55 protein-coding genes (2 of these 55 cut by a window edge) are annotated in these 55,870 nt (G+C 71.6%); 14 read left to right on the forward strand and 41 right to left on the reverse strand.

Annotated elements, in window-relative coordinates:
* Positions 1-1,138 carry the 3' portion of a hypothetical protein gene (locus BSB02_RS07295; RefSeq protein ID WP_240506251.1) on the forward strand. It extends 272 nt beyond the left edge of the window, so the window shows 1,138 of its 1,410 coding nt (coding positions 273-1,410); its start codon lies beyond the left edge, outside the window; it ends in the stop codon at positions 1,136-1,138.
* On the opposite strand, the gene tyrS is transcribed toward BSB02_RS07295, so the two are convergent.
* Both tyrS and BSB02_RS07305 read right to left on the reverse strand, forming a co-directional pair.
* On the reverse strand, positions 1,128-2,405 hold the full coding sequence (tyrS, locus tag BSB02_RS07300; protein ID WP_084957932.1) for a tyrosine--tRNA ligase: 1,278 nt from the start codon (positions 2,403-2,405) through the stop codon (positions 1,128-1,130). The two genes, BSB02_RS07295 and tyrS, sit on opposite strands and share 11 nt — an antisense overlap.
* 70 nt (positions 2,406-2,475) lie before the next feature.
* A complete protein-coding gene (locus tag BSB02_RS07305; RefSeq protein ID WP_206184557.1) occupies positions 2,476-3,447 on the reverse strand; it encodes a class I SAM-dependent methyltransferase in 972 nt (323 codons plus the stop codon).
* 30 nt (positions 3,448-3,477) lie between these two features.
* Here BSB02_RS07305 and BSB02_RS41300 point away from each other — a divergent pair, with 30 nt between their 5' ends.
* Both BSB02_RS41300 and BSB02_RS07315 read left to right on the forward strand, forming a co-directional pair.
* The gene (locus tag BSB02_RS41300; RefSeq protein WP_206184558.1) at positions 3,478-3,891 is read left to right on the forward strand and encodes a PH domain-containing protein; all 414 of its coding nucleotides are present in this window, start codon (positions 3,478-3,480) and stop codon (positions 3,889-3,891) included.
* Positions 3,892-3,923: 32 nt separating this feature from the next.
* A complete protein-coding gene (locus tag BSB02_RS07315; RefSeq protein ID WP_084957934.1) occupies positions 3,924-4,208 on the forward strand; it encodes a hypothetical protein in 285 nt (94 codons plus the stop codon).
* On the opposite strand, the gene BSB02_RS07320 is transcribed toward BSB02_RS07315, so the two are convergent.
* The 9 genes from BSB02_RS07320 to argC are packed head-to-tail and all read right to left on the reverse strand — an operon-like array spanning position 4,179 to position 13,046.
* Positions 4,179-4,793 (reverse strand): DNA-3-methyladenine glycosylase, encoded by a 615-nt coding sequence (locus tag BSB02_RS07320; protein WP_084957935.1) that lies wholly within the window; start codon positions 4,791-4,793, stop codon positions 4,179-4,181. The genes BSB02_RS07315 and BSB02_RS07320 overlap by 30 nt on opposite strands.
* The gene (gene argH / locus BSB02_RS07325) at positions 4,775-6,190 is read right to left on the reverse strand and encodes an argininosuccinate lyase (RefSeq protein WP_084957936.1); all 1,416 of its coding nucleotides are present in this window, start codon (positions 6,188-6,190) and stop codon (positions 4,775-4,777) included. Before argH ends, BSB02_RS07320 begins: the two co-directional genes overlap by 19 nt.
* An 11-nt stretch (positions 6,191-6,201) precedes the next feature.
* Entirely contained in the window at positions 6,202-7,401 is a 1,200-nt protein-coding gene (locus BSB02_RS07330) for an argininosuccinate synthase (protein ID WP_084957937.1), read from the reverse strand.
* A gap of 2 nt (positions 7,402-7,403) precedes the next feature.
* Positions 7,404-7,907, reverse strand: coding sequence for an arginine repressor (locus BSB02_RS07335; protein ID WP_084957938.1), 504 nt, complete (start codon positions 7,905-7,907; stop codon positions 7,404-7,406).
* Positions 7,904-8,854: an ornithine carbamoyltransferase gene (gene argF / locus BSB02_RS07340; RefSeq protein WP_084957939.1), complete on the reverse strand. Its 951-nt coding sequence runs from the start codon at positions 8,852-8,854 to the stop codon at positions 7,904-7,906. Before argF ends, BSB02_RS07335 begins: the two co-directional genes overlap by 4 nt.
* The gene (locus BSB02_RS07345) at positions 8,847-10,007 is read right to left on the reverse strand and encodes an acetylornithine transaminase (RefSeq protein ID WP_084957940.1); all 1,161 of its coding nucleotides are present in this window, start codon (positions 10,005-10,007) and stop codon (positions 8,847-8,849) included. Before BSB02_RS07345 ends, argF begins: the two co-directional genes overlap by 8 nt.
* Positions 10,007-10,876 carry an acetylglutamate kinase gene (gene argB, locus BSB02_RS07350; RefSeq protein WP_084957941.1) on the reverse strand — a complete coding sequence of 290 codons (870 nt, stop codon included), beginning with the start codon at positions 10,874-10,876 and terminating at the stop codon, positions 10,007-10,009. Before argB ends, BSB02_RS07345 begins: the two co-directional genes overlap by 1 nt.
* Positions 10,873-12,027: a bifunctional glutamate N-acetyltransferase/amino-acid acetyltransferase ArgJ gene (gene argJ, locus BSB02_RS07355; protein ID WP_084957942.1), complete on the reverse strand. Its 1,155-nt coding sequence runs from the start codon at positions 12,025-12,027 to the stop codon at positions 10,873-10,875. The genes argB and argJ overlap by 4 nt, the downstream gene beginning before the upstream one ends.
* A complete protein-coding gene (gene argC / locus BSB02_RS07360) occupies positions 12,024-13,046 on the reverse strand; it encodes an N-acetyl-gamma-glutamyl-phosphate reductase (RefSeq protein WP_084958127.1) in 1,023 nt (340 codons plus the stop codon). The genes argJ and argC overlap by 4 nt, the downstream gene beginning before the upstream one ends.
* A gap of 237 nt (positions 13,047-13,283) precedes the next feature.
* Here argC and BSB02_RS07365 point away from each other — a divergent pair, with 237 nt between their 5' ends.
* The 5 genes from BSB02_RS07365 (at position 13,284) to BSB02_RS07395 (ending at position 19,113) form a co-directional block, all read left to right on the forward strand.
* Positions 13,284-14,936 carry a class I adenylate-forming enzyme family protein gene (locus BSB02_RS07365; RefSeq protein WP_084957943.1) on the forward strand — a complete coding sequence of 551 codons (1,653 nt, stop codon included), beginning with the start codon at positions 13,284-13,286 and terminating at the stop codon, positions 14,934-14,936.
* Between the two features lie 919 nt (positions 14,937-15,855).
* Entirely contained in the window at positions 15,856-16,176 is a 321-nt protein-coding gene (locus tag BSB02_RS40495; protein WP_084957945.1) for a hypothetical protein, read from the forward strand.
* A 759-nt stretch (positions 16,177-16,935) separates the two neighbouring features.
* Positions 16,936-17,331: a hypothetical protein gene (locus tag BSB02_RS07385; protein WP_084957947.1), complete on the forward strand. Its 396-nt coding sequence runs from the start codon at positions 16,936-16,938 to the stop codon at positions 17,329-17,331.
* 41 nt (positions 17,332-17,372) lie between these two features.
* A complete protein-coding gene (locus BSB02_RS07390) occupies positions 17,373-17,726 on the forward strand; it encodes a nuclear transport factor 2 family protein (RefSeq protein ID WP_084957948.1) in 354 nt (117 codons plus the stop codon).
* A gap of 109 nt (positions 17,727-17,835) precedes the next feature.
* Positions 17,836-19,113 carry an MFS transporter gene (locus tag BSB02_RS07395; RefSeq protein WP_240506252.1) on the forward strand — a complete coding sequence of 426 codons (1,278 nt, stop codon included), beginning with the start codon at positions 17,836-17,838 and terminating at the stop codon, positions 19,111-19,113.
* A gap of 7 nt (positions 19,114-19,120) precedes the next feature.
* Here the strand turns inward: BSB02_RS07395 and BSB02_RS07400 are convergent, their stop codons facing one another.
* From BSB02_RS07400 to infC, 8 genes are all read right to left on the reverse strand, one after another.
* On the reverse strand, positions 19,121-19,366 hold the full coding sequence (locus BSB02_RS07400) for a hypothetical protein (protein ID WP_084957950.1): 246 nt from the start codon (positions 19,364-19,366) through the stop codon (positions 19,121-19,123).
* Between the two features lie 12 nt (positions 19,367-19,378).
* Positions 19,379-21,952, reverse strand: a complete 2,574-nt coding sequence (locus tag BSB02_RS07405; RefSeq protein ID WP_084957951.1) for a phenylalanine--tRNA ligase subunit beta — start codon at positions 21,950-21,952, stop codon at positions 19,379-19,381.
* Positions 21,952-22,992, reverse strand: coding sequence for a phenylalanine--tRNA ligase subunit alpha (gene pheS / locus BSB02_RS07410; protein WP_240506276.1), 1,041 nt, complete (start codon positions 22,990-22,992; stop codon positions 21,952-21,954). Before pheS ends, BSB02_RS07405 begins: the two co-directional genes overlap by 1 nt.
* 122 nt (positions 22,993-23,114) lie before the next feature.
* A complete protein-coding gene (locus BSB02_RS07415; protein WP_084957953.1) occupies positions 23,115-24,197 on the reverse strand; it encodes a sensor histidine kinase in 1,083 nt (360 codons plus the stop codon).
* A 64-nt stretch (positions 24,198-24,261) separates the two neighbouring features.
* On the reverse strand, positions 24,262-25,065 hold the full coding sequence (locus tag BSB02_RS07420) for a TrmH family RNA methyltransferase (protein WP_084958128.1): 804 nt from the start codon (positions 25,063-25,065) through the stop codon (positions 24,262-24,264).
* 198 nt (positions 25,066-25,263) lie between these two features.
* On the reverse strand, positions 25,264-25,647 hold the full coding sequence (rplT, locus tag BSB02_RS07425; RefSeq protein ID WP_084957954.1) for a 50S ribosomal protein L20: 384 nt from the start codon (positions 25,645-25,647) through the stop codon (positions 25,264-25,266).
* A gap of 24 nt (positions 25,648-25,671) precedes the next feature.
* Positions 25,672-25,866, reverse strand: coding sequence for a 50S ribosomal protein L35 (gene rpmI, locus BSB02_RS07430; protein WP_084957955.1), 195 nt, complete (start codon positions 25,864-25,866; stop codon positions 25,672-25,674).
* Between the two features lie 229 nt (positions 25,867-26,095).
* Entirely contained in the window at positions 26,096-26,704 is a 609-nt protein-coding gene (infC, locus tag BSB02_RS07435) for a translation initiation factor IF-3 (protein WP_084958129.1), read from the reverse strand.
* 322 nt (positions 26,705-27,026) lie between these two features.
* Here infC and BSB02_RS07440 point away from each other — a divergent pair, with 322 nt between their 5' ends.
* Positions 27,027-27,281 (forward strand): type II toxin-antitoxin system Phd/YefM family antitoxin, encoded by a 255-nt coding sequence (locus tag BSB02_RS07440; RefSeq protein WP_084957956.1) that lies wholly within the window; start codon positions 27,027-27,029, stop codon positions 27,279-27,281.
* Positions 27,282-27,338: 57 nt separating this feature from the next.
* Here BSB02_RS07440 and BSB02_RS07445 read toward each other — a convergent pair whose 3' ends face one another.
* From BSB02_RS07445 to BSB02_RS07485, 9 genes are all read right to left on the reverse strand, one after another.
* Positions 27,339-28,187, reverse strand: coding sequence for a shikimate dehydrogenase (locus BSB02_RS07445; protein WP_084958130.1), 849 nt, complete (start codon positions 28,185-28,187; stop codon positions 27,339-27,341).
* A gap of 75 nt (positions 28,188-28,262) precedes the next feature.
* The gene (mltG, locus tag BSB02_RS07450; protein WP_084957957.1) at positions 28,263-29,381 is read right to left on the reverse strand and encodes an endolytic transglycosylase MltG; all 1,119 of its coding nucleotides are present in this window, start codon (positions 29,379-29,381) and stop codon (positions 28,263-28,265) included.
* Positions 29,382-29,634: 253 nt separating this feature from the next.
* Positions 29,635-30,681, reverse strand: coding sequence for an endolytic transglycosylase MltG (gene mltG, locus BSB02_RS07455; protein WP_084957958.1), 1,047 nt, complete (start codon positions 30,679-30,681; stop codon positions 29,635-29,637).
* Between the two features lie 73 nt (positions 30,682-30,754).
* Positions 30,755-31,240 (reverse strand): Holliday junction resolvase RuvX, encoded by a 486-nt coding sequence (ruvX, locus tag BSB02_RS07460; RefSeq protein WP_084957959.1) that lies wholly within the window; start codon positions 31,238-31,240, stop codon positions 30,755-30,757.
* A gap of 1 nt (position 31,241) precedes the next feature.
* The gene (alaS, locus tag BSB02_RS07465) at positions 31,242-33,914 is read right to left on the reverse strand and encodes an alanine--tRNA ligase (RefSeq protein ID WP_084957960.1); all 2,673 of its coding nucleotides are present in this window, start codon (positions 33,912-33,914) and stop codon (positions 31,242-31,244) included.
* Between the two features lie 20 nt (positions 33,915-33,934).
* The gene (locus BSB02_RS07470) at positions 33,935-34,156 is read right to left on the reverse strand and encodes a hypothetical protein (protein WP_084957961.1); all 222 of its coding nucleotides are present in this window, start codon (positions 34,154-34,156) and stop codon (positions 33,935-33,937) included.
* Positions 34,153-34,533, reverse strand: a complete 381-nt coding sequence (locus BSB02_RS07475) for a DUF948 domain-containing protein (protein ID WP_084957962.1) — start codon at positions 34,531-34,533, stop codon at positions 34,153-34,155. The genes BSB02_RS07470 and BSB02_RS07475 overlap by 4 nt, the downstream gene beginning before the upstream one ends.
* A gap of 197 nt (positions 34,534-34,730) precedes the next feature.
* On the reverse strand, positions 34,731-35,972 hold the full coding sequence (locus BSB02_RS07480) for a replication-associated recombination protein A (protein ID WP_476756178.1): 1,242 nt from the start codon (positions 35,970-35,972) through the stop codon (positions 34,731-34,733).
* Positions 35,973-36,041: 69 nt separating this feature from the next.
* The gene (locus BSB02_RS07485) at positions 36,042-36,494 is read right to left on the reverse strand and encodes a DUF2231 domain-containing protein (RefSeq protein ID WP_084958131.1); all 453 of its coding nucleotides are present in this window, start codon (positions 36,492-36,494) and stop codon (positions 36,042-36,044) included.
* 155 nt (positions 36,495-36,649) lie between these two features.
* Here BSB02_RS07485 and BSB02_RS07490 point away from each other — a divergent pair, with 155 nt between their 5' ends.
* A complete protein-coding gene (locus BSB02_RS07490) occupies positions 36,650-37,552 on the forward strand; it encodes a peptidylprolyl isomerase (protein ID WP_084957964.1) in 903 nt (300 codons plus the stop codon).
* Between the two features lie 24 nt (positions 37,553-37,576).
* Positions 37,577-38,770, forward strand: a complete 1,194-nt coding sequence (locus BSB02_RS07495) for a cytochrome P450 family protein (protein ID WP_084957965.1) — start codon at positions 37,577-37,579, stop codon at positions 38,768-38,770.
* A 66-nt stretch (positions 38,771-38,836) separates the two neighbouring features.
* Here BSB02_RS07495 and aspS read toward each other — a convergent pair whose 3' ends face one another.
* Genes aspS through BSB02_RS07510 form a run of 3 tightly spaced genes read right to left on the reverse strand, consistent with a single transcriptional unit; the run spans position 38,837 to position 42,519 of the window.
* The gene (aspS, locus tag BSB02_RS07500; RefSeq protein ID WP_084957966.1) at positions 38,837-40,582 is read right to left on the reverse strand and encodes an aspartate--tRNA ligase; all 1,746 of its coding nucleotides are present in this window, start codon (positions 40,580-40,582) and stop codon (positions 38,837-38,839) included.
* Positions 40,579-41,838 carry a histidine--tRNA ligase gene (hisS, locus tag BSB02_RS07505; RefSeq protein WP_084957967.1) on the reverse strand — a complete coding sequence of 420 codons (1,260 nt, stop codon included), beginning with the start codon at positions 41,836-41,838 and terminating at the stop codon, positions 40,579-40,581. The genes aspS and hisS overlap by 4 nt, the downstream gene beginning before the upstream one ends.
* Entirely contained in the window at positions 41,839-42,519 is a 681-nt protein-coding gene (locus BSB02_RS07510) for an MBL fold metallo-hydrolase (protein ID WP_084958132.1), read from the reverse strand. It abuts the gene before it with no gap.
* Positions 42,520-42,649: 130 nt separating this feature from the next.
* On the opposite strand from BSB02_RS07510, the gene BSB02_RS07515 reads away from it, so the two are divergent.
* Entirely contained in the window at positions 42,650-43,516 is an 867-nt protein-coding gene (locus BSB02_RS07515) for a peptidylprolyl isomerase (RefSeq protein ID WP_240506254.1), read from the forward strand.
* 58 nt (positions 43,517-43,574) lie between these two features.
* Positions 43,575-44,804 carry a DUF349 domain-containing protein gene (locus BSB02_RS07520; protein WP_084958133.1) on the forward strand — a complete coding sequence of 410 codons (1,230 nt, stop codon included), beginning with the start codon at positions 43,575-43,577 and terminating at the stop codon, positions 44,802-44,804.
* Here BSB02_RS07520 and BSB02_RS07525 read toward each other — a convergent pair.
* On the reverse strand, positions 44,797-46,116 hold the full coding sequence (locus BSB02_RS07525; protein WP_084957969.1) for an MFS transporter: 1,320 nt from the start codon (positions 46,114-46,116) through the stop codon (positions 44,797-44,799). The genes BSB02_RS07520 and BSB02_RS07525 overlap by 8 nt on opposite strands.
* Positions 46,117-46,190: 74 nt before the next feature.
* Here BSB02_RS07525 and BSB02_RS07530 point away from each other — a divergent pair, with 74 nt between their 5' ends.
* A complete protein-coding gene (locus tag BSB02_RS07530; RefSeq protein ID WP_084957970.1) occupies positions 46,191-46,982 on the forward strand; it encodes an SAM-dependent methyltransferase in 792 nt (263 codons plus the stop codon).
* Positions 46,983-47,000: 18 nt separating this feature from the next.
* Here the strand turns inward: BSB02_RS07530 and BSB02_RS07535 are convergent, their stop codons facing one another.
* The 9 genes from BSB02_RS07535 to BSB02_RS07575 form a co-directional block, all read right to left on the reverse strand.
* On the reverse strand, positions 47,001-49,187 hold the full coding sequence (locus BSB02_RS07535; protein ID WP_084957971.1) for a RelA/SpoT family protein: 2,187 nt from the start codon (positions 49,185-49,187) through the stop codon (positions 47,001-47,003).
* A 162-nt stretch (positions 49,188-49,349) separates the two neighbouring features.
* The gene (locus BSB02_RS07540; protein WP_084957972.1) at positions 49,350-49,868 is read right to left on the reverse strand and encodes an adenine phosphoribosyltransferase; all 519 of its coding nucleotides are present in this window, start codon (positions 49,866-49,868) and stop codon (positions 49,350-49,352) included.
* Between the two features lie 75 nt (positions 49,869-49,943).
* On the reverse strand, positions 49,944-50,957 hold the full coding sequence (gene secF / locus BSB02_RS07545) for a protein translocase subunit SecF (protein ID WP_084957973.1): 1,014 nt from the start codon (positions 50,955-50,957) through the stop codon (positions 49,944-49,946).
* Between the two features lies 1 nt (position 50,958).
* Positions 50,959-52,719 (reverse strand): protein translocase subunit SecD, encoded by a 1,761-nt coding sequence (gene secD, locus BSB02_RS07550; protein ID WP_240506255.1) that lies wholly within the window; start codon positions 52,717-52,719, stop codon positions 50,959-50,961.
* Between the two features lie 46 nt (positions 52,720-52,765).
* Positions 52,766-53,158, reverse strand: coding sequence for a preprotein translocase subunit YajC (yajC, locus tag BSB02_RS07555; protein WP_084957974.1), 393 nt, complete (start codon positions 53,156-53,158; stop codon positions 52,766-52,768).
* 264 nt (positions 53,159-53,422) lie between these two features.
* Positions 53,423-54,457, reverse strand: coding sequence for a Holliday junction branch migration DNA helicase RuvB (gene ruvB, locus BSB02_RS07560; protein WP_084957975.1), 1,035 nt, complete (start codon positions 54,455-54,457; stop codon positions 53,423-53,425).
* Between the two features lie 50 nt (positions 54,458-54,507).
* Complete coding sequence (gene ruvA, locus BSB02_RS07565) at positions 54,508-55,128, reverse strand: Holliday junction branch migration protein RuvA (protein ID WP_084957976.1); 621 nt, start codon at positions 55,126-55,128, stop codon at positions 54,508-54,510.
* The gene (gene ruvC / locus BSB02_RS07570) at positions 55,125-55,646 is read right to left on the reverse strand and encodes a crossover junction endodeoxyribonuclease RuvC (RefSeq protein ID WP_084957977.1); all 522 of its coding nucleotides are present in this window, start codon (positions 55,644-55,646) and stop codon (positions 55,125-55,127) included. The genes ruvA and ruvC overlap by 4 nt, the downstream gene beginning before the upstream one ends.
* Before the next feature lie 110 nt (positions 55,647-55,756).
* On the reverse strand, positions 55,757-55,870 hold the final stretch of the coding sequence (locus tag BSB02_RS07575; RefSeq protein ID WP_084957978.1) for a GNAT family N-acetyltransferase. The gene runs 1,020 nt beyond the window's last position; only the last 114 of its 1,134 coding nucleotides appear in the window; its start codon lies beyond the right edge, outside the window — the gene reads right to left on this strand; the stop codon is at positions 55,757-55,759.

Here is a 55,870-nt window from a genome sequence, read left to right on the forward strand (position 1 = left end):
GTGGCTGCGACTCCCCTCGGCCGTGGCGATCGGCGTGGCCGCGGGCCTCCTCGCCGACCTCGGGCGCCGCCTGCATTCGCTTCCCGCCGGCGTGGCCGCCGGTGCGCTGTTCGCCGTGCTCCCCTCGGTGTCCTACTACGGCGCCTTCGCCCGGTCCTACGCCTTCGCCGCGGCCGCGGTCGTCCTGAGCTTCCACACCCTCCACGTCATGCAGTCGCGGTCGGCGCATGTGCGCTACGCCGCCGCCGTGGCCGCCGCCGGGGCCGGCCACCTGTTCGCGGTCCTCACCCTCCCCGCGCACCTCCTCCTGAAGCCACGAGGCCTCGCCAAGAGGATCGCCGCCCTCGCCGTCGGCTCCGTGCCCGCGATCGCCCTGGGTCTGCTCGGGTACGGCGAGCGGCACGCGATCTCGTGGATTCCCCAGCGCGGCCCGGAGGTGTGGCTGAAGCTCCCGAAGATGGCCGCGGGCGACCCGATCGCCGGACCCCTGCTGTTCGCCCTCGCCGTCGCGGGCGCGATCGTCCTCTTCCGTAAGGATCGGGCCTGGGCGGGCGCGGTGTCGTGCTGGCTCGTCCTCCCGCCCGTCCTCCTCCTGGCGGTCTCCCACCTCCTCACCCCGGTCTACGTCGACCGGTACCTGTTCGTCACCGCTCCGGCGCTCGCCCTGCTGGCCGGCATCGCGGCCGCCGCCGTCTCGCGGTACGCGGTCCCGGTCGTCCTCGCCCTGACCGTGGCCCTGTCCTGGCCTCAGCACGCCGAGCTGCGCGACGTCAACGGCCGCTTCGAGAACATCCCCTGGGCCGTCGCCAAGATCCGTTCCCGTCCCGCCGACGCCCTCGTCTACGGCCAGAGCAGCCTGCGGACCGGGTTCCGCTACTACGCCCGCCCCGCGGACCTCCCCGAGGACGCGCTCCTGGCCCGCCCAGCCCCCGACCCCACCGGTTTCGGCTATCCGGAAAAGCCAGACCTAGCCGCGCTCGATGGGCGCGACCAGGTCTGGGTGGTGTGGCGCGGCGGCCGGAGCGCCGGTCCGAGGCTGCCGCGCGTCGCTCAGCTTGCCCGGGCGGGCTACCGGATGACCGCCTCCTGGCAGTCCGGCGACACGCCCGGACTCACCGTGGCCCTGTTCAGCCGGTGATTCCGGTGACCTCGACGCCGCCGATCGACTTCTTGCCGCGGCGCAGCACCAGGAACCGCCCGGCCAGCAGGTCCTCGGCCGTCGGCACGTACGCCTCGTCCGTGATGCGCACGTTGTTGAGGTACGCGCCGCCCTCCTTGACCGCGCGCCGGGCCTCCGACTTGGAGCCCACCAGCCCCGTCTCGGCCATGAGGTCCACGAACGGTGCGCCCAGCGACGCCACGCGCGCCGAGGGCACCTCGGCCAGCGCCGCCGCCAGCGTCGAGGCGCTCAGCTCCTCGAGCGCCCCCTGCCCGAACAGCGCCCTGGAGGCGGCGATCACCCGGTCGAGCTCCTCGCGGCCGTGCAGCAGCTCGGTGACGTCCTCGGCCAGCGCGCGCTGCGCCTCGCGAGCGAAGGGCCGCTCGGCCACGGCCTTCTCCAGCTCCTCGATCTCCTCGCGGGATTTGAAGGTGAACACCTTGAGGTAGTCGATCACCTTGCTGTCCTCGGCGTTGAGGAAGTACTGGTAGAACGCGTACGGCGAGGTCATCTCCGGGTCCAGCCACAGCGTGCCGGTGCCGGTCTTGCCGAACTTCTCCCCGTCGGCCTTGGTGATCAGCGGCAGCGTCATCGCGTGGACGTGCGCGCCCTCCACGCGGCGGATGAGGTCGACGCCCGCGGTGATGTTGCCCCACTGGTCGCTGCCGCCGATCTGCAGCGTGCAGCCGTGCCGGCGGTACAGCTCCAGGTAGTCGTTGGCCTGCAGGATCTGGTAGCTGAACTCGGTGTAGCTGAGCCCCTCGCCGGCCAGGCGGGCGCTGACCGACTCGCGGGCCAGCATGCGGTTGACCGGGAAGTGCTTGCCGATGTCGCGCAGGAAGTCGATCGCCGACAGCTGCGCGGTCCAGTCGAGGTTGCTCACCATGACGGCCGGGTTACCGGGCGCGTCGAAGTCGAGGAAGCGGCTGACCTGGCCGCGCAGCCGCTCGACCCACCCGGCGACGACCTCGGTGTCGTTCAGCGTGCGCTCGGTGCTGCGCCCGCTGGGGTCGCCGATGAGCCCGGTGGCGCCGCCGACCAGCCCGATCGGCCGGTGCCCGGCCAGCTGGAAGCGGCGCAGGGTCAGCAGCGGCACGAAGTGGCCGACGTGCAGGGACGGCGCTGTCGGGTCGAAACCGGAATAGACCGTGATCGGGCCCTCGGACAGCGCCTTGCGGAGGGCGTCGATGTCGGTGGACTGCGCGATCAGGCCTCGCCACGCGAGGTCGTCGAGGATGTCGGTCACGGTTCCGGCTTTCTCAAGAGTTCTCGGGTTCGTTTCCAGGGTGCCCGACCACCTTACAGATCCGCGAACCTTAAGCGGAATCGGTGATCCACGCGGTGCCGCCCGAGGTCACCCCGTCGACGCGCAGGCCCATCGCGTGCAGTCGCTCAGCCGCCGACTCGCCGGGCAGCGTGCCGTACTCCGACACCAGCAGCCTGCCGCCCGCCTCCACCATGGACGTCAGCGCATGCCGTACCAGATCCGCGCGATGGTCGCGCGGCGCGCAGTCCAGCAGCACGTGGACGAAGGTGAACCGGCGGGGCGGGACGAAGGTCAGCGCGTTGCCCACCCAGAACCGGTCCGCCCAGTGCGGCAGCCGCCGCCGGGCCAGCTCGATCAGCCCGGGCGCGATGTCGACGCCGTACGGCTCGACGGCGTGCCCGCGCTCGGCGGCCCAGTCCCGTATGCACTCGGCCAGGTAGCCGTTGGCGCAGCCGACGTCGAGGAAGGCGCCGTCCCGGTCGATCGCCTCGGCCAGGTGCGCCCGGCCGGCTCGCCAGTCCTCCTGCGTGCCGCCCTTGCCCGACTGCCCCCACGGCGTGGTCTCCCGCAGGTAGGCGGCCTCCAGGTGCCTGGCGTTGTCGGCGTGGTAACTCTCCTCGCTCTGCGTGCGGTACGCCTCGGCCGCGTCCAGCACGGCTCGCGCCTGCTCGCCGGACAGGGCCGCCGCCAGCTCCTCGGCCTCCATCTCGGCCAGCTCGACCTTCGCGTGGGGCCGGGAGCCGCGGTACGGCGCGCCCTCGGCGAAGGCGTACAGGTGCAGGCCGCCCTCCGACTCCGACACGGCCACGGAATGGACCCGCTGGATGCGGAACCCGTGGGTCCTGAGCGGGATGAGCAGCGCGGAGTCGAGCAGCCAGTGCTCGCCGGGCGCGACGTCGCCGGTCGGCAGGGAGGCGCCGGTGGCGGGGGCCACGACCCGCCCGGTGGGCAGGAACGGCACGAGGGTCAGGCGGCTGACCAGGTCGGCGGGCGGGTCGGCGTGGACGGGTCGGTAGGTCATTCCCCGAACGCTGCCATAGGCTCGGTAGCCGTGTGGAGGGTTCGTCGTGAGGTGCTCGCCGTCAAGGTCCTGGCCGCGGTGGTCAGCGCGGCCTTGGGCGTCTTCTGGTATGCGAGCGGCGACGTCCGCGGCGTGATCCTGGCCGTGCCCGCGACGCTGCTGCTGGGCGCGATGGCGCTGCGCGACGTTCTGGTCCCGGTACGGCTGACCGCCGACGAGTCGGGCATCACGGTGGTCCACGGCTACGCGGGCAGGCGGCACGTGCCGTGGGAGCAGATCGACGACATCAAGGTCGACGTGCGCAGGCGGTTCGGCTTGCGCAGCGAGATGCTGGAGATCGACACGGGCGACAACCTGCACATCTTCAGCGCCGGCGAGCTGGGCGCCTCGCCCACGGGGGTGGCCGCCGAGCTGCGGCGCAGGGCCAGGAACGGATCCGGCTAGCCTCGCGAGATCGCCTGTGCCACGATCCCGGTGTGTCGGACTCGGGATCGGCTTCCTCGCACCGCGGCACGATCTTCCTGCTCAATGTCAACGAGTCGGGCCTGCTGCCGGCGGGCAAGGACGACGTCGCCACCTGCCGTGCCCAGCTCGACACCGGCCCGGCGGGCGACGCGCTGGAGGTCGGCAAGGACGTCAAGGCCGGCTCGGCCTTCTGCTTCCAGACCAGCGAGAAGGCCCTCGCGCTGGTCACCGTCGTGCAGGCAGGCCCCGAGGCCGACCTGCGGCTGTCACTGGAGCTTTGGCCCCCGGGGACGTGACCTCCGGTACGGCGAGACGGTCGGGTCGCCCTCGATCCAGAAGCGCCACGGCACGTCCATCGCCGTGGAGATCCCGGTGCGGGGCCCGCAGGAGACCTCCTTCGGGTCCGGCGGGCAGCCGGCCAGCACGTTGCCGATCATGTCGATGCCGTTCTCGGCCCGGGCGAAGCCAAAGGCCATGGCCAGCCGTGCCGGGCCGCGAGCCAGGTCGCGGTCACCCGCGCCGGGCCGCCGCGCCCGCGCCACCTCCACGCCGCCGATCACCTCGCCCGCCCGCAGCAGGACGGCCGAGCCGTGCCCCTCGGGCAGACAGACGAGGTTGGCGCAGAAGTGCATGCCGTAGGTGAAGTACACGTACAGGTGGCCGGGCGGGCCGAACATGACGGCGTTGCGCTTGGTCATGCCCCGGTAGGTGTGGGCCGCCGGGTCCTCGCCCGGCAGGCCGTACGCCTCGACCTCCGTCAGCCGCATCGCCACGCCGCCGTGCACGAGCACCCGGCCGAGCAGGTCGGGCGCCACCTCGCTGGCGTGCCGGGCGAAGAAGCCGCGGGGCAGCGGCTCGGTGGTCAGGAACCCGCCGCCCATGCCGCCTGCGCGTCGACCGTCTCCCGCAGCGCGGCCAGCTGGTCGCGCACCCGGTCGGGGGCGGTGCCGCCGTGGGCCTTGCGCGCCGCGAGCGCGCCCGGCACGCTGAGCACGTCGCGCACGTCGGGCGTGAGGTGCGGGGAGACCTTCTGCATCTCCTCATCCGACAGGTCGCCGAGGTCGCAGTCGTTGACCTGGCAGTAGACCACCAGGTGGCCGACGGCCTCGTGCGCCTCGCGGAACGGCACGCCCTTGCGCACCAGCAGCTCGGCCAGGTCGGTGGCCAGCGCGTAGCCGTCGGAGGCGGTGGCCGCGAGCCGGTCGACGTTGACCCGCATGGTGGAGACCAGCCCGGCCATGGCGGGCAGGACCAGCAGCAGCGTGTCGACGGTGTCGAACACGGGCTCCTTGTCCTCCTGCAGGTCGCGGTTGTAGGTGAGCGGCAGGCCCTTCAGCGTGGTCAGCAGCGAGGTCAGGTTGCCGATGAGCCGCCCGGACTTGCCGCGCGCCAGCTCCGCCACGTCGGGGTTCTTCTTCTGCGGCATGATCGACGAGCCGGTGGAGTAGGCGTCGTCCATCTCGATCCAGCGGAACTCCTGGGAGGCCCACAGAACGATCTCCTCGCCCAGCCGCGACAGGTGCACGCCGATCAGCGCCGCGTCGAAGAGGAACTCGGCGGCGAAGTCGCGGTCGGCCACCGCGTCCATCGAGTTGGGCGCGGCCGAGTCGAACCCGAGCTCCTGGGCGACCTGGACCGGGTCGAGCGGCAGCGAGGAGCCCGCCAGCGCGCCGGAGCCGAGCGGCGAGACCGCCGCCCGCCGGTCCCAGTCGCGCAGCCGGTCGACGTCGCGCGCGAACGCGTGGACGTGCGCCAGCAGCTGGTGGCCGAAGGAGACCGGCTGGGCGTGCTGCAGGTGCGTCATGCCCGGCGCGGCCACCTCGGCGTGGCGCTCGGCCTGCGCCATCAGCGCCGTCTCCAGCTCCACCAGGCGCGAGACGATCGCGCGGACGTGGTCGCGCAGGTAGAGCCGAAGGTCGGTGGCGATCTGGTCGTTGCGGCTGCGGCCGGCCCGCAGCTTGCCGCCCAGCGAGCCCAGGCGCTCCAGCAGGCCGCGCTCCAGCGCGGTGTGGACGTCCTCGTCGGCGACCGTCGGCCGGAACTCGCCCGCCTTGCAGGCCCGCTCCAGGTCGTCCAGCGCGCCGATCATCCGGCCGAGCTCGTCGTCGGTCAGCAGCCCGGCCCGGTGCAGCACCCGCGCGTGCGCGCGGGAGGCCGCCAGGTCGTACGGCACCAGCCGCCAGTCGAAGTGCACGCTGACCGACAGTCTCGCCAGCGCGTCCGACGGGCCGCTCTCGAACCGCCCGCCCCACAGCCGCATCGGCCCCTTGTCACTCATGGTCGTCGATCCTAGTGCCGCTTGGCGTCCCGGGCCGCCGCGATCTTCGAGGGCAGGGCGAACAGCTGCACGAAGCCCTTGGCCAGGGACTGGTCGAAGGTGTCGCCGGTGTCGTAGGTGGCCAGGGAGAAGTCGTACAGCGACTCCTCCGAGCGCCGCCCGGTGACCACGGCCCGGCCGCCGTGCAGGGTCATGCGGATGTCGCCGGAGACGTGCCGCTGCGCCTCGGCGATGAAGGCGTCCAGGGCGCGCTTGAGCGGCGAGAACCACAGCCCGTCGTAGACCAGCTCGCTCCAGCGCTGGTCCACGCCCCGCTTGAAGCGGGCCAGGTCGCGCTCGACGGTGACGTTCTCCAGCTCCATGTGGGCGGTGATCAGCGCGATCGCGGCGGGCGCCTCGTAGACCTCGCGCGACTTGATGCCGACCAGGCGGTCCTCGACCATGTCGATCCGGCCCACCCCCTGGGCGCCCGCGCGCCTGTTCAGCTCTCCGATGATCTGGTACGGCGTGAGCGGCCGCCCGTCCAGGGCCACCGGGACGCCCGCCTCGAAGGTGACGACGACCTCGTCGGGCTCGCGCGGCCGGGCCGGGTCGGCGGTGTAGGAGTAGACCTCCTCGGTCGGGCCGTTCCAGATGTCCTCCAGGAAGCCGGTCTCCACGGCGCGGCCCCACAGGTTCTGGTCGATGGAGAACGGGTTCTTCTTGCTGGTCTCGATCGGCAGGCCCCTGGCCTCGGCATACTCGATGGCCTTGTCCCGGGTCCAGGCGAAGTCGCGCGCCGGGGCGACCACCTTCAGGTCGGGGGCGAGCGCGGCCAGGCCGGCCTCGAAGCGGACCTGGTCGTTGCCCTTGCCGGTGCAGCCGTGCGCGACGACCGTGCCGCCGACTTGCTTGGCCGCGCTGACCAGGTGCTTGACGATCAGCGGGCGGGACAGCGAGGAGACCAGCGGGTAGCGGTCCATGTAGAGGGCGTTGGCCTGGAGCGCGGGCACGCAGAAGTCGGCGGCGAACTCCTCCTTGGCGTCCACCACGATCGACTCGACCGCGCCGCAGTCGATGGCGCGCTTTTGCACGACCTCCATGTCCTCGCCGCCCTGGCCCAGGTCCACGGCCACGGCGACGACCTCGGCGTTCATCTTCTCGGCCAGATACGGGATGGCCACGGAAGTGTCCAGGCCCCCGGAGTAGGCCAGCACGACCCGCTCGGTCATGGTCACACGCTCCTTTCGGCGATCTTGAGCAGGGCCTCGGCCAGGGCGGGGCCGCCCTGCGGGTCGCGGGCGACGACCAGGATCGTGTCGTCGCCGGCGACCGTGCCGAGGATGGACTCCCAGTCGGCGTGGTCGATGGCCGAGGAGAGGAACTGCGCGGCGCCCGGCGGGGTCCTGACGATGACCAGGTTCCCCGAGGCCTCCGCGGAGACCAGGAGCTCCTCGGCCACACGTCGCAGCCGCGCGGCGGGCGTCTCCCCGGCGCCCACGCGGGCCAGCGGGATCCGCCCGCCGCCCTCGCCGGGCAGGGCGTAGACCAGCGAGCCGTCCTCGGCGCGCAGTTTGAGCGCGCCCAGCTCGTCCAGGTCGCGCGAGAGCGTGGCCTGGGTGACCTCCACACCCTCCTCGGCCAGCAGCTTGGCCAGCTCGGGCTGCGAGCGGACGACCTGCCGCTGCAGCAACTCGGTGATCTTGGCCTGACGGGCGGCCTTCGTCATCGGGATCATGATGCCTCCTTCGTCGGCCTCATGATCCCGGAGGGGCTGTGTTGATTGGTGCCTTCGCTTCGCTCGGTCACTGAATGTGTCACCAACCAGTGGAGAAGCGCCTTCTGGGCGTGCAGCCGGTTCTCGGCCTGATCCCATACCACGCTCTGCGGCCCTTCCAGCACCTCGGCGGTGATCTCGTAGCCGCGGTAGGCCGGCAGGCAGTGCAGCACGATCGCCTCGGGGTCGGCGTGCGCCAGCAGCTCGGCGTTGACCTGGTACGGCATGAGCGCGGCGACCCGTGCCTCCTTGCCGGTCTGGCCCATGGACACCCACGTGTCGGTGGCGATGACGTGGGCGCCCCTGGCCGCCTCGGCCGGATCGGTGTAGACGGCGGCTCCCCCGATCCTGGGGTGGTAGCCCTCCGGCGCGCAGATGCGCACCTCCATCCCGGCCAGCGCGCCGCCGAGCGCGTAGGAGTGGGCCATGTTGTTGGCGCCGTCGCCGAAGTAGGCCAGCGTCAGCCCCTCGGTCCGGCCGAAGCGCTCGCGGATCGTCTGCAGGTCGGCCAGGATCTGGCAGGGGTGGAACTCGTCGGTCAGCGCGTTGACCACCGGGACGGTCGTGCCCGCGGCCATCGCCTCGATCCGCTCCTGGCCGGCCGTGCGCCACACGATCGCGGCCACCTGCCGCTCCAGCACCCGGGCGGTGTCCTCGATGGGCTCGCCGCGGCCCATCTGGGAGGCGCCGCCGTCGATGATCAGCGGGATGCCGCCCAACTCGGCGACGCCGACGGCGAAGGACACCCGGGTCCTGGTCGAGGGCTTGTCGAACAGCACGGCGACGGTCTTGGGGCCCTCCAGGGGGCGGTAGCCGTACCGGTCCTTCTTCATCGCCGCGGCCAGGTCGAGGATCTCGGCCTGCTCGGCGGCGCTCAGGTCGTCGTCGCGCAGGAAGTGCCTAGGCATGGTCGAGCACCCCCGGCAGCGCGTCGACGAACGACTGGACCTGCTCGGCCGTGATCACCAGCGGGGGCGCGAGCCGTACCGCGTCGGGCTGCAGGGCGTTGACCAGGAAGCCGGCATCCTGGGCGGCCTTCTGGACCCCGGCGGAGACCGGCTCGTGGAGCACGAGCGCCAGCCACAGGCCCCGGCCGCGCACGCCCTTGAGCAGCGGGTGCCGGATCGCCTCCAGGCCGCCGCGCAGCCGGGCCGCGACCTCGCGCACGTGCTCCAGGTCGACGTTGCCGAGCACGGCCAGCGCCGCGGCGCAGGAAACCGGGTTGCCGCCGAAGGTGGAGCCGTGGTCGCCCTTCTCGAACAGCGTGCCGTGCTCGCCGAAGCCGACGCAGGCGCCGATCGGCAGGCCGCCGCCCAGGCCCTTGGCGAGCGTGAGCACGTCGGGCGTGACGCCCTCGGCCTGGTGGGCGAACCAGTGCCCAGTCCTGCCGATCGCGGACTGGATCTCGTCGGCCACCAGCAGCGCGCCGGCGGCCGAGGTGATCTCGCGGGCGGCCTGGAAGTAGCCCTCCGGTGGGGGCACCACGCCCGCCTCGCCCTGGGTGGGCTCCAGGAAGACCGCGATGCAGTCGTCGGTGACCGCGTTCTTCAGGGCGTCGGCGTCGCCGTACGGGACGAAGCGGACATCCACCGGGAAGGGGCCGAACTGCTCGCGGATGGACGGCTTGCCGGTGAGCGACAGGGCGCCGATCGTGCGGCCGTGGAAGCCGTTCTCGGCGGCCACGAAGTAGGACCGGCCGGTGGCCTTGGCGTACTTCACGCACAGCTTGTAGGCCGCCTCGTTGGCCTCGGTGCCGGAGTTGCAGAGGAACACCCTGGCGGGCGCGCCCAGCAGGTCCAGCAGCTTCTCCGCCAGCAGCACCTCCGGCTCGTGCAGGAACAGGTTGGAGGTGTGCGCGAGGGTGGCGACCTGCCGGGAGACGGCCTCCACCAGCGCGGGGTGGGCGTGGCCGAGGGAGCTGACCGCGATGCCGCCGATGAGGTCCAGGTACGGCTTGCCGTCGACGTCCCACACCGTGCAGCCCTCGCCGCGCGCCAAGGCCACCGGGGGGACGCCGTAGTTCGGCATGAAGGCCTTCTCGAACCGCTCATACAGGTTCATCAGGGCATCACCATCGTTCCGATTCCTTGGTCGGTGAAGATCTCCAGCAGCAGCGCGTGGGGGACGCGCCCGTCGAGCACGTGCGCCTGGGGGACGCCGCCGCGCACCGCCGTCAGGCAGGCCTCCATCTTCGGCACCATCCCGCTGGACAGGGTGGGCAGCAGCTCCTCCAGCTCCTTGGCCTTCAGGTGGCTGATGACGGTGGTGTCGTCGGGCCAGTTGGCGTACAGGCCCGCCACGTCGGTGAGCACGATGAGCTTGTGGGCCTGGAGGGCGACGGCCAGCGCGGCGGCCGCGGTGTCGGCGTTTACGTTGTAGATTTCCCCGTCGTCTCCGGCGGCGACGCTGGAGACCACGGGGATGCGGCCGTCGTCGAGCAGGGCCCGCACGGCGCCCGGGTTGACCGCCACGACCTCGCCGACCTGGCCGATGTCGACCTTCTCGCCGTCGACCACGGCGTGCTTGCGCTCGGCGACGAACAGCCGCGCGTCCTCGCCCGACATGCCGACCGCGAAGGGGCCGTGCCGGTTGATCAGGCCGACGACCTCGCGGTTGACCTGGCCGACCAGCACCATCCGCACCACCTGCATGGCCTCGGGCGTGGTCACCCGCAGCCCGGCGGTGAAGCGCGACTCGATGCCCTGCAGGGCCAGTTGCCTGCTGATCTGCGGGCCGCCGCCGTGCACCACGACCGGCTTCAGGCCCGCGTAGCGCAGGAACACCACGTCCTCGGCGAAGCGCTCGCGCAGGGACTCCTCGGTCATGGCGTTGCCGCCGTACTTGACGACGACCGTGGCGCCGTGGAAGCGGGCCAGCCACGGCAGCGCCTCGATGAGGATCTCCGCCTTCTCCTGCATGACGTGCCTCATGAGCTGTAGGCCGAGTTCTCGTGCACGTAGGCGGCGGTCAGGTCGGTGGTGTGGATCGTCGCCGAGTTGGTCCCGGCCGACAGGTCGACCGTGATGGTCACGTCGCGGCCCCGCATGTCGACCTTGTCGCGGTCGTCGCCCACGGCGCCGCCCCGGCACACCCAGATGCCGTTGATGGCCACGTTGATCCGGTCGGGCTCGAAGACGGCGTCGGTGGTGCCCACGGCGGCCAGCACCCGGCCCCAGTTGGGGTCCTCCCCGTGGATGGCGCACTTGAGCAGGTTGGACCTGGCGACGGCCCGGCCGACCTTGAGCGCGTCGCTCTCGGAGGCCGCGCCGACCACCTCGACGGCGATGGCCTTGGTGGCGCCCTCGGCGTCGATGAGCAGCTGCCTGGCCAGGTCGGCGCAGACCTCGGTGACCTTCCGCTCGAACTCCCGCAGGTCCGGCCTGACCCCGGAGGCTGCGCTGGCCAGCAGCAGGACCGTGTCGTTGGTGGACATGCACCCGTCGGTGTCGAGCCGGTCGAAGGTCTTGGCGGTCGCCTTGCGCAGCACCGCGTCGAGCTCCTCGGCGGTCAGGTCGGCGTCGGTGGTGACCACGCACAGCATCGTGGCCAGCGCGGGAGCCAGCATCCCGGCGCCCTTGGCCATGCCGCCGACCATGTAGCCGCCCTCGCCGCGCTTGAAGGAGATCTTCGAGACGGTGTCGGTGGTGCGGATGGCGTCGGCCGCGGCCAGGCCACCGTCGCGCGAGAGCTGGGCGGCCGCCGTCTCGACGCCGCCGAGCAGGGCCTCCATGGGCAGCCGCTCGCCGATCAGCCCCGTGGAGCACACCGCGACCTCGCCCGCGGAGTCCCGCAGCACCTCGGCGACCTTCTCGGCGGTGGCGTGGGTGTCCTGGAAGCCCTCCGGGCCGGTGCAGGCGTTGGCGCCGCCGGAGTTGAGCACGACCGCCCGGACCCGCCCGCCCTTGAGCACCTGCTGGGACCACAGCACGGGCGCGGCCTTGACGCGGTTGGCGGTGAAGACGCCCGCGGCGGCGCGGCTGGGGCCCTCGTTGACCACGAGAGCCAGGTCGCGGGCGCCGCCGGCCTTGATGCCGGCGGCGACGCCGGCCGCGCGGAAACCGAGAGGTGCGGTCACGCTCATGGGGCCACTCCAGTCAGGGGAAGTCCGGTGGTCTCGGGCAGGCCGAGGGCGAGGTTCACGCTCTGGATCGCGCCCCCGGCGGTGCCCTTGGTCAGGTTGTCGACGGCGACGACGGCGACCACCCGTCCGGCGCGCTCGTCCAGCGTCACCTGCAGGGCGGCGGTGTTGGCGCCGTAGGTCATCGCGGTGGCGGGCCAGATGCCCTCGGGGAGCAGCCGCACGAACGGCTCGTCCTTCAGCGCCACCTCATACGCCTCGCGCAGCGCCTGCCGCGTCAGCCCTTCGGCGGCGGGCGCCGTGCAGGTGGCGAGGATGCCGCGGCTCATCGGGGCGAGGGTGGGGGTGAAGGACACCCGCACCGGCCGTCCGGCCACGGCCGACAGGCCCTGCTCCATCTCGGGCGTGTGCCGGTGGACGCCGCCCACGCCGTAGGCGCCGACCGAGCCCATGACCTCGCTGCCGAGCAGATGGACCTTGGGCGACCTGCCCGCGCCGCTGGTGCCGCTGGCGGCCACCACGACCACGTCGGGACCGGCCAGGCCCGCGGCGAAGGCGGGGAACAGCGCCAGCAGCACGGCGGTCGGGTAGCAGCCGGGGACGGCGATCCGCCTGGCCCCGGCCAGGACCTCGCGCTGGCCCGGCAGCTCGGGCAGGCCGTACGGCCAGGTGCCCGCGTGCTCGCCGCCGTAGAACTCCCGCCAGGCGGCCGGGTCGGCGAGCCGGTGGTCGGCGCCGCAGTCGACGACGAGGGTGTCGGGCCCCAGGTGGGCGGCCACGGCCGCGGAGTGGCCGTGGGGCAGGGCCAGGAAGACCACCTCGTGCCCGGCGAGCGCCTCGGGGGTGGTCTCCTGGATGACGCGGTCGGCCAGCTGGGGCAGGTGCGGCTGGTGCGCGCCCAGCGGGTCGCCCGCGCTGGAGGCCGCGGTGAGCGCGCCGATCTCGATCTGGGGGTGGCCGAGGAGCAGGCGCAGCAGCTCGCCCCCGGCGTACCCGCTGGCCCCGGCTATCGCCGCCCGCATCATGCCTCCTGCATGCTTATGCATCATGTCTCATGTTCTTACCTTGAGATAGATGATGCACGGTGACGGATGTACATGCAAACGCATGCTCGCATGGCGAGACGGCGCGCCGGTGGAGCCTCGGTGGAGCCTCGATGGGACGTCGATAGAACAAGGCTCTGTTCCGGTCTAGCGAGGCGTACCTACCGGTCGGTACTGTGAAAATTCCCCGACACGTCATCGCTGGAGTCGCGAAGCATGAGCCCTACGCACGCCCAAGTCGAAGCCCAGCTCACCGCACCCGGTCAGCTCTTCGAGATGGAGGAGATCGACGGCACCGGGATCCGCGCCTGGAAACACGCCCCGGCCCACTTCCGTGCGTTGCTCGAGACGAGCCGCTTCCACGGCGACAAGCTCTTCCTGGCCTACGAGGACGAGCACATCACCTTCGAGGAGCACTTCCGCCTCGCCGCGACGCTGTCGCGCCGGCTGGTGGAGGAGTACGGCGTGGCCAAGGGCGACCGCGTGGCCATCGCCATGCGCAACTACCCCGAGTGGGTGATCTCCTTCTCCGCCGCACTGGCGGCCGGGGCGATAGCCGTACCGCTGAACGCCTGGTGGACCGAGCAGGAGCTGGCCTACGGCATCGGCGACTCGGGCGCCAAGGTCGTCATCGCCGACGACGAGCGGGCCGGGCGGCTCGCCGGCACCGGGGTGCCCGTGATCGTGGCGCGCACCGCCCAGTGGACCGAACTGCTCGGCGACGTCAAGCCCGACGTGACGCTGCCGGAGGTCGAGCTGTCCCCCGACGACCCGGCGACGATCTTCTACACCTCCGGCACGACCGGCCACCCCAAGGGCGCGCTGGGCAGCCACCGCAACCTCGGCCAGTCGCCCATGACCGTGGCCTACGGGCTGATGCGCACCGCCGCTCTGATGGGCAAGGACGTCGGCGCCTCGCTCGGCCAGCGCCGCGTCACGCTGCTGACCGTGCCGCTGTTCCACGTGACCGGCTGCTTCTCGGCGCTGACCCCGTCGATGTTCGGCGGCTCGGGGCTGGTGCTGATGTACAAGTGGGACCCCGAGCGGGCGCTGCAGCTCATCGAGCGGGAGAAGGTCACCACCATGATCGGGGTGCCCACCAACGCCTGGCAGCTGATGTCCCACCCCGACCTGGACAAGTACGACCTGTCCTCGCTGACCACCCTCGGGTACGGCGGCGCCCCCGCCCCGCCCAAGCTGCTGGAGCGCATCGGCGAGAACCTGCCGCAGCGCGCGGCCACCAACGGGTACGGCATGACCGAGACCACGGCGCTGGCCATCGGCAACGGCGGGCCCGACTACCACGCCAGGCCCGACAGCATCGGCCGCCCGGTCCCCGTGGTCGACGTGCGCGTGGTCGACCCCATGGGCAACGTGCTGCCGCCCGGCGAGGTGGGCGAGCTGTGCGTGCGCGGGCCGAACGTCATCATGGGCTACTGGAACAAGCCCGAGGCCACCGCGCAGACCTTCGTCGACGGCTGGCTGCACACCGGCGACCTGGCCAAGATCGACGAGGAGGGCTTCGTCTACATCGTCGACCGGGCCAAGGACATGGTCATCCGCGGCGGCGAGAACGTCTACTGCGCGGAGGTGGAGGCGGCGCTGTTCGAGCACCCGGCCGTGGACGACGTCGCGGTCATCGGCGTGCCGCACGACGAGCTGGGCGAGGAGGTCGGCGCGGTGATCCGGCCGGTCGCCGGCGCGAGCGTCACGCCGCGGGAGCTGACCGAGTTCCTCACCGGGCGGATCGCCAAGTTCAAGATCCCCCAGCACTACTGGTTCCGCGACGCCGAGCTGCCGCGCAACCCCGGCGGGAAGATCCTCAAGACGCACCTGCGTCGCGAGGTGCTCGGCGATCACCGCGGTTAGCGCCGCGGCCGCCGGCGACCGCGGCGCGCAACCGGGCCTGTGGGAGCGCGGCAGCGACTCGCCGCCGCGCTCCCGGTCGAATCCGGCGGCACCCATGACGGGCTCGCAGACGAGGATGCCGTGCTGGAGGGCATCGGCTCGCATCGGCCCTTCGGCCAGTGGGGTCGCTTCCTCCCCGAACACACCACCGCCGTCAGCCCGCTCGATCGACTCCTCCACCACGGCATCGTGGTCGTCACCGAGGGGAGTCCTTTCGCATGCGACAGGCCCGCGCCCCAGGCCCGGCGCGCCTCGCCACAAAGTAGCCGACTTCGGCGAGATGGGGACCTCGGCTCGGTCCCAACGGCGACACGCACGTGGCCATTGACACTCGTGGCGACCCGCCACCCAGAGGTTTCGTCGAGATGCGCGGCGGAGGCACGAGGCCGACCGGGTGACACTCTGTGCGTCGAGGCCGTCCAGTCCGCGCCGTGGACCGCCATCAGACGCGCGCCACCGTGCCCGACCGCCCGTGCCCGACCGCCCGTGCCCGACCGCCCGTGCCCGACCGCCATGCTCGCGCACCGGCGCCGACCGGTCACGTCCATCCGCTCGTGGCGGCGTTCCGATGCTCACCCTCGCAGCCGACTCCCCACCACAAATGCCATTTGAAGCGATATGTCCGATTTATCATAGATAATTCGGAATGTCCAGATTTATTGTAGATATTTCGTAGCCTATATGATTTCACAGTCTTATCGATCATGATATGCATTAATGCAGCCGTTAATATATGGCAAAACGGGAGATCATCTGTTTGTCTGGCATGCGGCCCGGAAATGAACACAGTGCACGAATAGTCGCTCCGATTATTCGGGCAAACCGCAAGACATCCCGAAAAAGTCATTCTCGGGTAGTCGTCTCTTCGAGAGGAAGCCCAATGACCAGCTTCAAGCGTGCTCTCGCAGGGCTCGCGATCGGTACCACGCTCACCGGCGGGGTCGTCGGCCTTGGCGCCGCGACCACCACTACCGCCGCGGCGGCCACCGTCGTCAGCTCCAACACGACCACCGTCGGATCCTTCGATGCCGGCTGGGGCGGCTGCGGCTTCTGGCGATTCCGCCGCTGCGGCGGCTGGGGTTGGCGCGGCTTCGGCTGGCGCGGCTGGGGCTGGCGCCGGCACAAGGACAAGATCGTCATCGTCAACAACAACAACAACACCAACAACAACGACGACGGCCACCGTCATCACGACGACTGACAACAGAAATCAATCCCTGAGGGATTGAGCGCGAACGCCTAATCATGGCGTCGCCATTTGCGCGGACCGACAAAGTCGGTTCGCGCAAATTTCGGTCCAGGACGGGGTACGCACGCGCCTTTCACCCCGCCCCCCGCACCGAACGGGTCAATCGCGGCCGCTCAACCAGGAAATGGTCGTTCGGCAACCCTGCGGTGGCGTCCCCGTCGTCGGCTGACCCGATGCCCTTTCGGGCGATGCGCACCCGGCTCGTGTCCCGACGGAGCCCGACGACCATGGGCTTCAAGTGCCGGCCGTCGTGACCGTTGCCGGCTGGGACGCCGACCACGAGGGGCGGCCCGGACCGGTCGAGGCACCAGATGCGTCTTCGCGCTTGGCCGCCCTGCGGACGCACCCGCGCCGGCACCAGCGGCTGGGAGATCTCCCGCAACCCCGTCCGAGACGGTCTACTCCCCCTCGTTCCTTCCCGTGCCCCACCGACGTCCGGTTCACCACACAGGACACGGTCGTCGAAGCACCACCAACGGTCAGACCCTTCGCCGAGGAGGCCGGACAGGGAGCCGGTGTGTGCCGGCTCCCTCGATCATGACCGCCATCCCCAGACATCCCCAGACCGAAGCCGCAGGCAGCCGTCCCTCGATCGACCCCGCAGCCCTCTCAGCCGAGCCGGCATTACCTCCCGCGTAATCGCGCAGGTGAGGTGCCCGGTGGCACGGTGGACGCATCTGATCCACGACGACGGCTTCCGAGGAGCACGCGATGACCGCACTGACGGCGACCGCCGACCGCACCCGCTTCCTGCGCCTGGCCCTGACCCTCGACGCCGTGGTGACCGGCGTCAACGGGCTGGCCTACCTGGCCGCGGCGAGTGTCCTCAGCGACCTGCTCGGCCCCGGCGCCGGGATGCTGCGCGGCATCGGCGCCTTCCTGCTGGTGTACGGCCTGGCCGTGGGGCTGCTGGCCACGCGCCCCAACCGCGCCGGGGTCATCGGGGTCATCGCGCTCAACGCCCTGTGGGCCGTCGAGAGCGTCGTCGCCGTGGTCACCGGGATGGTGGAGTTCACCACCGCCGGCGCGGCCTGGGCGATCCTCCAGGCCCTGGTGGTCGCCGGCTTCGCGGGCCTGCAGTACACCGGCCTGCGCAGGGCCCGCTGACAAAGACGCTCGCGGAAAGACGACCGTTGAAAGGACATGGCATGGACAACCTGGTCGAGCGGTACCTCGCCGCCTGGAACGCGACCGACCCCGAGGCGCGCGCCAAGGCCGTCGCCGGCTTGTGGACCGAGGACGGCACCTACACCGACCCGCTGGCCGACGTGGCCGGGCACGACGCCATCGCGGCCGTCATCGCCGGGGCGCAGCAGATGTTCCCCGGCATGGTGTTCACCGCGGGTGAGCTGTTCGACGCCCACCACGACCTGGCCCGCTTCACCTGGCGGCTCGGCCCCGAGGGCGGCGAGGCGGTGGCCGAGGGGTTCGACGTGGTGCGGCTGGCCCCCGACGGGCGCGTCCGCCAGGTGCTCGGCTTCCTCGACAAGGTCCCCGGCTGACCGGCGCCCTCTCAAGACCCTCCTCAAGCGGCCTCCCCTTCCCGGGGAGGCCGCTCGCGCGTGAAAACGATTTGCCACCTGCATGTGCGGCCCCGCACAATCGAGGCTCGTGTCGTTGCTGTCCCACCTCCGCATGGACCTGAGCCCGCTGCGCGACTCCCGCGACTTCCGGCTGCTGTTCGGCTCCGGCCTCGTCGGCATGTTCGGCTCGTTCCTGTCGATGATCGTGCTGCCGCTGCAGATGAAGGACCTCACCGGCTCCTACGCGGCGGTCGGCCTGATGAGCCTGGCGGAGTTCGTGCCGATGGTCGTGTGCGGCCTGTGGGGCGGCGCCATCGCCGACGCGCTGGACCGGCGCAGGATCGTGCTGGTCACCGAGCTGGGGCTGTGCCTGTCGGTGGCCGTGCTGCTGGTCAACGCGCTGGCGCCCAACCCCCAGGTGTGGGTGCTGTACGCCGCGGGCGCCGTCACGGCGGGCCTGGGCAGCCTGCAGCGGCCCAGCCTGGAGGCGCTCACGCCGCGGGTGGTGGCGCACGACCAGCTGGCCGCCGCCGCCGCGATCAGCAGCTTCCGGTGGAACCTGGGCGCCATCCTCGCCCCGGCCCTGTCCGGCCTGATCTACGCCGCCTACGGCGCGGCAGCCGCCTACGCGATCAACATCGGCACCTACCTGGTGTCGCTGATCCTGCTGTGGCTGATCCGCGCGGCGCCGCCGGCCGAGGACGCCCCACCCGCCTCGATCCGGTCCCTGGTCGAGGGAGTGCGCTACGCGCTCGGCCGCCCCGATCTGATCGGCACCTACCTCGTCGACATCGCGGCCATGATCTTCGCGTTCGCCACGGCGCTCTACCCCTTCATCGCCGACCACTTCGGCGGCACCGAGACGGCCGGGCTGCTGTTCTCGGCCACCGCCGTCGGCTCGCTCGTGGCCTCGGCCACCTCGGGCTGGACCGGCCGCGTCCACCAGCACGGCCTGGGCGTCATCGTCGCGGCGACGGTGTGGGGCGTGGCGGTGGTGCTGGCGGCCGTCATGCCAAGCCTGTGGGGCGTGCTGGCGTGCCTGGCGCTGGCCGGGGCGGCCGACATGGTCAGCGGCATCTTCCGCGCCACGATCTGGAACCAGACCATCCCCGACGAGCTGCGCGGCCGCCTGGCCGGGATCGAGCTGCTGTCGTACATGACCGGGCCGATGCTGGGCAACGCCCGCGCCGGGCTGATGGCCCAGCTGGGCGGCTGGCGGATCTCGCTGGGGGCGGGCGGCGCGCTGTGCGTGGTCGCGGTGCTGGCCATGGCGGCGCGGCTGCCGAAGTTCCGCCGCTACGACGCGCGCACCGACGAGCACGCCCTGCGGGAGAAGGCCCGGCGCGCGGCGGCGGCAGCCGCCTGACCGGGCCTCAGCCGCTCTCGCGCCAGCCCTCGCGCTCCTCGGCCAGCGCGTCGATCCTCGCCAGGTCCGCCCCGGTCAGCCGCCCGGCCGGGTCCTCGAGGACGACCAGCCACTGGGCGTCCTCGAGGTCGTCCTCCCCGGCCAGCGTCTCGCGCACCACCAGGGGCACGCCGAGCTCGGGATGCCACTCCCCCACGGTCTCGGCCGCCTCCTCGGCCTCCTCCCGGCCGGCGAACACCAGCAAGTGCCTCATGGGATCGAGAGCTCACGCCCCGCGCAGCTGGGCGCCGAGCCGGTCGGCGGCCACGGCCACCGCCGCGTCGCGGGCCGCCGTCGTCTCCTCCACCGTCAGCGTCCGGTCGGGGGCGCGGAACCGCAGCGTGTAGGCCAGCGACTTGTTGCCCTCGCCGACCTGGGCCCCCGTGTAGACGTCGAACAGCCGCAGGGACTCCAGCAGCTCGCCCGCCCCGTCGCGCAGGGCCGCCTCGACGTCGGCCACCGGCGTGAAGTCCGGCACGACGAGCGCGACGTCCTGCGTGGCGACCGGGTAGGACGACACCGGCGGCGCCTGGACCGGGCCGGGCATCCTCGCCTCCAGGCGGCTGAGCTCCAGCTCCATCGCGCACGTGCGGCGCGGCAGGCCGTACGCCTCGATGACCCGCGGGTGCAGCTCGCCCGCGTGGCCGACCAGCGTGTCACCCACATACAGCGCCGCGCACCGGCCGGGATGCCACGGCTCGTGCTGGTCGGCGCTGATGTTGAGCTCCACCCGCGCCTCACGCGCCACCGTGCGGGCCGCCTCGACCGCGTCGGCCCAGGTCGCCGCGCGGCCCTTGCCCCACCAGCCGGACGGCTCGATCTCGCCGGCCAGCACGACCGCGACCCGCAGCGGCTGGTCGGGGAGCGCGGCGGCGATGGTGCCCAACTCCTCGTCGGTCGGCCTGCGGTCCACCGCCAGCACGGGCGCCCTGTCCGGCGCCCCCTCGCGAGGCCGGTAGACCGCGCCGGTCTCGAACAGCGCCACGTCGGCGAAGCCGCGGCCCACGTTGCGCACCAGCGTCTTGAGCAGGCCGGGCAGCAGCGTGGTGCGCATGTACGGCTCGTCCTCCGACAGCGGGTTCGCCAGGCGGGTGGCCGCCCGGCGGGCGTCGCCGGCGGGAACGAGCAGGTTGTCCAGGTCGCGCTCGCCCATGAACGGGTAGGACAGCACCTCGACGTACCCGGCCGCGGCCAGCGCCCGGCCCACCCGGCGGCGCAGCCGCTGCCCCTCGGTCAGCCCGGCCCCCGCCGGGGCCTTGGGCAGGATCGAGGGCAGCTTGTCGTACCCCTCCAGCCGGATGACCTCCTCGGCCAGGTCGTTGGGGTCGGTCAGGTCGGGACGCCACGACGGCGGCGTGACGGTGATCATGTCGTCGCCGGTCACCGCCAGCTTGGCGACCAGCTCGGGGTCGCCGCCGGACACCACGCCCGTCGGGTCGACGCCGCCCCGGCGCGGCGCGGGCGAGGCGCCCTCCACGACCGTGCAGCCGACCTGCTCCAGCCGCCTGACGACGGTCTCGCGGGAGTACGGGATGCCCGCGACGTCGCCCGGGTGGCTGGTCGGGATCGCGATGCGGACCGGCTCGACGTCGACCTGCGCGTGGGTGACGCCGGGCACGACCTGCGCGCCGCCCAGCTCGGCCAGCAGCTGGACCGCCCGCCAGGACGCCACCAGCGGCAGCTCGCGGTCGACGCCGCGTTCGAACCGCTTGGACGCCTCCGACACCAGGCCGTGCTTGCGCGACATGCGCGCGGTGCCCGAGGCGGAGAAGTGGGCCGCCTCGATCACGATGTCGGTGGAACCGTCGTGGATCTCCGTGGCCAGGCCGCCCATCGTCCCGGCCAGCGAGATCGGGCCCGACTGGTCGGTGATGAGGATGTCCTCGGGGTGCAGCTCGCGCACCACGTGGTCGAGGGTCTCCAGCGTCTCGCCCTGCCGGGCCCGGCGCACCACGATCTCGCCGGTCAGCCTGTGCCTGTCGAAGGCGTGCAGCGGCTGGCCCAGCTCCAGCATCAGGTAGTTGGTGATGTCGACGGCCAGCGACACCGGCCGCATCCCGGCCCGCGTGAGCCGCAGGCGCATCCACATCGGGCTCTTGGCGGCCGGGTCGAAGCCGCGGACCTCCCGCAGCACGAACCGGTCGCACGCGGTCGGGTCGGCGATGGAGGCCGGGTAGGCGGGCTCGGTGTCGTCGGGCACCGCCACGTCGGCCGGGTCGCGGAACGGCACGCCGTACGCCGTGGCCACCTCGCGGGCCACGCCGCGGATGGACAGCGCGTAGCCGATGTCGGGGGTGATCTCCAGCTCCAGCACGTCGTCGCGCAGCCCCAGCAGCTCCACGACGTCGGCGCCGATCGGCGTGTCGGGCGGCAGCACCATGATGCCGGCGTGCTCGTCGGTGATGCCGAGCTCGCGCTCGGAGCAGATCATGCCCTCGGACATGCGGCCGTAGGTCTTGCGCGCGCCCACCTCGAACCCGCCGGGCAGCACGCCCCCCGGCAGCACGACCGCGACGCGGTCGCCCACGGCGAAGTTGGTGGCGCCGCAGATGATCGACCGGGGCTCGGCGCCCTGATGCTGCGGGCCGACCTCGACCATGCAGTGGCGGATCGGCTTCTTGAAGCCGGTCAGCTCCTCGATCGACAGCACCTCGCCCACCACCACGTTCTTGACGTCGTGGCCGTGGGAGGTGATGCCCTCGAGCTTCAGCCCGGCCGCGGTGAGCCGGTCGGCGATCTCGTGCGCCGTGGCGGCCGGGAGATCGACGTACTCCCGCAGCCAGGAAAGCGGGACCTTCATCAGATCTCCATTCCGAACGGGAGGGTGAAGCGGATGTCGCCCTCGACCATGTCACGCATGTCCTCGGCGTTGTGGCGGAACATCAGCGTGCGCTCGATGCCCATGCCGAAGGCGAAGCCGGAGTACTTCGACGGGTCGATGCCGCAGGCCACCAGCACGCGCGGGTTGACCATGCCGCAGCCGCCCCACTCGATCCAGCCCTCGGACTTGCAGGTGCGGCAGGGCGGGTTGCCCGGGATCGCCGAGGCGCCCCGGCAGACGAAGCACTTGAGGTCCATCTCCGCCGACGGCTCGGTGAAGGGGAAGTAGTTGGGCCGGAACCGGGTGGTGATGCCCTCGCCGAACATGACCTGCGCGAAGCGGTCGAGGGTGCCCTTCAGGTGCGCCATCGTCAGGCCCTCGTCCACCGCCAGGCCCTCGACCTGGTGGAAGACCGGCGTGTGGGTGGCGTCGAGCTCGTCGGTGCGGAAGGTCTTGCCCGGGGAGATGACGTAGCACGGCACGCCCCGCGACAGCATCGCGCGGACCTGCACCGGGCTGGTCTGCGTGCGCAGCACCTTGCCGGAGTCGACCGACTCGACGAAGAAGGTGTCGTGGTCGGAGCGGGCCGGGTGGTCGGTGGCGATGTTGAGCGCGTCGAAGTTGTACCACTCGCCCTCGAGCTCGGGGCCCTCGGCGACCTCGTAGCCCATGGCGACGAAGGCGTCGGCGATGCGCTCCATGAGCGTGGTCAGCGGGTGGCGGGCGCCGACCGGGCGGCGGTCCCACGGCAGCGTGACGTCGACGGCCTCCTCGACCAGCACGCGGGCGTCGCGCTCGGCCTCCAGCTCGGCCTGCCGGGCCGCCAGCGCCTCGTTGATCGCCTTGCGGGCGCCGCCGATGCGCCGGCCGGCCTCCGCGCGCGCCGCCGGCGGCAGGGCGCCGATCTCACGGTTGGCCAGCGCGATGGGCGATCGGTCGCCGGCGTGCGCCAGCCGTACTTGCTTCAGTTCGTCGAGGTCCTTGGCCGCCTTGATCGCCGCGACGGCGTCGGCCTCCATGCGGGCCACCTCGTCGGCATGCAACGGGGTCACCTCGACGGGGTCGTAGTCAGACAAGACTTGGCTCCGTATCCAGGGCTTGAGCGTGAACGAGTTTAGCCGGATCAGCCCACCGGCCGATTTCAGGCGAAATCGGGAGTGCCGGTGGGCACGGTAAATCGGAACTCGGCGCCGCCCTCGGGGGCGCGCTGCACGGTGATCGTGCCACCGTGCGCCTCGACCAGGCCCTTCACGATGAACAAGCCGAGACCGGTGCCGCCGCGCCGACGGCTGTTGCCGCGCCAGAACTGCTCGAACACGCGCGGAGCCAGCTCGGGCGCGATGCCCTCCCCCTGGTCTCGCACGGACACGGCCACTCCCCAGCCAACGGATTGGATGTCTATTGTCACCGTACCGCGTCCGTGGCGCACGGCGTTTTCCACCAGGTTCGCCAGAACCTGGTCAATTTTGTCCTGGTCAAGCCAGACCTCCGGCAGGTTCTCGCCCACGATCAGGCGGAACCTGTCCTCCGGCTCGCCGGCCGCGACGCGGCCCGCGATGATGCGCTGCGCCCGGGCCGGCAGGTCCACCACCTGGCGGTGGATCTCCAGCCGCCCCGACTCGATGCGGGAGACGTCGAGCAGCTCGGTGATCAGCCGGGTCACGCGGTCGGCGTCGTTGTTGACGGTCTCGAGCATGACGCGCTTCTGCTCGTCGGTGAAGCGGTCCCACTTGGCCAGCAGCGTCGCGGTGAAGCCCTTCACGCTGGTCAGCGGCGAGCGCAGCTCGTGGGCGACGACCGTCACCAGGTCGGCGCGGCTGCGCTCCAGCCTCGCGCGGGCGCCGCCGTCGCGCAGCGTGATCGTCACGCGCTCCACATCGCCGCCGCGCGCCGGGACGCGGATCATCCTGGCCGCGACGTACAGCTCCCGCCCGCCCGGCAGGCGCAGCGACCGCTCGGGCACCCGGGAGCGCGTGCGCAGCCCCCCGGCCAGGTCGAGCGCCTTCCACCACTCGCGGCCGTCGTGGTCGCGGAAAGGGAAGACCTCGTCCATCACCTGGCCGACCGCCTCGGACGCGCGCACCCCGGTCAGCCGCTCGGCGGCCCGGTTGACCGCCAGCACGACCCCCTCGGCGTCGGCCACGACCAAGCCGTCGGGGAGCTCGTCGATGGGGATCGTGCACACCGAATCCAGCGCTTGACCGTCGGTGCCGTCGCCGTGCACTTCTCTTGCGCCTCCTCGACCTCCAAGGCCGACAATAGCGGGTTTCCCGCCGGCTGGGGGAACCCTAGGAACCGCGCTGGGCGCGTGCGGAGGCGTACAGGCACACGGCCGCCGCGGTCGCCAGGTTGAGGCTCTCGGCCTGGCCGTAGATGGGCACCCGCACCACCTCGTCGGCCAGCTCCAGCACCTCCTCGGGCAGCCCCCACGCCTCGTTGCCGAACACCCACGCCGTCGGGCCGTCGAGCCGGACCTCATCCAGTGTGCGCCTGCCGCTCCCGTCGGCGGCCAGGACCCGCAGTCCCCGCTCCTTCAGGTGCCCTACGGCCCGCGCGATCGGCGTGCCGATGACGACGGGCAGGTGGAACAGGCTCCCGGCGCTGGCGCGCACGCACTTGCCGTTGTAGGGGTCGACGGAGGCGTCGGTGAAGACCACGGCGTCGGCTCCTGCGGCGTCGGCGGTGCGCAGCACCGTGCCGGCGTTGCCGGGGTCGCGCACGTGCGCGAGGACGGCCACCAGCCGCGCCCGGTCCGTCACCGCCTCCTCCAGCGGGCGGTGCACGAACCGGCAGATCGCCACCACGCCCTGCGGGGTGACGGTCTGGGCCAGCTCGGACATCACCTCGCCGCTGGCGCGGTGCACCTGGACGCCGCCGAGCCTGGCCTCGGTGAGCAGCTCGGCGTGGCGCGCCTCGGCCTCGGCCGTGGCGAACAGCTCCACGGCGACGCCTTCGAGCCGCAGCGCCTCGCGCACCGCCTGCGGCCCCTCGGCCAGGAACCTGCGGTCCTGCTCACGGAAGGCCCGCTTGGTCAGCCTCCTGGCTGCCTTCACGCGCGGCGACTTCACGTTCGTCAGCTCGGATCCCGCCATGCCCATGCTCCCCATTGTCCCGTACGGCCCGGCCGTACTCCGCCGGCGCGCCCGCACCGCACCGCCCCGCCGCGGCGAGGGCGATGCGGGGAAGGCGGTCCGGACACGCGGGAAGGGGCCCGCCGGGAGAATCGGCGGGCCCCTTCTCGATGCGGCTTCTCAGTGCGGGTTTCCCAGCGCGGGTTCCTCGGTGCGGGCTCAGCTCGCGACCGGCGCGTTCACGTTCGCCGGGAGGGCCTTCTTGGCCGCCTCGACGAGCGTGGCGAAGGTCTGGCTGTCGTTGACCGCCAGGTCGGCCAGGATCTTGCGGTCCACCTCGACGCCGGCCAGCTTCAGACCCTGGATCAGGCGGTTGTAGGTGAGCCCGTTCTGCCGGGCCGCCGCGTTGATCCGCTGGATCCACAGGCGGCGGAAGGCGCCCTTGCGGTCCTTGCGGTCACGGTAGGCGTAGGTCAGCGAGTGGAGCATCTGCTCCTTGGCCTTGCGGTACAGGCGCGACCGCTGGCCACGGTAGCCCTTGGCGGACTCGAGGACGACCCTGCGCTTCTTCTTGGCGTTGAGCGCCCGCTTCACGCGTGCCATGTTTCATTCTCCCCGGGGTTCGCGCTACTTTGCGAGCAGCTTCTTGATCTTCTTCGTGTCGGCGTCGGAAAGGACGACCTCGCTCTTGAGACGGCGCGTCAGCGTGGACGACTTCCACTCGTTGTAGTGCGCGCGGTTGGCCCGGCGACGCTTGATCTTGCCTGTGCCGGTCAGCCGGAACCGCTTCTTCGCACCGCTGTGCGTCTTCATCTTCGGCATACGCCGTCTCTCCCTCAAATCGTCGTTCACACGGGCGGGGACCCGCGCGCCTGAAAGGCAGGCCCGCCCGTCCACATGGGTCGGGTCCGCCCTGCCGCGATCACTGGGCCGCGGCGACGACGCTCCCTCTCCCGTGCCGCCGGCCGGGCCGGTGCGAATGGCCGGCCCGGTCGCGGCGCCTGGTCCTTGCGGAGGCTGGGGTGCCTGTAAGGCTAACCCGATCGGAGCGTCACGACTCCTGGTCGCTGCGCTCCGCGCTCTCCCGCTGCGCCTTGGCGGCCGCCTTCTCGGCGCGCGCCTCGGCCTTCTTCTTGTGCGGTCCGATCACCATGATCATGTTGCGGCCGTCCTGCTTGGGCTGGGACTCCACGAAACCCAGCTCGCTGACGTCCTCGGCCAGCTTCTGCAGCAGCCGGAAGCCCAGCTCCGGACGCGACTGCTCGCGACCGCGGAACATGATCGTCACCTTGACCTTGTCCCCCGCCTTGAGGAACCGCACCACGTGACCCTTCTTGGTCTCGTAGTCGTGCGGGTCGATCTTCGGCCGGAGCTTGATCTCCTTGATGATCGTGTGCGCCTGGTTCTTGCGCGCCTCGCGCGCCTTCATCGCGGACTCGTACTTGAACTTGCCGTAGTCCATGAGCTTGCACACCGGCGGTCTAGCCGTGGCCGCGACCTCGACGAGGTCGAGATCCGCCTCCTGGGCGAGCTTGAGAGCGTCGTGGATCGAGACGATCCCGACCTGCTCGCCGTTGGGGCCGACGAGGCGAACCTCGGGCACACGGATGCGCTCGTTGATACGGAGCTCAGTGCTGATGGGGCCTCCTAGGTTTGCGATCCCTACGTGCTCGTCGTGGCTGGGGCCCTCGGAACCTCCCGGAAAACCCGAAAGCCCCGCACGTCGCGCATGCGGGGCCACTGAGCTCACGTGGTGTGAGCTCCCCGGAGCCAAGTCCGGCGTGATCCTGGACCCGGCCGCCTCTCGGCGACTCGGGTGGGAGGGAGACCTCCGCTTGCGCGTCCGGCAGGCATGCCAGACCGATCGACGAGCTACGTTACCACAACCACGGCGAGTTGCCGAATCTTCCCGCCCGGCGAGGCGGCTCCTGGAACGCTGGCCCAGGCGACAGGTTCCAGACAGGTCAGACAGGAGGCCGCCCATGGGCACGTGGCAGGTGCGGGAGGCCCAGCGGCGCTTCGGCGAGGTGCTGCGCAAGGCACGCGACGAGGGGCCGCAGATCGTGATCAGGCATGGCGAGCAGGTGGCGGTCGTGCTGGCCATGGAGGAGTACCGGCGGCTGAAGGAGGGCGAGCCGGACTTCAAGGAGTTCCTCATCTCAGGGCCCGGCCTCAGCGTGCTCGAGATCGAACGTTCTCGCGAACCGATCCGTCCCTTCGAACTCCCGGTGGTCTAGCCAGGCAGGCGTCGTCACGCGCGACGAAAAGGACTACGCGCATGGGAGCGCGGGCGCTCAACCCGTGGGAGTGGCCCGTCTGAGGAGTTCGGCCTCGCCCGCCGCCCGCATCGCCTCCACCGGCACGTCCGCCCGCCCGGTCATCAGCTCCACCTGCCTGACCGCCTGGTGCAACAGCATGGCGAACCCGCCGACCACCTTCCCGCCCGCCTGCCGTACGGCCAGCGCCGCCCGCGTGGGCCACGGCGAGTAGACCACGTCGAACAGGGCCGGCACCCCCGCCAGCCGGTCGGCGTAGGCGTCGGCCGCCCGGCCGGGCACCGTGGAGACCACCAGGTCCACCTTGAGCAGCGCCTCCAGCGCCTCGAAGCGCTCCACCCGCAGGGCGACCCCCAGCCGCCGCGCCACGGCCGCGGTCTGTCCGGCCCGAGCCGGGTCGCGCACCACGAGGGTGACCTCGTCCAGGCCCAGGCCGCGCAGCGCCGCCAGCGCCGAGGCCGCCGTCGCGCCGCCGCCGAGGACGAGCGCGCTGCCCGGCGCCGGGACGCCCGCCTCGGCGAGCGCCCGCTCGATGCCGTAGACGTCGGTGTTGTCCCCGTGCCCGCGCCCGTCGCGGAAGACCACCGTGTTGGCCCCGCCCACCTGCACCGCCAGCTCCGAGACGGTGTCCAGCAGCGGCAGCACCGCGCGCTTGAGCGGCATCGTCAGCGACAGCCCGGCCCAGGGCCGCGGGCCCGCCTGGCCGCGCACCGGCCGCAGCTGCGCCAGCAGGCCCGGCAGGCGCCGCTCGTCGCACTCGAACGCCTCGTAGGTCCAGCCCTCCAGCCCCATGGCCGCGTAGGCGGCCCGGTGCAGGTACGGCGAGAGCGAGTGCTCGATCGGCGATCCCAGCACCGCGGCCCGCATGCCCTCGCCCGTCACGCTTCCTCCCGCTGCTCAGGCCCGCTCCTCAGGCGGCTCCTTGGGTGACGGGACAGGACTCTACTGGCTGTTCTGGTTGAGCTTCTGCTCCAGCCTGCGGAACTCGGCCTCGGTGGAGGCGAACTCGGTGACGTTGCTCTTGGGGTCGGTGGCCACGAACCACAGCCAGTCGCCCTTGGCGGGGTTGAGCGCCGCCTCCAGCGCGTGCTCGCCCGGGTTGGCGATGGGACCGGCGGGCAGCCCGTGGTGGTAGTACGTGTTGTACTTGGAGGGGTTCTTGGTCTCCTCGTGCGTGGCGCGCGTGCCGTACTTGCCCAGCGCGTACATGACCGTGCTGTCCATCTGCAGCTTCATGGGCGGCTCGCGGTTGAGCCGGTTGTAGATCACCCGGGCGATCTTGGGCATGTCCTCGTGACGGCCCGCCTCCGCCTGCACGATGCTGGCGACGATCACGATCTGGTGCGGGGTGTAGCCCAGCTTCCTGGCGCCCGCCTCGAGCCCGACCTCCTGGGCCGCGTCGTTGAACCGGTCGACCATCCTCGCCAGGATCTGCTGCGGCTTGGCCTGGGGCTGGAACTCGTAGGTGGCGGGGAACAGGTAGCCCTCCACGCCCTTGGCGTACTGCGGCAGGCCCAGCGCCTCGGCGTCCTTGGCCGCGGCCTGGAACTCCTTGACCGGCTTGCCGGTCGCCTTGGCCAGCGTGGCGAGGGTGTCGGAGGCCCGCAGCCCCTCCTTGATCAGCACGGTCGTGCGCAGCCTGTTGCCGGAGTCGAGCATCGCCACGGCGTTGGCGGCCGACATGCGCTTGCGCAGCGTGTAGGTGCCGGGGTGGAGGGCGTCGCTCTTGCCGGCGGCGGTGACGGCGTTGGTGAACGCGCGGGCGCTGGCCACCACGTCGAGCCGTTCGAGCGTCTGGGCGACGTCGGCGGCGGTCTCGCCGGGCTTGATCTCGACGGTCACCTCGCCGGTGCCCTGGCCGGTGTAGTCCTTGGGCACGAGGGCGTCGCTCAGCCACAGGTAGGCGTAGTAGCCGCCGCCGCCGACGATGCCGAACAGGACGATGAAGGCGAGCAGCGGGGCCAGGAAGCGTCCTCGCCGCTGGCGACGCCGGCGACGGCGGGCCGCCCGTCTGCCGCGCGGCTCGCTGCCGAGCATGGTGTCGAGATCGAGATCGTTCATAGCTGCGGTCGCCAATCTCCCGGTCGGGCCCGGTCGGCGTCAAGGGCATCGGCCAAACCGGTTGGGGGAACCGAGTCAGACGTGCGGAGCCGCCGGCCAGATACAGGTGACCAGCGGATATCACTCAGGGTAGTCATGCTACGGGAAGGGGCCCGCCGCGGGGGCAAAGGGGGTGGCACGGTGCCGGAAAGGGAAGCCTGACCTCCGGCCGCGGTCTCCCGCGGTGGACGGGTGGGGCTCGGCGCCGTATGCATCAACCTTTCCCGAGGTATTCGTTGAGCTCTTCCCGGTATCTCACGAAGTCACTCTCTTTGTCAGTGAATTTGGTGATTCTATGCGCTGGATTGGTTGTCACGAACCACAACCAGCGCCCTTCGGCCGGGTCGAGCGCGGCCGTCAGCGCCTTGCGCCCCGGATGGGCGATGGGGCCCGGCGGCAGCCCCCTGTGGCGATAGGTGTTGTACGGCGAGGCGATCCGCGTGTCGGCCTCGGTGAGGCGGAGGGTGTGCCTGCGCTGCGCGTACAGGACCGTGCTGCACATCTCCAGCGGCCGGCCGGCCTTCAGGCGGTTGTAGATCACGCGGGCGATCCTGGGGTAGTCGGCGTCGGAGCCGCCCTCCGCCTGGACGATCGCGGCCACCGTGACGACCTCGGCGGGCGTCAGCCGTACGGCGGCGGCCCGCTCGGCCAGCCGCAGCTCGGCGGCCACCTCGGCGAAGCGGTCCGCCATGGCCTGCAGCACCTCGGCGGCGCTCGCGCCGGGCTCGAACTCGTAGGTGGCCGGGAACAGGTAGCCCTCCAGGCCGCCGGCGTACGGCGGCAGGTTCACCTCCGCCCGCAGGAACGCCTCCCGCGGGATGCCCGTCGCCTTGGCGAGCAGGGTGAGGACCTCGGTCAGGCGCAGCCCCTCGGGGACCGTGACGCGGGTGACCACCCGGGAGCCGGGGGCCGTCAGCAGGTCGAGGGCCCGTGCGGCGGCCATCGTCCTGCGCAGCCGGTAGTGGCCGGGGTGCAGGCTGCCGGCCCGCCCGGCCTCCTGTGCGGCGTTGGCGAAGGACCGGGCGCTCGCCACCACCCCGGCCTCGGCCAGCAGGCGGCCGACGTCCTGGGCGCTCGCGCCGACCGGGATGGCGACGGTGACCGTGCCGCTGCCCTCGCCGTCGTAGTCGGCGGGGGCGAGGTACGGCTTGAGCACCAGGAAGGCGGCCGTGCCGAGCGCCGCCGCGCACGCCCCGGCGGCGGCCAGCAGGCGCCCGCGCCAGACTCTCGCCGAACCGCGTGGATCCGGCGTCGTAGGCATCTCGGACCCCGGCGGGCTCGGCGCCCTGTCCTCCAGGCCGCATGAGAGCGACGTCGCGGAGGGGTGGCGCGGCTCAGGCATCGGGTGACCCGCCGGCCGCCGCGGCGGGCGGGTCGGCGGGTCTGCCCGGCGGTCTGCCGGAGGCGCGCTCGGCGTCCAGCGCGTCCTGCAGCAGCACGACGGCCGCCGCCTGGTCGACGACGGCGCGCTGCTTGCCGGCCTTCACGCCGCTGGCCCGCAGACCCTGCTGGGCCGCGACCGTGGTGAGCCGCTCGTCGAACAGCCGCACCGGGACCGGCGCCAGCCGTACGGCCAGCCGCGCGGCGAACGCGCGGGCGGCGGCGGCGGCCTGCCCCTCGCGGCCCGACAGCGACGTGGGCAGCCCGACGATCACCTCGATCGCCGCGTGCTCCTCGCACAGCGCGGCCAGCCGGTCCAGGTCGCCGCGGCCCCGGCGGACGGTCTCCACCGGCGTGGCCAGCAGCCCCGAGGGGTCGCAGCGGGCCACGCCGATGCGGACGGAACCGACGTCGACGCCGAGCCTGACGCCCTGGCGCATGTCAGCCCAGCTGTCCGGCCACGGCCTCGGCCACCCGGCGCAACGCCTCGTCGATCGCCTCGACCCTGCTGCCGCCGCCCTGTGCGACGTCGTCCTTGCCGCCACCGCCACCCCCAAGCGCCTTGGCGGCGACGCCGACCAGCTGCCCGGCCTTGAGCCCCCGCTCGCGTCCCGCCTCGTTGACCGCGGCGACGACCACCGGCCGGTCGGAGGGGGCTCCGGCGACGACGACCACCGCCGGACGGTCGGACGGGAACCTGCCGCGCACGTCAAGGGCGAGCTTACGCAGGTCGTCGGCGGCGGTGCCATCAGGCGCGCGGTGCGTCACGAGGGACACCCCGTGCACGTCGCGGGCCTGCTCCACCAGCGAGCCGGCGACCGCGAGCACCTGGGCCGAACGCAGGCGCTCCAGCTCCTTCTCGGCGGTGCGCAGGCGGGTGACGATGCCTTCGATGCGCTCGGGCAGCTCCTCGCGGCGCGCCTTGAGCTGGTCGGTGAGCTGGGCGACCAGGACCGACTCGCGGGCCAGGAAGCGGAAGGCGTCGAGGCCCACCAGCGCCTCCACGCGGCGCACGCCCGCGCCGACCGACTGCTCGCCGAGGATCTTGACGAGGCCCAGCTGGCCGGAGCTGTGGACGTGGGTGCCGCCGCACAGCTCGCGGGAGTAGTCGCCGATCTCCACGACGCGGACCTCGTCGCCGTACTTCTCGCCGAACATCGCCAGCGCGCCCATCGCCCGGGCCTCGGCCTGGGAGGTGTAGAAGGCGTTGACCTGCAGGTCGTCGATGAGCACCGCGTTGACCTCGTCCTCGACGTCGCGCAGGACGCTCGGCGGCACGGCGCCCGCCGCGGTGAAGTCGAAGCGGAAGCGGCCGGGCGAGTTCTCCGAGCCCGCCTGGGCCGCGGTCTCGCCGAGGAAGTTCTTGAAGCCGCGGTGGACCATGTGGGTGGCGCTGTGGCTGCGCGAGATGGCCTTGCGCCGCTCGACGTCGACCTCGGCCTGCACCTCGTCGCCGACCTTCAGCTCGCCACTGGCGACCTTGCCGCGGTGCACGATGAGGCCGCCCAGCGGCGACTGCACGTCGTGCACCTCCACCAGCGCGCCGGAGGCGCGCAGCACGCCCTGGTCGGCCAGCTGGCCGCCGCCCTCGGCGTAGAAGGGGGTGCGGCCCAGCACGACCTCGACCTGGGTGCCCGCGCCCGCCGCCGGGACCGGCCGGCCGTCGACGAGGATGCCGATGACCGCGGACTCGGCGCTGGTGGTGTCGTAGCCGAGGAAGTCGACCTTGCCGGCCTGCTCCAGCAGCTGCCCGAAGACCGAGATGTCGGCGTTGCCGGTCTTCTTGGCCGCCGCGTCGGCCTTGGCGCGCTCCCGCTGCTCCTTCATCAGCCGGCGGAAGCCCTCCTCGTCCACCTGCAGCCCCTGCTCGGCCGCCATCTCCAGGGTCAGGTCGATGGGGAAGCCGTAGGTGTCGTGGAGCTGGAAGGCCTGCTCGCCGGGGAGCTTGGTGCCGCCCCTGCGCTTGGTCTCCTCGACCGCCACGTCGAAGATCGCCGTGCCGGTGCGCAGCGTGCCCAGGAAGGACGCCTCCTCCGCGTCGATGACGGCGTGGATCTGCGGCGCGTCGCTCCTGAGCTCGGGGTAGGTGTCGCCCATCGCGTCGATGGCGACCGCGGTCAGCTCGTGCATGTAGCGCTCGTCGCCGGTGCCGAGCAGGCGCAGGTTGCGGATGCTGCGGCGCAGGATGCGGCGCAGCACGTAGCCGCGGCCCTCGTTGCTGGGCAGCACGCCGTCGGCGACCAGCATCGTGCCGGTGCGGACGTGGTCGGCGATCACCCGGAGGCTGACGTCGGCGCGCGGGTCGCGGCCGTAGCGGGTGCGGGTCAGCTCGGCCGCCCGGTCGAGGATCTTGTAGGTGGTGTCGATCTCGTAGATGTTGTCGACGCCCTGGAGCAGCGCCGCCATGCGCTCCAGGCCCATGCCGGTGTCGATGTTCTTGGCCGGCAGCTCGCCCGAGGTGTCGAAGTCGGTCTTGCTGCGCACCGCGCTCAGCTGGTACTGCATGAACACGAGGTTCCACACCTCGAGGTAGCGGTCCTCGTCGGCGACCGGCCCGCCCTCGCGGCCGTACTCGGGGCCGCGGTCGTAGTAGATCTCCGAGCAGGGTCCGCCCGGCCCCGGCACGCCCATGTGCCAGTAGTTGTCGGCCAGGCCGCGCCGCTGGATGCGCTCCAGCGGGACGCCGACCTGCTTGTGCCAGATGCCGGCCGCCTCGTCGTCGTCCTGGTAGACCGTCACCCACAGCCGGTCCTCGGGGAAGCCGAAGCCGCCGTCGGACTCGGAGCGGGTCAGCAGCTCCCAGGCGAAGGGGATCGCGCCTTCCTTGAAGTAGTCCCCGAAGGAGAAGTTGCCCAGCATCTGGAAGAACGTCGCGTGCCGGGTGGTCTTGCCCACCTCGTCGATGTCGGGGGTGCGCACGCACTTCTGCACGCTGGCCAGCCGTGCCGCCGGAGGCTTTCGCTGCCCCAGGAAGTACGGCTTGAACGGGACCATGCCCGCGGGTACCAGAAGCAGCGTCGGGTCTTCGGCGATCAGGCTGGCCGAGGGCACGATCTTGTGCCCGCGCTCCTCGAAGAAGCGCAGGAAGCGGCGCGCGATTTCTGCCGACTCCATGTCTCGGCCATCCTTTTCTGTCAGTCGGTGGTGTCGAGCCTAAAACGGGCCCGCAACTCGTTTTCGCGCTCGGCGGCCTCGTCGAGCGCGGTCGCAGTAAAGTCTCTCACCTGAGCCAGCATGCTCACCGCCCGATCGGCCGTGCGCCGGGCGACGTGCTGCGGGTGCAGGGCCTGGAGCTTGCGCATCACCCAGACGGCCAGGGCGGCGCCCAGGCCGATGTAGAACAGGCGCCTGATCATCGCCGCCGCCCGGGCAGCGCGCGCGGGGTCTTGCGCGCCCTCAGCGCCGCGGCGATGCCGTGCAGCAGCGCCGACAGCTTCACCAGCGGCCCGGTGAACAGCGTCTGGGTCAGCGCGCTCACCTTGGCTGCGTGGCCGCTGACCTGCTTGATGTCCTTGGCGATCGCCTCGACCGCCACCAGCTGGCGGTTGGTCTCGTTGACGGTGAGCGACACGTCCTCCAGCAGCGGCACCACGCGCTTGCCCAGGTCGGAGACCATCTTGGTGGTCTCGGTCAGCAGCCGGGCGAGCTTGAGCAGCACCATGGCAAGAAAGCCGACGAGGATCGCCCAGAAGATGACGGCGACCAGGCCGGCGACCTCTCCCGCGGTAAGCATCAGCGGATCCGTCCCCAGTAGACAGCGGTGAAGCAAGACCCTATCGCGAGCGGACCAGTTCCACCTCGAACCCGGCGTCGTTCTCCAGGTAGGCGGCGTAGTGGCCGGGCCGCATCCTGTCGTACGGCTCCCGCACCACGTCGGGCGACTCCTCCAGGGCGACGTAGGCGGGGCCGTGCTTGCAGGACCGGCCGCACTCATTCCCCCCGCAGGAACGACCGGATCTTCGCCCAGCGCTCGGCCACCGGCGCCTCGGCCCCGTGCCGGGTGGGCTGGTAGTAGCGGCGCTCGCGCACCTCCGCGGGGGCGTAGTCCTGGCGGACCAGGCCGTGCTCGAAGTCGTGGGGGTACTTGTAGCCCTCGCCGTGGCCGAGCCCGGCGGCCCCGGGGTAGTGCGCGTCGCGCAGGTGGCCGGGCACCTGGCCGATGAGCCCCCTGCGCACGTCGGCCGTGGCGGCGCCGATGGCCTTGACCACGGCGTTGGACTTGGGGGCCGTAGCGCAGTGGATCACCGCGTGCGCCAGGTTGATGCCGGCCTCGGGCAGCCCGATCAGCTGGACGGCCTGCGCCGCGGCCACGGCGGTCTGCAGGCACGTGGGGTCGGCCATGCCGACGTCCTCGGAGGCGAAGATGACGACGCGGCGGGCGATGAACCGCGGGTCCTCCCCCGCCTCGATCATCCTGGCCAGGTAGTGGAGGGCGGCGTCGGCGTCGGAACCGCGCATGGACTTGATGAAGGCGCTGACCACGTCGTAGTGCTGGTCGCCCTGCCGGTCGTAGCGGACGGCCGCCTTGTCGGCCGCCCGTTCCACCACCTCGACGGTGATCTCGTCGGCCAGCAGCGCGGCGGCCTCCAGGTAGGTCAGCGACCGGCGGGCGTCGCCGCCGGCCAGCCGTACCAGATGGTCCAGGGCCTCGGGGGCCAGCCGCGCGCGCCCGGCCAGCCCGCGCTCGTCCTCCAGGGCCCGCTCGATCACGACCTGGATGTCGGCGTCGGCCAGCGGCTCCAGCGTCAGCAGCAGCGAGCGCGACAGCAGCGGCGAGATGACCGAGAAGTACGGGTTCTCCGTCGTGGCGCCGATGAAGGTGACCCAGCGGTTCTCCACCGCGGGCAGCAGCGCGTCCTGCTGGGCCTTGTTGAAGCGGTGGACCTCGTCGACGAACAGCACGGTCTGGCGGCCGGTCAGGCCGAGCTCGCGGCGGGCGTGGTCGATGGCGGCGCGGACGTCCTTGACGCCGGCCGAGACGGCGGAGATCTCCACGAAGCGGCGTTTGGTGACCCCCGCCACCACGTAGGCGAGGGTCGTCTTGCCGGTGCCGGGCGGCCCCCACAGGAACAGCGACATGGGCGCGTCGCTCTCCACGAGCCTGCGCAACGGCGTGCCCGGCCCCAGCAGGTGGCGCTGGCCGACCACCTCGTCGAGGCTGCGCGGCCGCATGCGGACCGCGAGAGGTTGTGGTGTGGCCTCCTCAGCCGCGGAATCGAACAGACTCTCCACAACGCGAGACTACAGTCCCCACACGGCCCTCGCTCCCGAGTCGCCGGCGCGGAAGACGTAGTAGCCGGCCACCGCCGCCAGCACCACCGTGGTCGCCGAGAACACCAGCTGCAGGCGCTTGTCGCGGCGGCCGGCGAAGACCATGAGCAGCGCCGAGACGCCCAGCCCGAGCGCGGCGTACAGCAACGGCGTGGCGAAGCTCTGGTGGACCTCGATGCGCTGGGCCAGCACGCCGTCCGCGGAGGCGAAGCGCGCCCGCTCCAGCGCCTCGCCGCTCTGCTTGGCCGCGAAGACCGTCGCGGGCACGATCACCGCCAGCGCGGCGACGGCCCAGGCCGCCATGGGGCGGAAGCGGGGCGCCAGCGCGTAGCCGAGCGCCAGCAGGCACAGCAGCGGCGTCAGCACGACGGCCGCGTGGACGATGAGGGGGTGGGCGGGCAGGCCGAGGATTTCGTCGAACATGTCTTCCTTACGGATCTGCGGGGCCGTCGGTTCCGGCTGCATCACAACCGTGATGCACATTGTCGCCTTCCGTCACTTACGTCCAGCACATCCCAACGGCCGGTAGCATGCGCGAAGCAGTTCGGTCATGTGTCGGCGAAACTGGAGGAGAAGCGGTGAGCGGCGAAGACCGCCTGAGCCAGCTGGCGCAGGAGCACAAGAAGCGTCAGGCGCAGCGCGCGGCCGAGGAGAAGGCCGCCCGGGGCAAGCGGAACGCCGTCATCGGTGCCGTCGTGGCTCTCGTGGTGGTGGCGGCCGGCGTCACGGCCGCCGTCACGCTGACCGGCGGCGACGCGAAGGAACCGGCGGCGCGGGCGGCGGTCACCCCGACGCCCGACCCCACGCAGGCGCCCAACGCGCTGGCGAGCGACCCACCGGCCAGGAAGGGCCCGGTGACCTGCAACTACACCAAGGACACCACCGACGTGCCGAAGAAGTTCGTCGGCATGCCGCCTCGCAAGGCCAACCCCAAGTACACCAAGATGACCGTCGTCACCAACCGCGGCGACATCGAGATCGAGCTCGACCCGCAGACGACGCCGTGCACGATCAACTCCATGGCGTTCCTGGCCAAGAAGAACTTCTACGACAACACGCGCTGCCACCGGCTGGTCAAGCCGGAGCACGCGGGCGTGTACCTGCTGCAGTGCGGCGACCCGCAGGCCAAGGGCGACGGCAAGAACCCCACCGACGGCACCGGCACCGCGGGCTACTTCATCCCCGACGAGGCCATCGGCACGGTGGCCTACACCAAGGGCGTGGTCTTCATGACCCAGCCCGGCCAGGAGGCGACGAACATGAGCAGCAGCCAGTTCGCCGTCTCCCTGGACGACATCAACGCCACCCTGCCCGAGGGCTACATCCCGCTCGGCATGGTCACCAAGGGCCTGGAGTGGATCTACCAGGTCGCCGACCAGGGCGTCATCGAGAACCCCAACGACGTCACCGGCACCGAGGGCGGCTCCACCGCGCCCAGGCTCCCGATCGTCATCAAGGACGTACGGCTCAGCACGAAGTGATCGCCGGGGAGGCAGAGTGGAGGCGTGACTGAGACTCTGCCCTTCGAGTTCTACTTCTCCCCGGAGTTCGGCGCCGACCCCTACAGCGCCTACGCCGGGCTCCGGGACAAAGGCCCCGTCCATCCCATCGACTTCCCGCCGGGCAGCAGCGCCTACCTGGTGCTCGACTACGAGTACGGCCGCTCGCTGCTGGGCGACCCGCGGCTCAGCAAGGACCTGGGCAACGGGCCCGAGTGGTTCCGCGACATGGTCTCCGCCGGCAACCCGGTGCTGGCCTACAACATGCTGATGTCCGACCCTCCGGACCACACCCGGCTGCGCAAGGCGGTGGGCAAGGCCTTCACCCCGCGCCGCGTCGAGCAGCTGCGGCCGCGCATCCAGCAGATCACCGACGAGCTCGTCGACGCCCTGCCCGAGGACGAGGCCGACCTCATCGACGCCTTCGCCTTCCCGCTGCCGATCATCGTGATCTGCGAGCTGCTGGGCGTGCCGACGGCCGACCGCGCGAGCTTCCGCGAGTGGTCGGGGACGCTCATCGCCCCCGCCCTCAGCGAGGAGGAGGCCGCCCGGCGCCACGAGGCCAACGCCGCCGTGCGCGAGTACTTCACCCGCCAGATCGCCCTGCGCCGCGCCGACCCCAGGGACGACCTGGTCACCGCGCTGGCCACCTCACCCGACCTGAACGAGAACGAGCTGCTGTCGACGCTGGTGCTGCTGCTCATCGCCGGCCACGAGACCACGGTCAACCTCATCGGCAACGGCATGCTGGCCCTGCTGACCCATCCCGGCCAGCTGGCCCTGCTGCGGGAGCGGCCCGAGCTCCTGCCGAGCGCCGTGGAGGAGTTCTTGCGCTTCGACGCCCCCGTCGAGCGCGGCACCTTCCGCATCGCCCTGGAGGACATCGACGTCGCCGGGACCACCATCCCGAAGGGCTCGTTCGTCCACGTGTCGATCGCGGCGGCCGACCGCGACCCGCGGGCCTTCCCCGAGCCCGACCGGCTCGACATCACCCGGGAGGACAACCGGCACCTGGCCTTCGGCCACGGCATCCACTTCTGCCTGGGCGCGCCGCTGGCCCGCGTGGAGGGCCGGATCGCGTTCGAGACGCTGCTGCGCCGCCGCCCGGCCATCCGCCTGGCCGTCGAGCCGCGCGAGCTGAGCTGGCGCTTCAACGGCGCCGTCGTGCGCGGCCTGGCCGCCCTCCCGGTCCGCTTCTAGCGCACACCCAAAACCCGCCCCCCTCCGGCGGACGCCCCGCCAGGCGAGGCGCCCGCCGGTCGCCGGTCACGCCTTGGGCCGGGCGTCGACGCCGGCCTCCTTGCGCTGCTCGGGCGTGATGGGGGTGGGCGCGCCGGTGAGCGGGTCGTAGCCGGAGGCGGTCTTCGGGAAGGCGATCACGTCGCGGATCGACTCGCCGCCCGCGAGCAGGGCGCAGATGCGGTCGAAGCCGAAGGCGATGCCGCCGTGCGGCGGCGGGCCGTACTTGAAGGCCTCCAGCAGGAAGCCGAACTTGGTCTCGGCCTCCTCCTTGGAGATGCCCAGCACGTCGAAGACGCGCTGCTGCATCTCGGCCCGGTGGATACGGATCGAGCCGCCGCCGATCTCGTTGCCGTTGCACACCATGTCGTAGGCGTAGGCCAGGGCCTGGCCGGGGTTGTCCTGGAAGGTGTCGGCCCACTCCGGCTTGGGGCCGGTGAAGGGATGGTGGACCGCCGTCCAGCCGATCTCGCGGCCGACCTCGTCGTGCACGGGCTCGAACATGGGGGCGTCGACGACCCACAGGAAGCTCCACTGCGACTCGTCGATGAGGCCGCAGCGGCGGCCGATCTCCAGCCGGGCGGCGCCGAGCAGGTCGCGGGAGGGGTTCGGCAGGCCGGCGGCGAAGAAGATCGCATCACCCGGCTGCGCGCCCACCTTGGCGGCCAGGCCCGACAGCTCGGTGTCGGAGAGGTTCTTGGCGACCGGGCCGCCGAGCGTGCCGTCCTGCTGGACCAGCACGTACGCCAGGCCCTTCGCGCCGCGCGAGCGCGCCCACTCCTGCCAGGCGTCGAGCTCCTTGCGCGTCTGGGAGGCGCCGCCCGGCATGACGACCGCGCCGACGTACTCGGCCTGGAAGACGCGGAAGCTCGTGGCCGAGAAGTACTCGGTCATGTCGACCAGCTCCTGGCCGAAGCGCAGGTCGGGCTTGTCGGAGCCGTAGCGGGCCATCGCCTCGGCGTAGGTGAGCCTGGGCAGCGGCGTGGGCAGCTCGTAGCCGGCGATCTCCTTCCACAGCCGCGCGACGAGCCGCTCGGCGACCTCGATGACGTCCTCCTGGTCGACGAAGGACATCTCGATGTCGATCTGGGTGAACTCCGGCTGCCGGTCGGCGCGCAGGTCCTCGTCGCGGTAGCACTTGGCCAGCTGGTAGTAGCGCTCCAGCCCGGCCACCTGCAGCAGCTGCTTGAACAGCTGGGGCGACTGCGGCAGGGCGTACCAGTTGCCCGGCTGCAGCCGCACCGGCACCAGGAAGTCGCGCGCGCCCTCGGGGGTGGAGCGGGTCAGCGTCGGGGTCTCGACGTAGACGAAGCCCAGCTCGTTCATCACCTCGTTGGTGAGGTAGGTCGCCTTGGAGCGGATGCGCATCGCGTTGGCGATCTGCTGGCGGCGGATGTCGAGGTAGCGGTACTTCAGCCGCACCTCCTCGCTGACGTCCACCCGGCTCTCGATCGGGAACGGCAGCGGCGCCGACTCGCTCAGCACCTCGACCTCGCTGGCCACGACCTCGATCTCGCCGGTGGGCAGGTCGGGGTTCTCGTTGCCGGCCGGGCGCCGCCGTACCTCGCCGACGACCTTGACGCAGTATTCGGCGCGCAGGTCGTGGGCGTGGTCCTCCTCGCGGAAGACCACCTGCGCCACGCCGGAGGCGTCACGCAGGTCGATGAAGACCACGCCGCCGTGGTCGCGCCGCCGCGCCACCCATCCGGCCAGCGTGACCTGCTGACCCGTGTGCTCCTTGCGGAGTGACCCAGCGGTGTGCGTGCGAATCACGACAGCTTTCCTTTCACGATCTCCACGACCTGGGCCAGCGGCACCTCGGTCTGCTCTGCGGTGGTCAGGTCCTTCAGTTGTACGGCTCGCGCCGCCAGGTCGCGCTCGCCCAGGATGAGCGCGAAGCGCGCGCCCGAGCGGTCGGCGCCCTTCATCGCGCCCTTGAGCCCCTTACCGCCGAAGGCCATGTCGGCGCTGACGCCCGCCCGGCGCAGCTCGGCCATGAGGAGGAACATCCGGCGGCGGGCTTCCTCGCCCAGCGGGACACCGTACACCGCCACGCGGCCCTCGCCGGTGTCGTCGAGCAGGCCCTCGGCCTCCATCGCCAGCAGCGTGCGGTCCACGCCGAGGGCCCATCCCACGCTGGGCAGCGACGGGCCGCCGATCAGCTCGCTGAGGCCGTCGTAGCGGCCACCGCCGCCGACCGCCGACTGCGAGCCCAGCCCGCCGTGGACGAACTCGAAGGTGGTGCGCGTGTAGTAGTCCAGGCCGCGCACCAGCCGCGGCTCGTCGGTGTAGGGCACGCCCGCCGCGGCGAGCAGGGAGCGGACCTCCTCGTGGTAGGCCTTGCACGCCTCACACAGGTGGTCGACCATCAGCGGCGCGTCCCCCAGCTGGGCCTGCACCTCGGGCCGCTTGTCGTCCAGCACGCGCAACGGGTTGATCTCGATGCGCCGCCGGGTCTCCTCATCCAGGTCGAGACCGCGCAGGAACTCCTGCAGCGTGCCGCGATAGGCCGGACGGCACTCCCGGTCGCCGAGCGAGTTGATCAGCAGCTCCACCCGCCGCAGGCCCAGGCTCTGGTAGCCCTGCCAGGCCAGCAGGATCAGCTCGGCGTCGAGCGCCGGGTCCTCGGCGCCCAGCGCCTCGGCGCCCACCTGCCAGAAGTGGCGGTAGCGGCCCTTCTGGGCGCGCTCGTAGCGAAACTGGCTGCCGGAGTACCACAGCTTGACCGGCAGCTGCCCGTTGTGCAGCCCGTGCTGGAGCACGGCGCGCACCACGGGCGCGGTCCCCTCCGGGCGCAGGGTGATGGACCGTCCGCCCTTGTCGAGGAAGGTGTACATCTCCTTCGTCACGACGTCGGTGGATTCGCCGACCCCGCGTTTGAACAGCTCGGTGTCCTCGAACGTCGGCGTCTCGATGTAGCCGTAGCCGGCCTGCCGTACCGGCTGGACGAGCGCCTCGCGCACGGCGAGGACGCGCTCCGAGCGGGGCGGCAGCCAGTCGAAGGTGCCCTTCGGTGCTTGGAAAGTCATTCAGATACCCCTCGTGGGGCCGGCCAGCGGCGCCGCTTCCTTCAGGTAGGGATTGGCGGCGCGCTCGCGGCCGACCGTGGTCTGCGGTCCGTGGCCCGGCAGGACGACCGTCCGGTCCGGCAGCGGCAGCACCTTGGCGGCCAGGCTGCGCAGGATCGTCGGGTAGTCGCCCCCGGGCAGGTCGGTGCGGCCGATGGAGCCGGCGAACAGCAGGTCGCCCGAGAACATGATCTCCTCGTCGGGCAGCCGGAAGCTCACCGACCCCCTGGTATGGCCGGGGGTGTGGTCGACCACCAGCTCCAGTCCGGCCAGCTCCAGCACGGCGCCGTCGCCGAGCTCCCTGACGTCGTCGGGCTCGCTCAGCGTGATGCCGCCGAACAGCGGGGTGGCCGTCGGCCACCAGCCCGCGGAGGGGTCGCTGAGCAGATGCCGGTCGTCGGGGTGGATCCACGCGGGGATGTCGCGCGCCCCGCACACGGGGGCGACCGACCAGACGTGGTCGAGGTGCCCGTGGGTCAGCAGGACGGCGACCGGCTTGAGCCGATGCTCCCTCAGCAGCTCCTCCACCCCGTCGGCGGCGTCCTGACCTGGGTCGACGATGACGCACTCCTCGCCGGCGCCCGGCGCGACGACGTAGCAATTAGTCTGAAAGGCCCCTGCGGGGAAGCCTGCGATGAGCATCTCTCGTCCAAAAAGCCAATGGGAATGTAACCGAAGGGTACCGGTGCGGCTCGCCGGGCTGCGAACCATTGCCCGTTGGCCGATACGATTCGCCCACCTCGTTTACATAGTCGATCCGGGAGGCAAAGCGGTGGCCACGGGGAAGGACCGCCAGCGCGAACTGGCGCGCAAGCACTACGAGCGGCAGATGCAGCGGCGCGCGGAGCGTGAGCAGAGGGCCAAGAAGCGGGCCGTCGTGCTGTCGACCGTGGGCGTGGTCGTGGTGGTGGGCGGCATCGTGGCCGCGACGGCCCTGATCGGGGGCAACGCCAAGGATTCTGAGGCGTCCAGCGATCCGACGCCCGCCGCCACCGACACCGCGACCGCGGCGGCGGGGCCCAAGCCGTTCGACGCCGCGACCGGCACCTGCGACTACGTCGCCGACACCGCCGGCGAGGTCAAGGACGTCGGCATGCCGCCTGCCAAGGTGGACCCGGCCAAGCTGCCCACGACCATGACGATCAAGACCAACCGCGGCGACATCGTCGTCAAGCTCGACTCCGCCAAGGCGCCGTGCACGGTCAACGCGCTGGCGTACCTGGCCAAGGAGGGCTACTACGACGGCAGCAAGTGCCACCGGCTGGGCAGCGAGCAGTTCCCCATGCTGCAGTGCGGCGACCCGCTGGCCAAGGCCGACGGCAAGAGCCAGACCGACGGGCAGGGCGGGCCGGGCTTCCGCATGGCGGAGGAGAACCTGGAGGGCGCGACCTACAAGCGCGGCGTGATGGCGATGGCCAAGACCTCCCAGCCCGGCACCACGGGCAGCCAGTTCTTCCTGGTGTACGGCGACATCCCAATCCTTCCCGCCGAGTACACCCTTGTCGGTACGATCACGAAGGGCCTGGACATCCTGGACAAGGTCAACAAGGCGGGCGTCCTCACGCCCGGTCCCGACGGGACGGGCGCGCCCAAGGAGAGCGTCGAATTCGAAGACGTGACAATGGCTGGCAAGAGCTGACGTAATAGCACTAGGGACGGGTAGTCCCGAAAGGTTGAGGAAAGTGCGGGAGGACACGGTGAGCACCGACCCGTGGGGCCGGGTAGACGACGACGGCACCGTCTACGTGCGTACGGCTGATGGGGAGCGGGCCGTCGGCTCCTGGAAGGCCGGAGAGCCCGAGGAGGCGCTGGCGTACTTCCACCGCAAGTACGACGAGCTGGCCGGCCAGGTCCAGCTGCTGGAGCAGCGCGTCAAGGGCACCGACCTGTCCCCCGCACAGGCCGAGGCGAGCATTCTCAAGCTGCGGGAGGCGGTGGCCGACGCGCACGCCGTGGGCGACCTGGGCGCGCTGTCGGCCCAGCTGGACGCGCTGTCGGAGCTGGTGGCCAAGCGCCGCGAGGAGGTCAGGGCCGCGCGCGAGCAGGCGCGCAACGAGGCCAGGGCGGTCAAGGAGCGCATCGTCGCCGAGGCCGAGCGCATCGCCGAGGAGACCACCCACTGGAAGTCGGGCGGCGAGCGCCTGCGCCAGCTGGTGGAGGAGTGGAAGGCCGCCGAGCGCGCCGACCGCGTCACCGAGGCGGCGCTGTGGAAGCGGCTGTCGGCGGCCCGTACGGCTTTCGCCAAGCGGCGCAAGGCCTACTTCGCGGGCCTGGACCAGCAGCGCGAGAGCGTGCGCGCGGTCAAGGAGGGCATCGTCGAGGAGGCCGAGGAGCTGGCCTCCTCCACCGACTGGAACCAGACCGCCGCCGCCTACCGTGACCTGATGCAGCGCTGGAAGGCGGCCGGCCGGGCCTCGCGCGAGGCGGAGGAGGAGCTGTGGGCGCGCTTCAAGGCCGCCCAGGACCAGTTCTTCCAGGCCCGCTCGGCGGTCTACGCCCAGCGCGACGCCTCGCTGGCGGCCAACGCCACGGCCAAGGAGCAGCTGCTGGCCGAGGCCGAGAAGATCCTGCCCGTCACCGACGTGCGGGCCGCCCGGGCGGCGCTGCGGTCGGTGCTGGAGCGGTGGGAGGCCATCGGTCCCGTGCCGCGCGACCAGCGCGACCGGCTCGAGGGCGGGCTGCGGCGGATCGACGAGGCCGTGCGCAAGGCCGAGGAGGCGGAGTGGAAGCGCTCCAACCCCGAGGCCCGCGCCCGCGCGCAGAGCACGGTCGACCAGCTGCGGGCCTCCATCGCCCAGTTGGAGGACCGCCTGGCCAAGGCGCAGGCGGCCGGGCGGGCCAAGGACGTCAGGGAGGCCGAGGAGGCGATCGCGGCCCGGCGCTCCTGGCTGGAGGAGGCCGAGCGCACGCTCGCCGAGTTCAGCTGAGGCCCGCCGGTTCCCGCTCCTCGTCTGCTTCGGGGTGCGGGACCACGCGCCGCCGTACGGCCAGGCCGAACAGCACCACGAGCAGCCCGCACGCGCCGGACAGCGCGAACGGCGCGGCCGGGCGCCACAGGTCGTACAGCCAGCCGCCGACGCCTGAGACGACGAAGATGCCGATCGCGCCGCACAGGATCTGCACGCCGAAGCTGGAGCCGCGGTAGCGGGCCGGCACCTGCTGCGCGAGCAGCGGGCCCGCGGTGGTGATGACGCCGATCTCGCCCAGCCCGATGAAGGCCGCCACGATCATCATGCCGGGCCCGAGGGGGTCGCCGACCAGCAGGGTCGACAGGTAGGCCGCCGCGGCGACCGCCTGGGCGAGGATGACGACGTTCTGGCGCTTCATCCGGTCGCCGAGCCAGCCGTACAGCGGGGCGCCCAGGACGATGACGGTGTAGGCGATGCCGACGACGGCGCCCGCGCGGGCCACGGCCTCGGTGGCCGACATGCCGCGCTCGGTCCTGGCGTGGTCGGCGATCCACAGCGACAGGAAGCTGGCCACCAGCGCCAGGTCCGCCCTGGCCACGAAGGAGGCGGCGTAGGACAGCGCCACGCCGGGGTCGCGGGCCAGCTTGACGCCCTGGGCGACCAGGGTGGTGAGCCTGACGCGCGGCTCGCTCCGGGCGCTCCAGGACGGCGAGAGCGTGAAGCGCAGGACCAGCGCGCCGAGCAGCGTGAGCGCCGCCACGATGAGGAAGCCGGTCCGCCCGGCGGCCTCGGGGGACATGCCGCCGCGCTCCAGGACGGTGGGCAGCCGCACCAGCACGAGCACCGAGACGACCGCGCCGATGCCGCTGAACAGTCCCAGCAGGCCGTAGGACTTGCCGCGCGAGTGGTCGCGGACGTAGTCCACCACGATGGCCGACATGGTCACGTGCAGGGCGGCGATGCCGAGCGCGAACAGCACCCGCAGCGCGATGAGGACGGCCTCGCCGCCCGCGTAGGGGTACAGGGCGGCTCCCAGCGCGCACAGCGCCAGGCCGGCCACGGCGACGGCCCGCCTGCCCACCCGGTCGGACAGCGCGCCGTACCACGCCAGGCTCGCGATCAGCCCCACCTCGGCCGCGATCTGCAGGTGGCCGGTCACCCGGCCCTGCGTGTCGGCCGCCAGCCCCAGGATCTCGGTGAGCACGTACGGCTGGGCGGCCGGCAGGAAGGTGATGACGGACGTTCCGAGCAGTCCGAGGGTGAAGCCCGACCACAGGTTGCCCTTGGTGTAGCCCGGGGCCAGGTCGAGTCCGAGGAGTCGGCGGGTCATAGCAAGCGATGATCGCAACTCCGGCGGAGATCGTCTATGGTCCAAAGCAACACGTTGCCAGATAAAGAGGACCAATGTCGCAGCACCGTCCGCCGGCCGGGATCAACCCCGCGATCCCGAACGTGGCCCGCATGTACGACTACTACCTGGGCGGAAAGGACAACTTCGAGGCCGACCGCGAAGCCGCCGAGCGCGTGCTCGCCCTGGTGCCCGAGATCCGGGAGGGGGCGGTCGCCACCCGCGCCTTCCTGCGCCGGGCGGTGCGCGAGCTGCGGAAGCTGGGGGTGGACCAGTTCGTCGACATCGGCTCCGGCCTGCCCACGGCCGGGCACGTCCACGAGGCCGTGGGCGACGCCAAGGTGGTCTACGTCGACAACGACCCGGTGGTGCTGACCCACTCGCGGGCGCTGCTACGCGACTCCGACCGGGTGTGGGTGCAGCTGGGCGACCTGCGCAAGCCGGAGGAGCTCATGGAGCAGGTGCTGGAGGTCCTGGACCCCGGCCGGCCCATGGCCGTGCTCGTCGTGTCGGTGCTGCACTTCGTCACCGACGAGGAGGACCCCGAGGGCATCATGCGCCGCCTCCGCGACAGGCTGCCGGCGGGCGGCTACCTCGTGCTCAGCCACGTCGCCCCGGACGCCAGGCCGTCGGTGGCGCCCGACGTCGAGGCGGTCTACCAGCGGGCCTCCTCCCCCTTCATCGCCCGGCGCAGGCCCGCCTTCGAGCGGTTCACGGCCGGGCTGGAGCTGCTGGAGCCCGGCATCGTCAACATCATGGAATGGCGGCCCGAGGAGGACCCCGTCCACGTCCCCTACCGCGGCATCGGCGACTACCACCTGTGCGCGGTGGGCCGCAAGCCCGCCTGAGGAGCCCGGTGAGACGGGTCAGCCGCCCGCGCCGCTGACCCGGTAGACGTCGAACACGCCCTGGATGCTGCGCACCGCCTTCAGCACGTGCCCCAGGTGCTTGGGGTCGCCCATCTCGAAGGTGAACCTGCTGATCGCCACCCGGTCGCGCGAGGTCGTCACCGACGCGGACAGGATGTTGACGTGCTGGTCGGACAACGTGCGCGTGACGTCGGACAGCAGCCGCGGCCGGTCCAGCGCCTCCACCTGGATCGCCACGAGGAAGACCGAGTCCTCGCCGGGCGACCAGCTCACCTCCACCAGCCGGTCGGGCTGCGCCTTCAGCTGCTGGATGTTGGTGCAGTCCGCCCGGTGCACCGACACGCCGTGCCCCCGCGTGACGAACCCGACGATCTGGTCGCCCGGCACCGGCGTGCAGCACTTCGACAGCCGCACCCACACGTCGGGGTCGCCGGCCACCACCACACCGGCCCCGCCGCCCCTGGGACGGCCTCTGAGGCGCGTGGGGACCGCGGTCTCGGCGATGTCCTCCTCGACGCTCTCCACGCCGCCTATGGACGCCACGAGCTTCTGCACGACCGACTGGGCGGAGATGTGGCCCTCGCCCACCGCCGCGTACAGCGCCGACACATCCGAGTAGCGCAGATCGCGCGCCAGCGCCAGCAGCGCCTCGCCGGACATCAGCCGCTGCATCGGCAGGCCCTGCTTGCGCATCGCCCGCCCGATGGCCTCCTTGCCGCCCTCGATCGCGGTCTCGCGCCGCTCCTTGGAGAACCACTGGCGGATCTTGTTGCGGGCCCGGCCCGACTTGACGAACTTCAGCCAGTCGCGCGACGGCCCGGCGTCGGGCGACTTGGAGGTGAAGATCTCCACCGTGTCGCCGTTGTTGAGCTTGGACTCCAGCGGCACCAGCCGGCCGTTGACGCGGGCACCGATGCAGCGGTGGCCGACCTCGGTGTGGACGGCGTAGGCGAAGTCGACCGGCGTGGCGCCCTCGGGCAGGTCGATCACCCGGCCCTTGGGGGTGAAGACGTAGACCTCGTTGACCGACAGGTCGAAGCGCAGCGACTCCAGGAACTCGCCCGGGTCGGAGGTCTCCTTCTGCCAGTCCAGCAGCTGGCGCAGCCAGGCCATCTCGTTGCCGGGCTTGCCCTTGCCCGCCCCGCCGGAGCCGACCTCCTCCTTGTACTTCCAGTGCGCGGCCACGCCGTACTCGGCCCTGTGGTGCATCGCGTGGGTGCGGATCTGCAGCTCCACCGGCTTGCCCCCGGGGCCGATCACCGTGGTGTGCAGCGACTGGTACATGTTGAACTTGGGCATCGCGATGTAGTCCTTGAACCGGCCCGGCACCGGCTTCCACCGCGCGTGGATCGTTCCGAGCGCGGCATAGCAGTCCCGCACCGTGTCGACCAGGACCCGGATGCCCACCAGGTCGTAGATGTCGTCGAACGCCACGTCGCGGGCGATCATCTTCTGGTAGACCGAGTAGTAGTGCTTGGGCCGGCCCTTCACCACCGCGCGGATCTTGGCCTCGCGCAGGTCGGCGGAGACCTTCTCGATGACCTCCTGCAGGAACAGGTCCCGGCGGGGGGCGCGCTCGGAGACCATGCGGGCGATCTCGTCATACCGCTTGGGGTAGAGCATCGCGAACGCCAGGTCCTCAAGCTCCCACTTGATGGTGTTCATGCCCAGGCGGTGGGCCAGCGGGGCGAAGATCTCCAGCGTCTCGCGCGACTTCTGCTGCCGCTTGTGCTCGGGCAGGTAGCGCATCGTGCGCATGTTGTGCAGCCGGTCTGCCAGCTTGATGATCAGCACCCGGATGTCGCGCGACATCGCGATGACCATCTTGCGCACGGTCTCGGCCTGCGCGGCGTCGCCGAACTTGACCTTGTCGAGCTTGGTGACCCCGTCGACCAGGTTGGCGATGGTGTCGCCGAAGTCGGCGCGCAGCTCCTCCAGGCTGTAGGCGGTGTCCTCGACCGTGTCGTGCAGCAGCGCCGCGCACAGCGTCTCGTCGTCGGTGCCGAGCTCGGCCAGGATCGTGGCGACCGCGAGCGGGTGGGTGATGTAGGGGTCGCCGCTCTTGCGCTTCTGGTCGCGGTGGTGGTGGGCGGCGACCTCGTAGGCGCGCTGGATCAGGCGCAGGTCGGCCTTGGGGTGGGTGGCGCGGACGGTGCGGAACAGCGGTTCGAGCACCGGATTCATGGCCCCACCCCCAAACCTTCGCCGGCGCGCCGGAGGACTGCCCGGCGCGGCGTCGCGGGTCTCGGCGCTCGCGTTCGCCGCGTCGGTCACCTCTGGTGCGGCCACATCACGGGGCACACAGACTCCTTTGGTCCGAGTCCAGATTCCCCAGTGTATCCAGCGTCAGACGGTCACCAGGGAGTGGAGGCCGACTCCGGCCAGCCGCTCGCGCCCGCGCAGGAACGACAGCTCCATCAGCACGGCCACGCCGGCCACGTCGGCACCCGCCCTGCGCAGCAGCTCCACCGCCGCCCGCGCGGTGCCGCCGGTCGCCAGGACGTCGTCGACGATCAGGACGCGGTCGCCGGGGCGGAAGGCGTCGCGGTGGACCTCGATGGAGGCCGAGCCGTACTCCAGATCGTAGGACGCCTCGAGCGTCTCGTAAGGCAGCTTGCCCTTCTTCCGCACCGGCACGAACCCGGCCCCGGCCCGCAGGGCCACCGGCGCGGCCAGGATGAAGCCCCTCGCCTCGATCCCGGCGATCTTGTCCACCTCGCGCAGCCCGGCCAGCTCCTCCACCACGGCCGCGAACGCCTCGTGGTCGGCCAGGAGCGGGGTGATGTCCTTGAAGATCACTCCGGGCTTGGGATAGTCGGGGATGTCGCGGATCCGGTCCAGGATCAGCGTCTGCAGGTCGGTCATGGCCATCCTCTGGTACGGCGACGCCTCCGCCCCATCGACGGGGACGGAGGCATCGTACGGGTGCCTGCGCCTTTTCTAGCCCTTGGCCACGGCCGCCTTGCCGCCCTTGGCCTTCCCGCCGCCCTGCGTGGCGGCCAGGCGGCGGGCGATGGCCTGGTACTTCGGCTCCCGCTCCTTGAGCGTGACCAGCAGCGGCGTGGCCACGCACAGCGAGGAGTAGGTGCCCACCAGCATGCCCACGAACAGCGCGAGCGACAGGTCCTTCAGCGTGCCGGCGCCCAGCAGCGTGGTGCCGATGAACAGGATCGCGGCGACCGGCAGGATGGCCACCAGCGAGGTGTTCAGCGACCTGATCAGCGTGTGGTTGAGCGCGTCGTTGGCCGCCTGGGTGTAGGTCTTCTTGCTGCCCGTGCCGAGCTTGGCCGTGACCTCCTTGATCATGTCGAACACCACGACGGCGTCGTAGAGCGAGTAGCCCAGGATCGTCAGGAAGCCCAGCAGCGTCGCCGGGGTGACCTCGAAGCCCGACCAGGCGTAGATGCCGGCCGTGATGATCAGGTCGTGGAGCAGCGCCACGATGGCCGACAGGGCCATCTTCGGCTCGAACGCCAGGCTCAGGTACAAGATGATCGCGAGCATGAACACGCCCAGGCCGATCCACGCCTTGGTGGCGACCTCGCCGCCCCAGGACGCGCCGATCGCCTGGATGCTGATGCTCTGCTCGGGCACCCGGAAGTCCTGGACGATGGCCTGCTGCACCTTGTCCCTGCCGGCCTCCGGCAGCGGCTCGGTGGTCACGCGCCAGCCGCCGTCGGTGCCGACGGACTGCACGATGGGCTGGTGCACGCCCTCGTCGCTGAAGGTGCCGCGGACCTGCTCGATGGTGGCGCCGGGGGCCTTGAAGGTGAAGACCGAACCGCCCCTGAACTCCACGCCCAGGTTCAGTGGGCTGCCGTGGACCGCCGCGCTGAAGATCAGGCCGGCGATGGAGAACACGATCAGGAAGGCCGACAGGCCGTACCACAGCTTCCGCCTGCCGACGAAGTCAACGTCGATCTCGCCGCGGTAGAGGCGACGCCCGAGTCCCATGTCAGGCCTCCTGCGGGGTGGTCGTACGGACAGTGTCGGCGCTCATGCGCTCCGCGTCGAGACCGGAGAGCTTGTGGCCCTTGGCGAAAAACTTCAGCCTGGCCAGCAGGGCGATGAAGGGCTTGGTGAACAGGAACACCACGATGATGTCGATCAGCGTGGTCAGGCCCATCGCGAAGGCGAAGCCGGCCACGCCGCCGACGGCCAGGAAGTACAGCACGACGGCGGCGATGAACATGACCGCGTCGGCGATCAGGATCGTGCGCCGGGCGCGCACCCAGGCCACCTCGACGGCGGCGCGCAGCGAGCGCCTGCCCTCCTTCATCTCGTCGCGGATGCGCTCGAAGTACACGATGAAGGAGTCGGCCGTGATGCCGATGGAGACCACCAGGCCGATGATGTGCGGCAGCGACAGGCGGAAGTTGATGTTCGCGCCGAGGACGCACACCGCCTCGTAGGTGATGATCGAGGCCACCACGAGGCTCAGCACCGCGACGATGCCCAGGCCGCGGTAGTAGAGCAGGCAGTACACCACGACCAGCAGCAGGCCGATGAGGCCCGCGATGAGGCCGCCGCGCAGCTGGTCGGTGCCGAGCGTGGACGACACGGTCTCGGCCGAGCCGATCACGAACTTCAGCGGCAGCGCGCCGTACTTCAGCTGGTCGGCCAGGGCGGTGGCGCTGGCCTCGTCGAAGCCGCCGGTGATCTCGGCCTGGCCGCCCGGGATCGGGTTGATGATCCGCGGGGCGCTGATCACCACGCCGTCCAGGACGATGGCGACCTGGTTGCGCGGCTCGGGCGAGTTGAAGGCCTGGGTGGTGAGCTTGCTCCACTCGGCCGGGCCCTTGCCCTTGAACGACAGCTGGACGATCCACTCGGTGCGGCCCTGCGGGATGCCGGCCGAGGCCGAGTCGATGTCGGTGCCGACGACCTTGGCGACGTCGAGGATGAACTTGGCGCTGCCGTCGTCGGCGCAGGCGGCGTACTGCTTGTTGGGGTCGTCCTGGACGCCCTGGCCGCGGTTGTTGGGGTCGCGGCAGTCGAGCTGCTGGAACTGCTTGAGCACCGCCGGGTCCACGCCCTCGGTGCTGCCGACCAGCTGGCCCTGCTGCGGCGGCTGGGTGGCCTGGGCGGACGGCGTGGCCGAGGGGCTGGGCTTCGGCGTGGCCTTGGCGTTGCCCCGGCCCGTGGCCTTGGGCGAGGGGCTGGTGGTCGGCTCGGTCAGCGCCGAGGACAGGGCCTTGCCCGTGGGCGAGGCCGACGGGCTGGCCTTGGGACTGGCCTTGGAGCTGGCCTTGGGGCTGGCCGCCGGCTGGGACGGCGAGGCGGAAGGCGAGCCGCTCGGCTTGGGGGCCTCGGTGGTCATCCCGGCGGGCGGCTGGGTCAGCTCATAGGCCAGCACCTGGCGGAAGCGCAGCTCGGCCGTCTTCCCGATCTTCTCGACCGTCTCCTTCTGCCCCGCTCCCGGCACCGAGATGACGATGTTGTCGCCGGTCTTGGCCACCTCGGCGTCGGACAGGCCGCTGCCGTTGACGCGGTTGCGCAGGATGTTGACCGCCTGGTCGAGCGCCTCCTGCGAGGGCGGCTTGTCGTCGAGCGTCTTGGGCGTGAGCGTCACGGTCGTGCCGCCGGCGAGGTCGAGGGCGAGTTTGGGCGTGAACGCCTTCTGCAGCGCCATCGCACCGCCCATGGCGAGGATGAGCGCCAGGAGCGCCAGGAGCGTGCGCCCCGGTCTGCTCTGGCGGCTGGTCGGTCGGGCCACTGGTCGTCTGTTCTTTCAGCTATAGGGATTTGTGCCGAGAGCCTAGTCAGGACTTGCGGGTGTTGGATTCCTGGTCGGTGTCGCTCTGGGCGGCCTGGTCCGCCCGCGGGGCCGGCTCCTCGTCCGTGACCTCGGAGTTCTCCTCCCTGGATTCCTCCGCGATGTCCTGGACCGGCGTCAGGACACGCCCGATGGCCGCCTTGACCCAGCGGGTCTCCACGCCCGGCGCGATCTCCAGGACGACGTCCTCGTGGTCGATCGCCACGACGGTGCCGAACAGGCCGGTCGTGGTCATGACCCGGGTGCCGGGGGTGAGGCTGTTCTGCATCTTGATGGCCTCCTGCTGCCGCTTCTTCTGCGGGCGGATCAGCAGGAAGTAGAACGCCACAACCATCAGGACCAGCATCAGGATGGTTGACAGGCCACTATTGCCGCCCATGAGGGGCCACCTTCCGTCTTCTCTTACAAGAGGTCGACACCGGTTTCGAACCGGAAATTCCGCTTGTTGCGATGCGCGAACGCCGCTCAGCCCGCAGCCTACACAGCCGGGCAAGCCACGGAGTGTAGGCGCTTGTTGCGAAACGCGGCAACGAACCAGCGGTTCGGCACGCGGGGAAGTTCCCAATTCGCAACGTTGCAACCGTTTTGTGATCCCGGCGTCCCGTATGGCAGGGCCCCGCGCTCCCCTGTCGCCCGGCCGGCGTCACTCGGCCGGTGCCGCGCCGAAGGCGTCGGGGGGCGGCGTCATGCCCATGTGGATCCAGGCGGCGGCCGTCGCCACCCGCCCGCGGGGCGTGCGCGCCACCAGGCCCTGCCGTACCAGGAACGGCTCGGCGACCACCTCGACCGTCTCGGGCTCCTCCCCCACGGCCACGGCCAGCGTCGACAGGCCCACCGGCCCCCCGCCGAACTTGCGCAGCAGCGCGTCCAGCACCGCCCGGTCCAGCCGGTCCAGGCCCTCGGCGTCGACCTCGTACAGGTCGAGGGCGGCGGCGGCCAGGTCGCGGGTGATGACGCCGTCGGCGCGCACCTCGGCGAAGTCGCGCACGCGCCGCAGCAGCCGGTTGGCGATGCGGGGCGTGCCGCGCGAGCGGCGGGCGATCTCGTGGGCGCCGTCGTCGGGCAGGGCGATGCCCAGGAGCCTGGCGGAGCGGTGGAGGACCTGTTCGAGCTCCTCGACCTCGTAGAAGTCCATGTGGGCGGTGAAGCCGAAGCGGTCGCGCAGCGGCGCGGGCAGCAGCCCGGCCCGGGTGGTGGCGCCGACCAGGGTGAAGGGGGCGATGTCGAGCGGGATCGCGGTCGCCCCCGGGCCCTTGCCGACCACGATGTCGACGCGGAAGTCCTCCATGGCCATGTAGAGCATCTCCTCGGCGGGCCTGGCCATGCGGTGGATCTCGTCGACGAACAGCACCTCGCCCTCGGCGAGGGTGGACAGGATGGCGGCCAGGTCGCCGGCCCGTTCGAGGGCGGGGCCCGAGGTGATGCGCAGCGGCGCGCCCAGCTCGGCGGCGATGATCATCGCGAGCGTCGTCTTGCCGAGCCCGGGCGAGCCGCTCATCAGCACATGGTCGGGCGTCTTGCCGCGTTTGAGCGCGCTTTCCAGGACGAGCGAGAGCTGCTCGCGCACCCTGGCCTGGCCGATGAACTCGCTCAGCCGCTTGGGCCGCAGGGCGGCCTCGATCTGCAGCTCGTCGCCGCCTTCCGCGTCGGGGGAGACGAGGTCCCTGCCGAGCGTCACGTCGCCACCTCCAGGATCCGCCGGCCTGCCTTCGTGCGGGAGCGGTGGGTTCATCGCACGCTCAACGCCCTCAGCGCGGCCTTCAGCATCGCCGCCACCTGCGGCTCACGGCCGGCGGCCAGCTCGGCGTCGGCCTGCGGCTCCACGATCGCGAGCGCCTCGTCGGCGTCTTTGGCCGAGTATCCCAGCCCCACCAGCCCGGCGTGCACCTGCTCCCGCCAGGCCGCCTTGCGCGAGGCGCCGTTGAGGGCCGCATCCAGCGCGGTCTGCGGCGTGCCGAGCTTGTCCTTCAGCTCCAGCACGATGCGCTGGGCGCCCTTCTGGCCGATTCCGGGGATCATCGTCAGCGCCTTGAGGTCCGCCGAGGCGACCGCGACCCGCAGCGCGTTGGGCGTGTGGACCGCCAGCATGGCCAGCGCCAGCTTCGGCCCGACCCCGCTGGCCGTCTGGACCAGCTCGAACACCGTGCGCTCGTCGTCGGTGGCGAAGCCGTACAGCGTCAGCGACTCCTCGCGCACGACCAGCGAGGTGGCCAGCCGCGCCTGCTCCCCCACGCGCAGGCCGGCCAGCGTGCCGGGCGTGCAGTGCACGAGCACGCCCACGCCGCCGACCTCGATGACCGCCGAGTCGGGGGCGAGGGCTGCGACCCGGCCGGACACGGACGCGATCACGGCGCTGACCTCCTCGTCGCCAATGCCTGGGCGATGCGGTGCTGGGCGCCGCCCCGCCACACGTGGCAGATGGCCAGGGCGAGCGCGTCGGCGGCGTCGGCGGGCCTGGGCATCTCGCCGAGCCGCAGCAGCCGGGTGACCATGTGGCCGACCTGCTTCTTGTCGGCGGTGCCGCTGCCGGTGATGGCGGCCTTGACCTCCGAGGGGGTGTGCAGCGCGACGGGCAGCCCGCGGCGGGCGGCGCACAGCACGGCGACGCCGGCGGCCTGCGCCGTGCCCATGACCGTGCGGACGTTGTGCTGGCTGAAGACCCGCTCGACGGCCACCGCGTCGGGCCTGACCTCCTCCAGCCACTCCTCGATGCCCGCCTCGATGCCCAGCAGCCGGGCGCCCAGCTCGTCGTCGGCCGAGGTGCGCACGACGCCGACGGCCACGAGGGACAGCGGCGCGCCGGGACGGCCCTCGACCGCCCCCAGGCCGCACCGGGTCAGCCCCGGGTCGATGCCCAAGACGCGCACCTGCTCCCCCTCCCGGCCGAGCGCCGAACACCTGTTCGGTAGGCAACCTTATCGCTCCGGCGCGCCCGCCGCACGCATCCCCGCCCCACCGGGCGCGGATCGAAAGCGGCTCAGAAGTAGTCGAGCGTGTATGGCCGGGCCGCGAAGGCCACGTCGAGCGCCTCGTCGTGACGCCCGTCCCCCGCCATCATCCCGCCGCGGCGCAGCGTCGCGGCCGGAAGGCC

The organism is Thermoactinospora rubra, assembly GCF_002093975.1.
Taxonomy (GTDB): domain Bacteria; phylum Actinomycetota; class Actinomycetes; order Streptosporangiales; family Streptosporangiaceae; genus Nonomuraea; species Nonomuraea rubra_A.

Excerpts from the sequence above, each read along its gene's own strand:
- BSB02_RS07390 (WP_084957948.1), top strand. The coding sequence starts at position 17,373 with ATGGACAACCTGGTCGAGCGGTACCTCGCCGCCTGGAACGCGACCGAC.
- rpmI (WP_084957955.1), bottom strand. The coding sequence starts at position 25,866 with ATGCCGAAGATGAAGACGCACAGCGGTGCGAAGAAGCGGTTCCGGCTG.
- BSB02_RS07335 (WP_084957938.1), bottom strand. The coding sequence starts at position 7,907 with ATGATCCCGATGACGAAGGCCGCCCGTCAGGCCAAGATCACCGAGTTG.
- alaS (WP_084957960.1), bottom strand. The coding sequence starts at position 33,914 with ATGGAGTCGGCAGAAATCGCGCGCCGCTTCCTGCGCTTCTTCGAGGAG.
- argJ (WP_084957942.1), bottom strand. The coding sequence starts at position 12,027 with ATGAGCGTGACCGCACCTCTCGGTTTCCGCGCGGCCGGCGTCGCCGCC.
- argH (WP_084957936.1), bottom strand. The coding sequence starts at position 6,190 with ATGAGTGACAAGGGGCCGATGCGGCTGTGGGGCGGGCGGTTCGAGAGC.
- BSB02_RS07345 (WP_084957940.1), bottom strand. The coding sequence starts at position 10,007 with ATGAACCTGTATGAGCGGTTCGAGAAGGCCTTCATGCCGAACTACGGC.
- BSB02_RS40495 (WP_084957945.1), top strand. The coding sequence starts at position 15,856 with ATGACCAGCTTCAAGCGTGCTCTCGCAGGGCTCGCGATCGGTACCACG.
- argB (WP_084957941.1), bottom strand. The coding sequence starts at position 10,876 with ATGAGGCACGTCATGCAGGAGAAGGCGGAGATCCTCATCGAGGCGCTG.
- BSB02_RS07475 (WP_084957962.1), bottom strand. The coding sequence starts at position 34,533 with ATGCTTACCGCGGGAGAGGTCGCCGGCCTGGTCGCCGTCATCTTCTGG.
- BSB02_RS07480 (WP_476756178.1), bottom strand. The coding sequence starts at position 35,972 with ATGCGGCCGCGCAGCCTCGACGAGGTGGTCGGCCAGCGCCACCTGCTG.
- rplT (WP_084957954.1), bottom strand. The coding sequence starts at position 25,647 with ATGGCACGCGTGAAGCGGGCGCTCAACGCCAAGAAGAAGCGCAGGGTC.
- hisS (WP_084957967.1), bottom strand. The coding sequence starts at position 41,838 with ATGACTTTCCAAGCACCGAAGGGCACCTTCGACTGGCTGCCGCCCCGC.
- ruvX (WP_084957959.1), bottom strand. The coding sequence starts at position 31,240 with ATGCGCCAGGGCGTCAGGCTCGGCGTCGACGTCGGTTCCGTCCGCATC.
- BSB02_RS07400 (WP_084957950.1), bottom strand. The coding sequence starts at position 19,366 with ATGAGGCACTTGCTGGTGTTCGCCGGCCGGGAGGAGGCCGAGGAGGCG.
- BSB02_RS07540 (WP_084957972.1), bottom strand. The coding sequence starts at position 49,868 with ATGACCGACCTGCAGACGCTGATCCTGGACCGGATCCGCGACATCCCC.
- BSB02_RS07485 (WP_084958131.1), bottom strand. The coding sequence starts at position 36,494 with ATGTTCGACGAAATCCTCGGCCTGCCCGCCCACCCCCTCATCGTCCAC.
- BSB02_RS07305 (WP_206184557.1), bottom strand. The coding sequence starts at position 3,447 with ATGACCTACCGACCCGTCCACGCCGACCCGCCCGCCGACCTGGTCAGC.
- BSB02_RS07420 (WP_084958128.1), bottom strand. The coding sequence starts at position 25,065 with ATGGCGGGATCCGAGCTGACGAACGTGAAGTCGCCGCGCGTGAAGGCA.
- secF (WP_084957973.1), bottom strand. The coding sequence starts at position 50,957 with ATGGGACTCGGGCGTCGCCTCTACCGCGGCGAGATCGACGTTGACTTC.
- mltG (WP_084957957.1), bottom strand. The coding sequence starts at position 29,381 with ATGAACGATCTCGATCTCGACACCATGCTCGGCAGCGAGCCGCGCGGC.
- BSB02_RS07320 (WP_084957935.1), bottom strand. The coding sequence starts at position 4,793 with ATGGGCGGCGGGTTCCTGACCACCGAGCCGCTGCCCCGCGGCTTCTTC.
- BSB02_RS07535 (WP_084957971.1), bottom strand. The coding sequence starts at position 49,187 with ATGAATCCGGTGCTCGAACCGCTGTTCCGCACCGTCCGCGCCACCCAC.
- BSB02_RS07470 (WP_084957961.1), bottom strand. The coding sequence starts at position 34,156 with ATGATCAGGCGCCTGTTCTACATCGGCCTGGGCGCCGCCCTGGCCGTC.
- BSB02_RS07530 (WP_084957970.1), top strand. The coding sequence starts at position 46,191 with ATGTCGCAGCACCGTCCGCCGGCCGGGATCAACCCCGCGATCCCGAAC.
- BSB02_RS07385 (WP_084957947.1), top strand. The coding sequence starts at position 16,936 with ATGACCGCACTGACGGCGACCGCCGACCGCACCCGCTTCCTGCGCCTG.
- argF (WP_084957939.1), bottom strand. The coding sequence starts at position 8,854 with ATGCCTAGGCACTTCCTGCGCGACGACGACCTGAGCGCCGCCGAGCAG.
- pheS (WP_240506276.1), bottom strand. The coding sequence starts at position 22,992 with ATGGAGGCCGACGCCGTCGCGGCGATCAAGGCGGCCAAGGACCTCGAC.
- BSB02_RS07365 (WP_084957943.1), top strand. The coding sequence starts at position 13,284 with ATGAGCCCTACGCACGCCCAAGTCGAAGCCCAGCTCACCGCACCCGGT.
- BSB02_RS07525 (WP_084957969.1), bottom strand. The coding sequence starts at position 46,116 with ATGACCCGCCGACTCCTCGGACTCGACCTGGCCCCGGGCTACACCAAG.
- BSB02_RS07405 (WP_084957951.1), bottom strand. The coding sequence starts at position 21,952 with ATGAAGGTCCCGCTTTCCTGGCTGCGGGAGTACGTCGATCTCCCGGCC.
- BSB02_RS07440 (WP_084957956.1), top strand. The coding sequence starts at position 27,027 with ATGGGCACGTGGCAGGTGCGGGAGGCCCAGCGGCGCTTCGGCGAGGTG.
- BSB02_RS07445 (WP_084958130.1), bottom strand. The coding sequence starts at position 28,187 with ATGCGGGCCGCGGTGCTGGGATCGCCGATCGAGCACTCGCTCTCGCCG.
- yajC (WP_084957974.1), bottom strand. The coding sequence starts at position 53,158 with ATGGGCGGCAATAGTGGCCTGTCAACCATCCTGATGCTGGTCCTGATG.
- argC (WP_084958127.1), bottom strand. The coding sequence starts at position 13,046 with ATGCGGGCGGCGATAGCCGGGGCCAGCGGGTACGCCGGGGGCGAGCTG.
- BSB02_RS07330 (WP_084957937.1), bottom strand. The coding sequence starts at position 7,401 with ATGACCGAGCGGGTCGTGCTGGCCTACTCCGGGGGCCTGGACACTTCC.
- BSB02_RS07510 (WP_084958132.1), bottom strand. The coding sequence starts at position 42,519 with ATGCTCATCGCAGGCTTCCCCGCAGGGGCCTTTCAGACTAATTGCTAC.
- mltG (WP_084957958.1), bottom strand. The coding sequence starts at position 30,681 with ATGCCTACGACGCCGGATCCACGCGGTTCGGCGAGAGTCTGGCGCGGG.